At 47.0% G+C, this 48,921-nt stretch carries 36 protein-coding genes, 2 tRNA genes, 4 pseudogenes and 1 other annotated feature; of the genes and pseudogenes, 6 read left to right on the forward strand and 36 right to left on the reverse strand.

The window, feature by feature from the left end; all coding sequences use genetic code 11:
• The 4 genes from ACESON_RS14710 to ACESON_RS14725 form a co-directional block, all read right to left on the reverse strand.
• Positions 1-5,135, reverse strand: a 5,135-nt coding sequence (locus tag ACESON_RS14710; protein WP_373110670.1) for a polysaccharide lyase family 8 super-sandwich domain-containing protein, incomplete at its 3' end; no start/stop codon positions are given.
• A gap of 286 nt (positions 5,136-5,421) precedes the next feature.
• The gene (rlmD, locus tag ACESON_RS14715; RefSeq protein ID WP_373110671.1) at positions 5,422-6,897 is read right to left on the reverse strand and encodes a 23S rRNA (uracil(1939)-C(5))-methyltransferase RlmD; all 1,476 of its coding nucleotides are present in this window, start codon (positions 6,895-6,897) and stop codon (positions 5,422-5,424) included.
• Between the two features lie 501 nt (positions 6,898-7,398).
• The gene (locus ACESON_RS14720; RefSeq protein ID WP_373110673.1) at positions 7,399-8,361 is read right to left on the reverse strand and encodes a 3'-5' exoribonuclease YhaM family protein; all 963 of its coding nucleotides are present in this window, start codon (positions 8,359-8,361) and stop codon (positions 7,399-7,401) included.
• A gap of 82 nt (positions 8,362-8,443) precedes the next feature.
• Entirely contained in the window at positions 8,444-9,769 is a 1,326-nt protein-coding gene (locus ACESON_RS14725; RefSeq protein WP_373110675.1) for a trypsin-like peptidase domain-containing protein, read from the reverse strand.
• 206 nt (positions 9,770-9,975) lie between these two features.
• Between ACESON_RS14725 and ACESON_RS14730 the strand changes: the two genes are divergently transcribed.
• Together ACESON_RS14730 and ACESON_RS14735 are read left to right on the forward strand one after the other, a co-directional pair.
• Positions 9,976-12,366, forward strand: coding sequence for an endonuclease MutS2 (locus tag ACESON_RS14730; RefSeq protein ID WP_373110676.1), 2,391 nt, complete (start codon positions 9,976-9,978; stop codon positions 12,364-12,366).
• A gap of 41 nt (positions 12,367-12,407) precedes the next feature.
• Entirely contained in the window at positions 12,408-13,118 is a 711-nt protein-coding gene (locus ACESON_RS14735) for a response regulator (protein WP_177958669.1), read from the forward strand.
• Positions 13,119-13,220: 102 nt separating this feature from the next.
• Here the strand turns inward: ACESON_RS14735 and ACESON_RS14740 are convergent, their stop codons facing one another.
• The 6 genes from ACESON_RS14740 to ACESON_RS14765 form a co-directional block, all read right to left on the reverse strand.
• Positions 13,221-15,086 (reverse strand): flavocytochrome c, encoded by a 1,866-nt coding sequence (locus tag ACESON_RS14740; protein ID WP_373110678.1) that lies wholly within the window; start codon positions 15,084-15,086, stop codon positions 13,221-13,223.
• Positions 15,087-15,194: 108 nt separating this feature from the next.
• Positions 15,195-16,619, reverse strand: a complete 1,425-nt coding sequence (locus tag ACESON_RS14745) for an ATP-binding protein (protein ID WP_177958676.1) — start codon at positions 16,617-16,619, stop codon at positions 15,195-15,197.
• Between the two features lie 2 nt (positions 16,620-16,621).
• Positions 16,622-17,245 carry a DUF4230 domain-containing protein gene (locus tag ACESON_RS14750; protein ID WP_177958671.1) on the reverse strand — a complete coding sequence of 208 codons (624 nt, stop codon included), beginning with the start codon at positions 17,243-17,245 and terminating at the stop codon, positions 16,622-16,624.
• Positions 17,246-17,265: 20 nt separating this feature from the next.
• Positions 17,266-17,838 (reverse strand): DUF4230 domain-containing protein, encoded by a 573-nt coding sequence (locus ACESON_RS14755; protein ID WP_373110680.1) that lies wholly within the window; start codon positions 17,836-17,838, stop codon positions 17,266-17,268.
• A 190-nt stretch (positions 17,839-18,028) separates the two neighbouring features.
• The gene (locus tag ACESON_RS14760; RefSeq protein WP_177958673.1) at positions 18,029-20,365 is read right to left on the reverse strand and encodes a TRAP transporter large permease subunit; all 2,337 of its coding nucleotides are present in this window, start codon (positions 20,363-20,365) and stop codon (positions 18,029-18,031) included.
• Complete coding sequence (locus ACESON_RS14765) at positions 20,362-20,859, reverse strand: TRAP transporter small permease subunit (RefSeq protein WP_177958674.1); 498 nt, start codon at positions 20,857-20,859, stop codon at positions 20,362-20,364. Before ACESON_RS14765 ends, ACESON_RS14760 begins: the two co-directional genes overlap by 4 nt.
• A gap of 133 nt (positions 20,860-20,992) precedes the next feature.
• Positions 20,993-21,230: a binding site (T-box leader), on the reverse strand.
• Between the two features lie 257 nt (positions 21,231-21,487).
• Between ACESON_RS14765 and ACESON_RS14770 the strand changes: the two genes are divergently transcribed.
• Positions 21,488-22,525 (forward strand): aldo/keto reductase, encoded by a 1,038-nt coding sequence (locus tag ACESON_RS14770; protein WP_373110682.1) that lies wholly within the window; start codon positions 21,488-21,490, stop codon positions 22,523-22,525.
• Positions 22,526-22,652: 127 nt separating this feature from the next.
• Here the strand turns inward: ACESON_RS14770 and ACESON_RS14775 are convergent, their stop codons facing one another.
• The 18 genes from ACESON_RS14775 to ACESON_RS14860 all read right to left on the reverse strand — a co-directional run bounded on the left by ACESON_RS14775 (position 22,653) and on the right by ACESON_RS14860 (position 41,207).
• Positions 22,653-23,159: a tRNA (cytidine(34)-2'-O)-methyltransferase gene (locus ACESON_RS14775; protein WP_177958906.1), complete on the reverse strand. Its 507-nt coding sequence runs from the start codon at positions 23,157-23,159 to the stop codon at positions 22,653-22,655.
• 7 nt (positions 23,160-23,166) lie between these two features.
• On the reverse strand, positions 23,167-24,342 hold the full coding sequence (locus tag ACESON_RS14780; protein WP_373110684.1) for an aminotransferase class I/II-fold pyridoxal phosphate-dependent enzyme: 1,176 nt from the start codon (positions 24,340-24,342) through the stop codon (positions 23,167-23,169).
• Positions 24,339-24,821: an Lrp/AsnC ligand binding domain-containing protein gene (locus ACESON_RS14785; RefSeq protein ID WP_177958904.1), complete on the reverse strand. Its 483-nt coding sequence runs from the start codon at positions 24,819-24,821 to the stop codon at positions 24,339-24,341. The genes ACESON_RS14780 and ACESON_RS14785 overlap by 4 nt, the downstream gene beginning before the upstream one ends.
• Positions 24,822-24,854: 33 nt before the next feature.
• Positions 24,855-25,463 carry an AIR synthase-related protein gene (locus tag ACESON_RS14790; RefSeq protein WP_373110686.1) on the reverse strand — a complete coding sequence of 203 codons (609 nt, stop codon included), beginning with the start codon at positions 25,461-25,463 and terminating at the stop codon, positions 24,855-24,857.
• 60 nt (positions 25,464-25,523) lie between these two features.
• On the reverse strand, positions 25,524-27,116 hold the full coding sequence (locus ACESON_RS14795; RefSeq protein WP_373110688.1) for a VanW family protein: 1,593 nt from the start codon (positions 27,114-27,116) through the stop codon (positions 25,524-25,526).
• A gap of 19 nt (positions 27,117-27,135) precedes the next feature.
• Positions 27,136-27,297, reverse strand: a complete 162-nt coding sequence (locus tag ACESON_RS14800) for a hypothetical protein (protein WP_177958901.1) — start codon at positions 27,295-27,297, stop codon at positions 27,136-27,138.
• Complete coding sequence (locus ACESON_RS14805; RefSeq protein WP_373110690.1) at positions 27,278-28,024, reverse strand: PolC-type DNA polymerase III; 747 nt, start codon at positions 28,022-28,024, stop codon at positions 27,278-27,280. Before ACESON_RS14805 ends, ACESON_RS14800 begins: the two co-directional genes overlap by 20 nt.
• Positions 28,021-28,794, reverse strand: coding sequence for an endonuclease III (nth, locus tag ACESON_RS14810; RefSeq protein ID WP_373110691.1), 774 nt, complete (start codon positions 28,792-28,794; stop codon positions 28,021-28,023). The genes ACESON_RS14805 and nth overlap by 4 nt, the downstream gene beginning before the upstream one ends.
• A gap of 143 nt (positions 28,795-28,937) precedes the next feature.
• On the reverse strand, positions 28,938-30,728 hold the full coding sequence (locus ACESON_RS14815) for a B12-binding domain-containing radical SAM protein (protein WP_373110706.1): 1,791 nt from the start codon (positions 30,726-30,728) through the stop codon (positions 28,938-28,940).
• 2 nt (positions 30,729-30,730) lie between these two features.
• The gene (locus tag ACESON_RS14820) at positions 30,731-31,231 is read right to left on the reverse strand and encodes a cytidine/deoxycytidylate deaminase family protein (protein WP_373110692.1); all 501 of its coding nucleotides are present in this window, start codon (positions 31,229-31,231) and stop codon (positions 30,731-30,733) included.
• A 16-nt stretch (positions 31,232-31,247) separates the two neighbouring features.
• Positions 31,248-32,303: an L-threonylcarbamoyladenylate synthase gene (locus ACESON_RS14825; RefSeq protein ID WP_373110694.1), complete on the reverse strand. Its 1,056-nt coding sequence runs from the start codon at positions 32,301-32,303 to the stop codon at positions 31,248-31,250.
• Positions 32,304-32,535: 232 nt separating this feature from the next.
• Positions 32,536-32,940 (reverse strand): Rrf2 family transcriptional regulator, encoded by a 405-nt coding sequence (locus ACESON_RS14830; RefSeq protein WP_373110708.1) that lies wholly within the window; start codon positions 32,938-32,940, stop codon positions 32,536-32,538.
• Between the two features lie 56 nt (positions 32,941-32,996).
• Positions 32,997-33,932 carry a cysteine synthase A gene (gene cysK, locus ACESON_RS14835; protein ID WP_373110695.1) on the reverse strand — a complete coding sequence of 312 codons (936 nt, stop codon included), beginning with the start codon at positions 33,930-33,932 and terminating at the stop codon, positions 32,997-32,999.
• Between the two features lie 2 nt (positions 33,933-33,934).
• Entirely contained in the window at positions 33,935-35,230 is a 1,296-nt protein-coding gene (locus tag ACESON_RS14840) for an O-acetylhomoserine aminocarboxypropyltransferase/cysteine synthase family protein (RefSeq protein ID WP_373110696.1), read from the reverse strand.
• Positions 35,231-35,365: 135 nt separating this feature from the next.
• On the reverse strand, positions 35,366-38,341 hold the full coding sequence (locus tag ACESON_RS14845) for a suppressor of fused domain protein (RefSeq protein WP_373110697.1): 2,976 nt from the start codon (positions 38,339-38,341) through the stop codon (positions 35,366-35,368).
• A gap of 66 nt (positions 38,342-38,407) precedes the next feature.
• The gene (locus tag ACESON_RS14850; RefSeq protein WP_177958522.1) at positions 38,408-38,893 is read right to left on the reverse strand and encodes a hypothetical protein; all 486 of its coding nucleotides are present in this window, start codon (positions 38,891-38,893) and stop codon (positions 38,408-38,410) included.
• A gap of 200 nt (positions 38,894-39,093) precedes the next feature.
• Positions 39,094-39,729, reverse strand: a complete 636-nt coding sequence (locus tag ACESON_RS14855) for a TetR family transcriptional regulator (protein WP_177958521.1) — start codon at positions 39,727-39,729, stop codon at positions 39,094-39,096.
• Between the two features lie 830 nt (positions 39,730-40,559).
• Entirely contained in the window at positions 40,560-41,207 is a 648-nt protein-coding gene (locus ACESON_RS14860) for a Crp/Fnr family transcriptional regulator (protein WP_016439651.1), read from the reverse strand.
• A gap of 91 nt (positions 41,208-41,298) precedes the next feature.
• Here ACESON_RS14860 and ACESON_RS14865 point away from each other — a divergent pair, with 91 nt between their 5' ends.
• From ACESON_RS14865 to hcp, 3 genes and pseudogenes are all read left to right on the forward strand, one after another.
• Positions 41,299-42,009, forward strand: a complete 711-nt coding sequence (locus ACESON_RS14865; RefSeq protein WP_373110699.1) for an ATP-binding protein — start codon at positions 41,299-41,301, stop codon at positions 42,007-42,009.
• A gap of 13 nt (positions 42,010-42,022) precedes the next feature.
• A pseudogene (locus ACESON_RS14870) lies at positions 42,023-42,355 on the forward strand (cupin domain-containing protein).
• A gap of 163 nt (positions 42,356-42,518) precedes the next feature.
• Positions 42,519-44,159: a hydroxylamine reductase gene (gene hcp, locus ACESON_RS14875; RefSeq protein ID WP_373110701.1), complete on the forward strand. Its 1,641-nt coding sequence runs from the start codon at positions 42,519-42,521 to the stop codon at positions 44,157-44,159.
• 153 nt (positions 44,160-44,312) lie between these two features.
• Here the strand turns inward: hcp and ACESON_RS14880 are convergent, their stop codons facing one another.
• The 8 genes and pseudogenes from ACESON_RS14880 to ACESON_RS14915 all read right to left on the reverse strand — a co-directional run bounded on the left by ACESON_RS14880 (position 44,313) and on the right by ACESON_RS14915 (position 48,920).
• A complete protein-coding gene (locus ACESON_RS14880) occupies positions 44,313-44,690 on the reverse strand; it encodes a TnpV protein (RefSeq protein WP_018593310.1) in 378 nt (125 codons plus the stop codon).
• 27 nt (positions 44,691-44,717) lie between these two features.
• Positions 44,718-44,858, reverse strand: a complete 141-nt coding sequence (locus ACESON_RS14885) for a hypothetical protein (RefSeq protein WP_373110702.1) — start codon at positions 44,856-44,858, stop codon at positions 44,718-44,720.
• 79 nt (positions 44,859-44,937) lie between these two features.
• A pseudogene (locus ACESON_RS14890) lies at positions 44,938-45,483 on the reverse strand (AAA family ATPase); the annotation flags it as partial.
• Between the two features lie 61 nt (positions 45,484-45,544).
• A pseudogene (locus tag ACESON_RS14895) lies at positions 45,545-45,881 on the reverse strand (hypothetical protein).
• Positions 45,871-46,876: pseudogene (locus ACESON_RS14900) on the reverse strand (tyrosine-type recombinase/integrase). The pseudogenes ACESON_RS14895 and ACESON_RS14900 overlap by 11 nt, the downstream one beginning before the upstream one ends.
• Before the next feature lie 341 nt (positions 46,877-47,217).
• Positions 47,218-48,513, reverse strand: a complete 1,296-nt coding sequence (gene guaA / locus ACESON_RS14905; RefSeq protein ID WP_373110704.1) for a glutamine-hydrolyzing GMP synthase — start codon at positions 48,511-48,513, stop codon at positions 47,218-47,220.
• 241 nt (positions 48,514-48,754) lie between these two features.
• Positions 48,755-48,827, reverse strand: a tRNA-Thr gene (locus ACESON_RS14910).
• Between the two features lie 20 nt (positions 48,828-48,847).
• Positions 48,848-48,920: transfer RNA gene (locus tag ACESON_RS14915), tRNA-Gly, on the reverse strand.
• Between the last annotated feature and the right edge of the window lies 1 nt (position 48,921).

The following is a 48,921-nucleotide window of genomic DNA, read 5'->3' on the forward strand; positions in this document are numbered from 1 at the left end:
TTCCAGGTCAGAGGATATTCTTTTCCGTTTTCACCAAATACTGCTGCCACTATCTTTCTTTCCGGATCAATGCACTCTGGAAGAGCTACCTCCAGGCGAATCGGAGCCTTCATAGACAGTCTGTTTCTCTCTCCGTCTTCCTTTTCCAGGAACAACTGCGTTCCAAAGCTATAGCAGTGCTCTGCATCTACTTTTACGCCGCCAAGCTTCTCCGGAACTACCGGTTTTTTATCCGGCTCTTCTGCATTGGAATCCGTTGCCTTTGCTGCCGGAGCATCTTCTTCTGTATCTGCATTTGACGCAGTGGCCTTGCGATTCTCCACGAAGTCTGCATTAGACGGTGTTGCTTCCTCGTCCTCAGACAGAATCCACTCATCCTCGTCTACAATGTCTGCATCCTCCTCATCGAGAATCTCTGCATTAGACGGTGTTGCTGTCGGTCTGTCTTCTTCCTCAGCCTCGCCAATCACCAGAACTGCTCTGGAAGGACCTTCTGCCTCAGACGGCAGAATACTTAAAGCCATACCCTGAGCTTCTGCTGGACTCAGCTCTGCGGCATCCTCAGATATCTCTTCTGCCTCCTCCACTGCATACTCAGTTCCTGCGAATGCTTCCTGATACAGCTCAGAAACAGCCAGAACATCATCCATCATGTAGCGAATCAGCTTATCATTGTCTGTATCCGCAATTTCTTCTACTGCAAGCTTCACAGCCTCTCTGGCCTCTTCAGAATCTGTTCCATTTTCTTCTGCTGCCTTCAGAGCATTCCTTATGGTGATTTTCAGATCCTGAATCTCCTGCGGAAGCTCTGCAGACGCCGGGCTGCCTAAGGATACATATGCCTGAAGCTCTGCTCCTGCATCTGTATCTGCAGTTACAACCAGGGCATTATTTGCCTCTTCCTCGTCAATCTGAAGCAGTCCATTTTCATCTACTGTGGTACCCTCTGCCAGTTCCTGTTCTGTTCCAGATACAGACCAGGATGTTTCCTGGATTCCCATACCATAATCACGAACCTCAAACTGCTGGCTCTCACCATTTTCCAGACGAACAGCTGCCGGATAAACAGACGCCTGCAGCTGAAGCTCTGCCATGGAGGAGGCGCCGTTGGTTCCCTTCATCTGGAAGGTTAAAACTACACTTCCATCTTCCTTCTGTTCACAGGATACATTTTCATCCAGCTTTTCTTCAGAGGCAATCGGCTTGCGAATAGTAATCTGGATGGTTCCCTGGTTTTTCATAGTCGGATCAGAAACTGCTACGGTCAGCAGGCCTGTCTCTGACTCCTGAAGCATCACAGATGCTGCGCTGCTGCTGGTTACATCATTTACCGATCCGCCGTTTTTATTCCAGAAATTAATGCCTGTTATATTCAGACCCTTATGGTATACAGCCTGCGCATCTTTATTATTGGCTAAAACAGCAATCTCCGGCGCTGCCGCATAGGCTTCTGTTTCTCCCGCGTCAGTTTCCGGCAGAAGAACATAGCTGTAGGATGCTCCAGTGGGATTTTCCCCATGGTCAAACCACATTTCCAGATAATTTTCCGTGCTTTCTCCATCAAAGGTTCCAATATCGCGCCAGCTTCCGGTTGTCTTTGCCCGACGTACCTGAATCTCTGTATTTTCCTCCGGGAAATAATAACCGGTTCCTGCAGATTCCGTTCCCTCTACATGAGCCCAGCGAATGTCCTCACAGGCAACGCCTGATACATCCACGCTGCGGTCTGCCAGCTCCTTAACATTTGCCTCTTTTACAGGAAGATCCATTTCCTGTCCGTCAACCAGGAATCCATTGTTTCCATCCTGATCCAGCTTCCGGTTGTCAATGGTTGTTTCTACCGGAACGTTCATGTTCTTATTGTTAATATCCGCACCCAGACAGACAATCTCATCATCAAACATAAACCAGGACTTCTTGCCGTTTAACTCTGGAGCATAGGTTGTCGATGCATCTCCCTCTGCGCCTTTGATCTTTCCGCTGAATGCCATACCGCTGATACCGTAATTTCCGATGCTGCTTCCGCCTACCCAGCTTTCTGTAGACAGGAAGTCGCCCTTCTGAATAAATCCAGAGCTGTCCGGTGCGCCATTATCAATCTTCATAGCTGCAACCGTTGTTCCCGGAAGACGCAGCGGGTTCACGGTATTCCAGAAATTCTCTGTATACATGTCATCGCGATCATAGATATAGGTCATACCATCATTCTGATGCCATCCAAACCTGTTTTCATCATTCATAATCTCCGTATTCTGTGTACGCTCGGAGAACATGGAAACTGCAAATAAATAATCATCCATTCTGTGGAAAGCTCGATCCATCAGAGGATAGGACTTATGTACCGGTGCCACATAGCCTTCGATTGAAGAGTCTTCCAGAATTTCTCTTGCCTTCTTCTTAATTGCCATATTCTCTGCGCCCTGAAGAGAATCAATAAATCCCTCGTCCTCTTCCAGCCAGGATTTCAGCATAGGAAGAGTCGTTGCTCTTGCTTCTGCGCTAAGAGAATCTACCATCTGAAGAATGCAGATCATAGCCTCCCGGCCAGCTGCCCGGTTGCTTCCTCCAGGTCTGGCTACAGAACGGCCCTTCAGGCAGTCTAACATCATTCCCCGGTATATTCCGTTTCCAAAGCCTTCTACAATATAATATTCCAGATTCTTCTGAACCTCTTCCGGATACTGCCACGGAGTTCCGCCAATCAGAGACGGGATCTTTACTCCGCCCTTCATGAATTCAACGCCATAGGAACCCAGATAAGCAAGACGTCCATGATCCATATAGGAGCCGTCTGGATAGAAGCCGCTCTTAAAGCCTTCCTCTGCCAGCTTCGTACTGTCCTCTACCTGCTGAATTACAAAGGTCTGAGAAGAGGCCATCATTCCCAGATAAACAAGCTCATTATCTTCTCTTAAAGCGCCCAAACCAACTGCCGTTGTGGAACAGTCGATGATGTTGGCGCCCTGAGCTGCTCGATATCCCTTTACATGGGTGCTTGCTGTGTTGATTGCGCCCTCCCAGTAAGGATCCGGCTGGAAGAAATACAGCGCCTCTGTATATTTCATAATCTGTTCTTCCGACAGTTCGTCATAAATCAGAATCAGAGCCGGAATCAGATCCTTTGGCATTCCGATTTCCCAGGTCCACCAGTTATCGGTCTGGCTCTTGGGAACATAACAACGGGTACACATATAATCCAGAATATGAATAATATCTTTCAGCATGTCCTGATTATGGTACAGCTTTCCGCCTTCTGACGCATAAGCCTTACACATAGACAGAACCTTCTGGAATGCAGGACGGAATTCCACTGCGTCGTCCTCGTAAGGAACATCCGGATTCTCTTTTCCTCCTCCAATGTCCCCTTTCCACGGAACATCCTCACAGGTTTCCTGTCCCTTATAGGCATAGGCATTCCAATACCCCTCTGCCTCTGCATTGATGATATCCAGGATCTCCTGTCCGCCATCCTCTTCTGTCAGATTTGTTCCAATCAGAGACTCCTTCCAGGCTGTACGGATCTTTGCATAGTCCTCCGGCCCTGCTTCTGGAAGATTTGCCGGATCCTCATGCAGAACCTTCACCTTCCACTGCTTGCTCTTGCCGCTTTCATCCGCTGCAACAACAACCATCTCACCTTTATTCTTGGCATTCAGGATGGCTCCGTCCTGTACTCCGGTTACGGAAAGCAGATGATCCGCTGTCGCATCTCCAGCCTTACGAGTGCCATCCGTCTCTCCTTCCTTCAGCTCTCTTTTCTTCTTGGATGAGCCTACATTACGAAGATAGGTTCCATCATATTTCAGAAATTTTGTGCTCCAGGTAACATTTCCTGTTAATTCCTCAGGTGTTTCCAGTTTCACCTCATCCCCTCTTACCAGAGTGATGGTCTCTCCTGTTACCACATCAATCTTCTTTAACTGAACTTCTACAGAAACCGGACTGCTCATTTTTGCCGTATCCAGCTTCATTGTCACAGTTCCCCCATCTGTGGTAACCTCTGCTGCTCCTAAAGAGCCGAGTTCCTTTGCAGACTCTGCATCAAGAGCTGCTGACAGGGTAATCTGTGAAGATGCGCCTGACTCTGGCTTTGCCACAGTAATCAATGCCTTGCCAGCTGCGCCGTCCTTCTCAATTACTACAGATGCCGCTTCATTTAAAGCAACCTCTGCCACTTTTCCTTTCAGATTCACCTCGCCGTCTGTCCACTTATTAACAGCCAGAGTCCCCTCAGATTCATTTTCAGCAGCCTGAATAGCTCCCGTATTCTCCAGAACTCTGTTTTCTGTTTCTGCCGGCGCATTATTGGCAAAATCACCCTGTTTTTTTCCAGCTCCCAGAGTGTACTGATAACCGCCGTTTACCGGCAGCGTCCACAGCTCAAACTGTTTTACCTCGCCGGTTCCCTCTGTTGGGAAACGATAAAACACCTTAGAGTTGGTAATAGTATCGCCAAATACATAGCTCCATTCCAGTGACTTTTGTGAATCCTCAATGCCGGAAGCTGTAAGCCAGTTTCTCGCATGGCTTCCCTTAGTTGCAGTATCTACAATTTTTTTCCAGCTGTATTTCTCATTGGTATCAACCGATGCCTTCAAAATATTCCGATAGCCGTTCGCCGGGTTCGTCAGTCCGGCATAGGTTGTTTTTTCTACTGTCACGTTGTCTACAACATTAATAATCTTGTCTGTCGTATCTCCCGTATTGGCAATGTCTGCACCAAGGCAAAGAATCTCATTGTCAAAGAAAAACCATGACTTCACACCGGACAGTTCACCGCTCATCTGCATGCCTGCTGCTCCCCCGTCTGCATCCATGCTGTTTAGTACATTTGCGGCAGTCATATCTGCCTTTCGGGCGCTGTTATCTCCCTCAAGAAACATCGTCGCCCCCGGAATCATGGCCTTATCTGCCGTATTCCACTCCTTTTCTCCTCGAACCTTGTTTTTGAACACCATTTCTCCGTCAGAAAGATTCAGTTCCGCCTGATAACTTTCTGTTTCCACAGTGTTCTTCACGTTCGGCATGCCTTCTTCTGTCGGAGCCGCCGGTACTGTCAGGATATTTCCTGCCGTCATGGCTGCTACCAGCGCTGCGCTGATACCCCTGCGCATTTTTTGCTTCAAATACATCATGCACCTTCTCCTTTTTGGATTTCCACTTGCTTTTTCTGAACTACTCCCCAGGTATACTCCCCCCTTACCCCCAGTTTTTGTCCCAAAAGCACCTTATTGTGACAATTATAGTTTATCAGTAATGCCGAACTTACAAAATTGATTATTTTCTGATTTACCTCGCCTTTTTTCAGGCGAATTTTTCCATTTCTAATCGTAATATATATTTATCCGATATTTTTGTATTATTTTCATTATTCCTTGCTATTCAAGCATTATATAATAGAAAAAGAATATTTCTCGCTGTTTAATTTTTCCGCTCCAGTTTCACAACTGTCTCCACGTGCGTAGAATGCCCAAACATATCGCAGCACCGCACCTTCTCCACCTGGTATCCCCTCTCTCCCAGATATTTCACATCTCTGGCCAGGGTCGCGGAATCACAGCTTACATACACAACCCGCTTCGGCCCCATTTTTACAATGGTATCCAGACAGACGGTATCACAGCCCTTCCGCGGCGGATCCACCACAATCACATCGGCATATACCTGATGCTTCTCATATTGTTCCGGAAGTACCTCTTCTGCCTTTCCCACAAAGAAGCTTACATTATCCATACCGTTCAGTCGGGCATTGGCGCGGGCATCCTCGATGGCCTGAGGTACGATTTCCACGCCATAGACCTGTTTTGCCTTCTGGGCCAGGAACAGGGAAATCGTTCCGATTCCGCAGTACAGATCCCAAACAGTTTCCTTTCCCGTCAGCTCTGCATATTCCAAAGCTGTACTGTACAGTTTTTCTGTCTGCACCGGATTTACCTGGTAAAAAGACAGCGGAGAGATTCTGTATTTCACATTTCCAATATAGTCCGTAATGTATCCTGGCCCAAAAAGATTCACGATCCTGCTGCCCATAATTACATTTGTCTTCTCTCGGTTGATACTGACAGAAATGCTTGTTACAGCCGTTCCGTCTCCAAACAGCCCTCTCAGCCGCTCTACAAGCACGTCCGCTTCTGTCAGGGCTTTCACCTCTCCGTTCAGCACCAGGCACACCATCAGCTCTCCAGTCCGAAATCCCTTCCGAATTAAAACATGACGAACCAGTCCCCTGTGATTCGCTTCATCATAGGGCTCAATTTTATACTGCTCCATGTGTTCACGGATACACTGAAGAATTGTGCTGTTTTCCCTTACTCCCAAAAGGCAGTCCTCTGTCTCTATAATAGAATGGGTCCGACCGGCATAAAATCCGGCAATAATCCGGCCGTCCCGGCTTCTTCCAAAGGGAAACTGTGCCTTATTGCGGTAACGCCAGGGATTCTCCATTCCCATAATCGGATAAACAGAGATCGCACCGGATTCAATGCTTTCTTCCTTCCGCAATGCATTGGTAGTTCCATCCTCTTCATTCCGCAGGCTGCCTTCCTCATCTCTGAAAATCAGATGTTCCAGACCTCCGATTCGCCGCAGATTGCTGCAGACCTTATTTTCTTTAAAGCGCAGCTGTTCCTGATAATCCATAGCCTGAATCTGACATCCGCCGCACTGACGGGCCACTGGACAAAGAGGGGCTGTTCTCTTGTCGGAAGGCTCCAGCACCTGCAGCAGCCGGGCGAAGCCGTAAGATTTTTTTACTTTCATTGCCTTAGCCTCCACCCGATCACCAATGACAGCATCCTTAATAAACCAGGTAAACCCATCTGTTTTCCCGATTCCTTCCCCACTGTCGCTCATATCCTCAATTATTGTCTGAAATACATCATTTTTCTTCCAATCCATAGCTTCTCCCTGTCTTTATATGAATTTCTTAACATTTGCTCCCAAAAAAGTTATAATTTCTTCCCAAATTTTGGAAATACTTTAGAATCTTCTCAAACTTTAGACACATTTTTTCGGTATGATATAACCATGATGCAGGACGGAACAGAACGACAGCTTAGGATCTGCATCATAATAATGAACAAAGAAGGTTCGTTATTCGCTTATATAAAAGGCCTGGCGGCAAACAGCGCGCAACCGTTGCCGGGTCGCCCAACAACAAGTCGTTTCGCCGATGTGATTCCCCTTTCCGCGGCTGAAACGTTTACATATAAACCATACAACATACGTATACCTCCTGAAGAGGGCTGCCAGAAGTTCCGGATACCGGACTTTCTGGCAGCCCTTTTCGATGCAGCTTCGCTTGTTTTCTGTGCTTTCGTCTCTTCTCTGCAGCTTCGCCTCTTCCCTAGTGCTCCGTCTGCGCTCTGCTGCTTTGCCTCCTCCCTCCAGATTTCTGGCTCAGCGGCTCTTTCCGCCTTCCCCATCTGAGGTTTTTCTGATATTGGTTTCCAGCAGGCGATTATATCCCAGCCATCCCTGATTATCTCCCGCATTCTGCAGTACCTCAATCATAGTTTCCATTTTTGCATCTGCATTATCTGCAAAATTCAAGGCCAGCGCTTCCAGAATTGCCGGTTTTTTCGGAGAACCATATTCCAGCTCTCCATGATGGGCCAGGATACAATGCTTTAATTCTGAAGCCAGCTTAGGCGGAAAGCCGGGAATTTCGCGAATGTGATCACTGATCATCTCTGTACCGATAATAATATGGCCCAGCAGCTGTCCGTCATCTGTATAATCATTTTCCGGAAATGTAGACAATTCCTTCGTCTTTCCAATATCATGGAACAAAGCCGCTGTCAACAGCAAATCCCGGTTCAGCATAGGATAAGCTTCTGCAAAATAACTGCACATCTTTGCCACGCTCAGCGTATGCTCCAGAAGTCCTCCTACAAAGCCGTGATGAACGCTCTTTGCCGCACTGTGGAACCGGAATGCCTTTGCAAAATCCGGATCCCCAAAATAACTCTCCAGAAGCTTCCGCAGATATGGATTTTTCACCGATGCCACAATTCCCAGAAGTTCTGTGTACATTTTTCCAATGTCCTTGGAAGAAACCGGCAAATAATCTGACGGAATATATTCTCCCTCGTCGGCCTTGCGGATCCGCTTAACATTCAGCTGATTAGAACCCATAAACATCGTAACATCTGCATCTACACAGACATAATCCATAGCCTCAAAATTGCCGATTCCCGGAGAACCCAGATCCCAGATTTTGGCATCTACTGTTCCTGTCTTATCCTGAAGAATCAGATTTCCGTATTCCTTCCCTGCCTTTGTCAGCGCAATCTGCTTTGTTTTACAAAGATAAACCTCCGAAATGCGCATTCCTTCCCTTAAACTGTCAAGATATTTCATAATTGTCCTCTTTCTATATTCGTAACTGTTCTATGTTTCATAATGCTTCTGCCACTCTGTGCAGCGCCGGACTTTCTGACTCTTATCTGGCCCCAACCGTCACCTGAAATTCCAGCTGTGTAAATTCGTCTCTGCCATTGCGGGCCACAGTCACATGAATCACCTGTCCGCATTCCAGATTTTCTACAATTCCCTGAAATTCCTTCATATTTGTTGTGTCATGACCATCTATATGAGTAATCACATCCCCATTTTGAATGCCTGCACTGTAGGCGGGACTGTCCGCCACTGCATGAATGACATAAATTCCTCTCGGACGCCCGCTTTCTGCCAATGCCTCTGATACCGGCTGTCCTACAATTCCAAAATACGGTATTCCAAGACCATTGGTCAGCTTTTCCAGAATTCCCTTATAATCAGAGATCCCCATAACCGCAGCTGCTTTCCGCTCTCTTGTCCCATCCCCCTCTGTCTGAGGCTCCAGCGCCCATCCTACCAGCTCTCCTGCTGTATTAAACAGAAAGGTTCCGCTGCGGGTATCTGTCATAATGTCCGCATATAACAGACGGCAATGCTGATCCGTAACCTGGACATTTTTCTGGACATAAGAAACCGTACCATAATCTATGGAATGAATCATCCCAGCCGGTCCTCCTGCCGCAATCAGCAGCTCGCCCTCCCTGAGCATATAGGAATTGCCCAGAGGAAGAACCTGAATAGAGTCTAAAACCGACGGCTCCATTGCTTCCGTCGAAACGCTGACAATAGCCAGACCTGCCACACTGTCCTTTTGCTTCATCTTTCCGTCTACATCACTCACACCAGAAAAGGAAACCTTGATGGAATCGGCCTGCTCCACAGCCGCTTCCGGCGTTAAAATCAAAAGTTCCTGACCGGTTTTTGCAATAACAGCGCCTGCATAGAGACCAGAGGTCTCCACAGGATTATCAAACCAGTCCGTTTTCTGCTGTACAGAATGAACCACAGCGATACCCTTATCTATCTTCTGGGCCTGAACTCTCATGCTTCCTATAATAGAATTCAAGTCCTCTATCGTATAGTGATAATTTTCAATAACAGACTGAACCTGGTCCTCGATGGGCTCGCTTTCTGTCTCAGGCTCGGTCTGTACTGTCTCTGCGGCAGATGTGTCCGCAGGCTCATCCTTGGGAATGGAAATCGGAGGCTCCGTAGCCGGTTCCTCTCCAAAAACACGGTCTGCCATCGGCACAGTCACTGCAAAGCTCACCGCCGCCACGGCTCCAAATACGGCAGCTGCCAGAACAAGAACCACACCCCGTTCTGCCATCTGCCGTCTGGTTCTTGCAGGACGAACCACCTTTTCACTGATAAACCGCCGGTTTTCCTTCTTTTCCTGTTCCCTTCCCGGATCACGTATTTCAGGCATATTAAAACCTCCTTACTTCGCGTCCTCCCTTTTCGTCAGACTTCCCCCTTCTGACGTTTTCCCGTTTTACCTAATTAGTTCCATTATACGTTTGTTAAGGCAAATGTGCAAGAAAAAGTTCACTGTGCCGGGAAATCGTGTTATAATCGTAAAGGAACCAGGGCCTCCGGCCAGATCCAATCAAGAAATCAGGAATGAGGAAATATATGAATCAAAAAGCATTAAAAACTTTGGAATACCATAAGATCATCAGTCAGCTTACCGAGTATGCCGGTTCAGCTCCCGGAAAGCTGTTATGTAAAAATCTGATGCCTGCCACAGACTACGAAGCCATTGTGCAGGCCCAGACCGAAACTACCGATGCCGTTTCCCGAATCCGCTTAAAGGGCAGCCTGTCCTTTTCCGGCGTCCGTGATATCCGCGACTCGCTGAAACGTCTGGAAATCGGCAGCGCCCTCAGCATTCTCGAGCTTTTGTCTGTCAGCTCTCTTCTGACAGCCGCAGCCCGGGCCCGGGCCTATGGCCGTCACGAAGAATCCGAGGAATTTCCCGATGACTCCTTAGACGGTATGTTTCGGACGCTGGAGCCCTTAACCCCTGTCAACACAGAGATTAAGCGGTGCATTCTCTCAGAAGATGAGGTAAGCGATGACGCCAGCCCAGGACTTCGCCAGGTTCGCCGTTCCATGCGAGGCATCAATGACCGGATTCACACTCAGCTGAACAGCATTCTCAACTCCAGCCGCACCTATCTGCAGGATGCAGTGATTACCATGCGGGACGGAAGATACTGTCTTCCGGTTAAGTCCGAATACAAGAGTCAGGTCAACGGCATGGTACATGATCAGTCTGCCACAGGATCTACCCTTTTTATCGAGCCCATGGCAGTGATCCAGTTAAATAATGAGCTGCGTACCCTGGAAATCCAGGAACAAAAGGAAATTGAGGCTGTTCTGGCTTCCCTGAGCAACGAACTGGCGCCCTATACCGAAGTACTGGCTCTGGATCTGGAGCTTCTCACACAGCTCGACTTTATTTTTGCAAAAGCAGCTCTTTCCCGCCATTACAAATGCAGTCAGCCCCATTTTAACACCCAGGGGCGTATCCACATTAAGGACGGCCGCCATCCCCTTCTGGATCCGCAGAAGGTAGTGCCCATTACTCTGTGGCTGGGAAATGATTTCGATCAGCTGATTGTAACAGGTCCCAACACCGGCGGTAAGACGGTTTCCTTAAAAACAGTCGGCCTTTTTACCCTTATGGGACAGGCAGGTCTTCATATTCCAGCCTTTGACGGCTCTGAGCTGTCTGTTTTTGAAGAAGTATTTGCAGACATTGGCGATGAGCAGAGCATTGAACAGAGCCTCAGTACCTTCTCTGCCCATATGACAAATATTGTCCATATTCTGGGAAAGGCAGACAGCCGCTCTCTTTGTCTCTTTGACGAGCTCTGTGCCGGTACAGATCCAACCGAAGGCGCCGCCCTGGCCATTTCCATTCTGACCTTCCTGCACAATATGAAGTGCCGCACCATGGCTACTACCCATTACAGCGAGCTGAAGGTCTATGCGCTCAGCACCTCAGGAGTAGAAAATGCCTGCTGCGAATTTGATGTTGCTACTCTGCGCCCCACCTACCGGCTTCTCATTGGAATTCCGGGAAAGAGCAACGCTTTCGCTATTTCCAAAAAGCTGGGACTGCCGGACTATATTATCGACGATGCCAAAAATCATCTGGAGGCGGAGGACGAAACCTTCGAGGATATTATCAGCCATCTGGAAGAAAGCCGTGTTACCATCGAAAAGGAGCGGGAGGAAATTCAGAGCTACAAAGCTGAGATCGCCCGCCTGAAATCCAGCCTGGAGAAAAAGGAAGAACGCTTCGATGAACGCCGGGACAAAATCATCCGCTCTGCTAACGAAGAGGCCCAGCGCATTCTCCGCGAAGCCAAGGAGACAGCAGACCGCACCATTAAAAATATCAATAAGCTGGCCTCCTCCTCTGGTGTGGATACCAAGGCGCTGGAGCAGGAGCGCACCAAGCTTCGGGATAATTTAAAGAAGGTAGACAGCAAGCTTTCCCTCAGACAGGAAAGCAAGCCTCATAAGGCCATCAATCCCAAGAGCCTGCGGTTAGGCGACGGAGTCCGGGTTCTGTCCATGAACCTAAAGGGTACAGTCAGCTCCCTTCCAGATGCCCAGGGCAATCTGTTTGTACAGATGGGAATTCTCCGTTCACGGGTCAACTTAAACGATCTGGAGCTTCTTCCGGATAACTCTGTCAGCGGTCCTGGTCTGGAAAACCGTCGGAAAGGCACCTCAAGCAGCGGAATCAAAATTTCCAAATCTGCTTCTGTCTCTCCGGAAATCAACCTGCTGGGTCTGACTGTAGATGAGGCGATTCCGCAGCTGGATAAATATCTGGATGATGCCTATATTGCCCATCTTCCTCAGGTTCGGGTGGTTCACGGGAAAGGAACCGGAGCTCTTCGTGCCGGCATACACAAGCATTTACGAAAGGTCAAAATTGTAAAAGAATTCCACCTTGGAGAATTCGGAGAGGGCGATGCAGGCGTTACGATTGTTGTTTTTAAATAACTGTTGAAAAACTGTATATTGAACATGGAGGGTCACAACAAATGGCTGAAAAACAGCGGATTTTAATCGTAGATGACGATGAGAATATTGCGGAACTGATTTCTCTTTATCTTATGAAGGAATGCTACGAAACGAAGATTGTCAATGACGGAGAAGCAGCGTTGAAAATATTCCCGGATTTCCGTCCCAATCTGATTCTTCTGGATCTGATGCTGCCGGGAATTGACGGCTATCAGGTTTGCCGGGAACTGAGAACCATTTCTCAGGTGCCGATTATTATGCTTTCTGCAAAGGGCGAGATTTTTGATAAGGTTCTGGGACTGGAGCTGGGAGCAGATGATTATATGATCAAGCCCTTTGATTCCAAGGAGCTGGTTGCACGGGTAAAGGCTGTCCTGCGGCGATATCAGGCCGTTCCGGCTCCGTCTGTTCCAACAGAAAGCCACCAGGGCAAATACGTGGAATATCCGGATCTGGTTGTCAATCTGACGAACTACTCTGTTACTTACCGGGGACGTTCCGTGGAAATGCCCCCCAAGGAGCTGGAGCTTCTTTATTTTCTGGCGTCCTCTCCCAACCAGGTATTTACCAGAGAACAGCTTCTGGATCACATCTGGGGCTATGAATACATCGGAGACACCCGCACGGTAGATGTACACATTAAACGGCTGCGGGAAAAAATCAAGGATCACGCAGACTGGGCTTTAACTACGGTCTGGGGAATTGGCTACAAGTTCGAAGTAAAACGTTAAAAGGAGCTGCGCTCCGGCGGTAACATTTGAAATTACCACCGGAGCTGCAGCTCCTTTTTCCTGTTTCAGGATTTTATTTCCCTGATTCTTATTTTAAAGTTTTTATTTTGCCTCTGCCAGAGCATTGGTTACTGCTTCCATAATACCGTTACTGGTATTGGTTGCGCCAGATACTGCATCTACTTCTGCGCTCTGAGTCTTAATAATGTCAGCAACAACGCTCTTCTCTGCTGCTTCATAAATACCCTCAGTCTCGCCGTGCTCCTTCAGGGTAACAGATACGATATTTCCGCCCTCTACGGTTACTTCAACAGTAATATCTCCGTTGTTGCCCTTGCCGGTTCCCTCGTAAACGCCGTCTTTATAGCTGCCCTGAACCTCCGGAGCTGCAGCTGCCTCGCCGCCGTCTGCGGTAATCTCAGCCTCAGTATGACCGCCGTTAGCTTCTACATAAGCCTCTGCACCGGTACCTGCAATACGGCCAAATACAACGATATCAGTTACTGCATTTCCGCCCAGACGGTTTGCACCGTGTACGCCGCCAGTAACCTCACCAGCTGCGAACAGACCAGGAATTGCGCTTCCATCTGCCTTCAGAACCTCACATGCTGTGTTAATCTTAACACCGCCCATGGTGTGGTGAATAGCCGGTGCACACAGAGCTGCATAATACTTCGGCTGATCCAGCGGCAGTTCCATGCTCTCACGGCCAAACTCGTCATCCTTGCCTGCTGCCTGATATCCCGCATAAGCCTTCAGAGTCTCTGCCAGAGCTGCGCCATCTACGCCAATCTCCTCGCCCAGTGCTTCCGGAGTATCTGCCTCTGCTACAATGCCCTTCTTAATATAAGACTCAATCGCTGCCAGACTCTCTCTTACTGCCTGATCAAATACCAGGTAGCACTGACCGTCTGTCTGCTCCAGAATTGCTGCAGATACTACATCACGAGTCTCCAGCTCGTTTACAAAACGCTTTCCTTCTTTATTAACCAGAATCGCACCGTTTCCGCGCACACCCTCAGTATACATGGTCTGGGTCTCCGGATTTACAGTAGGATGGGTCTGAATCTGCTCCATATCTACGAACTCTGCGCCCAGCTCCTTTGCCATGGTAATGCCGTCGCCGGTTGCACCTGCATGGTTGGTGGTACCAAAGCCAGCCAGATCCGGCTTGTACTCTTCTACCATCTCTGCATTCGCGCCAAAACCGCCGGTTGCCAGAATTACTGCGGTACAGTCAATGGTCATTTCCTTGCCGTCTTTATCTGCAGCAACAACGCCGCATACAGCGCCTTCGTCATTTACCAGAATCTGCTTTGCGGTAGTTTCCAGAAGAACTGGAATGTTCAGTTCTGCCATCTTATTGTTCAGAGCCTTTACTAACATAGGTCCTACTGCAGAGGTATCGGTAGGACGATGAATACGCTTTACGCTCGCTCCGCCGAACATGCCTACAACGCTTAAATCGCCGCCAATCTCATTTACCCAGTCTACTGCTGCTGCAGAATTCTCTGCCATAACAGTAACCAGCTCCTTATTGTTTAACTCCTTGCCGCCCTTCATGGTATCTTCTACAAACAGATCAACAGAATCCTCGATTCCCTCTGCTTCCTGATACTTGGTTGCACAGGCATTCAGTCCGCCGGTAGAACGGGTTGTATTGCCTCCGGTAATCGGCATTTTCTCCAGAACAACTACATCCGTTGCTCCATCCTGCACTGCCTGAATCGCTGCAGTCATACCAGCTCCGCCGGCTCCGATTACTACGATATCTGCCTGCTGGCTCTCGCCTGCCGGTTCCGTTTCTTCTGCTGCAGTTGTCTCTGCCTCGGTAGTTGCTGCTTCTGTAGTGGCTGCTTCTGTTGCTGCAGTTGTTGTGTCGGCAGTTTTGCCGCCGCATGCTGCCAGGGACAGAACCATAGCTGCTGCCATCACTGCGGAAACCAGTTTCTTACCTGATTTTCTCATAATCTTTCTTTCCTCCCAAATGAAATACGTCTTTAACGCATGGATACGGCTCCAGCTTATCATATCGTTAATTTCATGTCAATTAAATTTTCATTTTTTCTCCCTTTTCTACAAGCTTGTGGAGCGGGGAAGGGAGAAAATAAATTCCGAACCAACGCCTTCTGTACTGATTACATCAATATTTTCCCCATGTGCCTGGATAATCTCTTTTACGATTGCCAGCCCCAGTCCAGTTCCCTTTTTGTCCTTTCCGCGGGACTGATCGGATTTATAAAACCGTTCCCAGATCTTCTTGATACTCTCTTTAGGAATTCCCTCCCCTGTATCCTTTACAGAAATAAAAACCTTCTCATTTTTTGCATAAGCCTGAATATAAATAACAGAGTCTGCATGGCTGAACTTAATGGCATTGTCAATCAGATTATAAAGCACCTGCTGAATTTTCCCCAAATCTCCATAAACCATCTGGATAGTATCGGAAAAAGTCAGCTCAAACACAATGTTTTTTGTGGCGCAGGTTCCTTCAAAGGAAGCTGCTGTATCTTTAATCACCCGGTTAATATCAAAATTAGTCCGGGAAAGATATCCTTTGCTGTCTAAGGAATTGAGTGTCAGCATTCCCTGGGTCAGCTTGGTCAGCCGATCTGTCTCTGAAATTACTCTGGTCAGATATTTTTCGTACATCTCCGGAGGGATGGTTCCGTCAATAATCGCCTCCAGATATCCCTTGATTGACGTCAGAGGAGAGCGGAAATCGTGAGAAACATTGGCAATAAAATTCCGCTGGTACTCCTCCATCTTATCCAGCTCACTGGACATATAATTCAGTGTTGCCGCCAGGTATCCCATCTCATCTCTGGAATTCAGCTCAATGTGGTATTCCAGATTTCCCGCCGCATATTCGTTTGCCCCTTCCGTAATCTTCTTCAGGGGAATGGATACGGTTTTGCGGAATACCAGCAGAATAATCAGGGACAGTACAAAAATAAAAGCCGCAGAAATATAAACTACATCAAGACTTTTATTGCTGGCCTCCCGGATTCTGGAAACAGGCATGTGAACCAGCACATATCCATAGGTATTATAATTTCCTGTAATAGGCGCGGAAACTGTCATCACATCATAGGGAAACAGTCCATAATAATCACTGACAGAATACTGGCGGTTTCCTGTTGCCGTTGGATCAAATCCGGGAATCTCTGTTCCTGCCCTGGCTGAGCGGCTGCTGTCTGTTACCACGATTCCCTGTCTGTTGACAATCCAGATCTCTGCTCCTGCAAAATCTGCCACAGCCTGGAGCTGGAGATATGCCGTATCCATATTCTGCTTTTTGGTCTGTCCATTATTTTTCCCCTGATATACGCTACTGTATGACGAAGCAATCAGATTTGCCTCATCATAAATCGTCTCTGAATAGGATTCCAGCTGATGTCCATACATAATACTTGAGGAAAAGGTAGAAATCGTGGCAAATCCCAGCAGACCGAAGGCCAGATATCCCAAAATAAATTTGAAATAGAGAGGAAGCTTTATTTTCATAATCCCTTATCCTCTGCACCTGCGCTTTCTGAGGCTCCGGCTGGAGCCTCTGTCCATTCTACGGTATATTTTTCGCCCAGCTGTTCACCCACATTTTTCACATAGCCTTCAATTACATTTTTTGCCCGTTCCTTTGCCTGAGCCAGCAAAGCGCTGTTGCTTCTGGCTGTCTCCTCCATATTTTTCTGAGCCTCAGCCAAGGCAGCCGTCTCTTCTTCTTTGGTGATTTTTGTAAAAAATCCTGTATCTGTCAGCGGCTCTCCCATAGATGCCTCATCCAGATCTACATTCAGAATCTCTGCGTCAGGAATGGCAATTTTTACCACTCCCCGGCTGTCCGGTTTGGAAACGGACACACGGTTTACGTCAATTCCCAACTCTACAATCCCGCTGTACTCTGTCCATATTTTCTTATATCCTGTGCCAAGCCATTTAAACAGTCCGCTGGCCTCCGTCTCTGCCTTTGCTACATTATGATAATAACATTTCAGGGTTGCCAGCTCACATACCGAAGCAATTCCGGAAAAATCCGCCTCTTTTTTCTTCTCTCCGCATCCGGTCAAACTGCATATGCTTACGGACAACGCCAGAAGTATTCCTGCTGTCCTATATCCTCTCATAGTTCTCCTCCATTCTTCTGTCATTTTGAAGCCTGCCATACAAGGGAGTAGCCTGCGTTCTCAAGAACCGGTGAAAGAAGGGCTTCCATCACCATTTTCAGATTTTCCTCTGCTGTTTCATACAGCTTTTCCGACTCTCCTGCCTCCCGAATGGCATCCTCCTTACAGAGGATCAGCATATCCTTCAGAGGAACATCCGGATTTTTCGGAATATAGCTGAGCGAGTTCTCATCCAGAGTTGCAATCTGAACCGTAATATCCGGAAGCACCGGAGTCACCGTCTTTTCTTCCTCCTGAATTTCAAAGGTCACATCCTCCATCTGAATTCCAACCTTCACGCTTGCATTGTAGGCAATGTAGCAGTCCACCCGTTCCGGGTACTCTTCATTATACTTTTCCGCGATTCCATTATACACAAATTCCGCTGTTGACAGCTGACTGATATCAATCGCTTTCTCCAGCTGCGCGGAAGTAATGACATCCTCTTTCTCTATTCTGCTTATCACTGCCGGAAGTACCAGACAGGCCGCCAGCACTGCAGCGCCTGCCGCCATAATCGGAAATCGTTTTTTCTCAGGTTCGTTTTTCTTCATTATTTTCTCCTGCTGTTCTTTATCGCTTTTATGTTTTTTCGCCCTTTTGTTGTGGAAACTTCTTTTTCATTATATACAATTCCCCCTCTCGAAGCAATAGCAGAAAAACAGCGTTCCTTCAGGCAGAAGCCGACATGATTCCCGGCTTTGCCTGAAAAAACGCTGTTTTTATTTTTCTTTCTTTTTCATTTTAGCTCCGAAAAGCCTCTACCAGTTCCCTTGCATTCTGGTAATTCTGCTTTTCCAGCTCTTCAATATACCATTCGTCAATTCCTTCTACTGCCTTCTTAAAGGAATCAATATCCATCTCCTCATAAGGAGTGATTTCTACTCCGTTTCTGCTTTCCCACCGGCTCATAATATCATTGTCGCCGGAGCGGTTGATTTCACGCTGATACTGAGTCGCCAGCTGGCCAATCTCGTCCACAGCCTCCTGCTGCTCTGGAGTCAGGCTGTCATACAGCTTCTGATTGATACAGAAAAACAGGCAGTCATAATTTGCATTCCACAGAGAACAGTAGGGCTGAACCTCCTGAACACTGGCTGCATCAATGGACGGAAGCGGATTTTCCTGTCCTTCTACGGTTTTCTGCTGAAGAGCCGTATACGTTTCTGACCAGTTTAAATTGGTGGCATCTGCGCCCCATCTCCGGTAGCATTCCATCAGAAGATTGGATCCGGCCACGCGGATTTTCAGGTTTTTCATGTCGTCCACCGTTTTTACTTCCCGCACATTGTTGGTCAGCTGACGGAACCCGTTTTCTGCAATTCCCATGCAGTGAAGACCGTACTCTTTCAAAATCCCCTTCATCATTTCTCCTGCCTCGCCGTCTAACTTCGCATCAGCATCTACTGAAGACTCAAACAGATAAGGCAGAGAAACCACATTAAACCGTGGGTCAAATGCAGAATAAATCAGATTGGAATGCATAGATACCTGAACCGGATCTCCGTCCATCAACGCCTGAATTCCCTCGGACTGGTTTCCGTTGGTCAGCTGATCCGCAGCATATACATTCACATGAATCTTTCCGCCTGTAGCCTCTTCCATCATCTCCCCGAACTTTCTTCCGCCTTCTGCCCAGGTACTGGTTTCTGTTGGAGAACATGCAAAGTTCCAGGTCTGCTCTTCCCATCCCAGATCGCTGTAATCCGGAACCTGATAATCTCCAGTCACCTGGTTTTTCTGGCCATTGTCTGTCTGAGCAGCCGCTAAGCCTGTGTAGGAGCTTCCTGACAGAAGCTTCGGCAAAGCCACAGACAGAGAAGGAATAAAGGTCACTGCAAGAAGCACAGCCACACTGGCTGCAATCTGGGGAACCACTGCTCGGGAAATCTGAGGAAGCGTAACCTCCATACCCTTTTTCAGCCTCACTGAAATTGCGACAAATAAATTTACGCCCACCGGCGGAGTTACCTGCCCAATTGCCAGATTCAGTGTCGCAACAACGCCAAAGGCAACAACATCATATCCCAGCGCTCTGCACACGGGAAGCATAATAGGAATAAAAATGTACATAGCAGAGTTTGCATCGATAAAGCAGCCTGCAATCAGGAAAATCACATTAACAATCAGCAGGAAGGTAACCTGATTTTTTGCAATGGTTCCCAGAAGCTCTGATGCCGCCTGAGCAATTCCAAACTGGGTGCATACAAAAGAAAACAGAGATGCACAGGCTACAATCAGCATAATTCCGCCTGTGGTTTTTGCTGAATCAATGGTCAGCTCCCAAAGGTCGGAAAGCTTCACCTCCCGGTAAATCACCATTCCTACAAACAGACCGTAAACAACTGACACTGCGGCAGCTTCTGTAGGAGTAAAGATTCCTCCGTAAATTCCTCCCAGAATAATCACAGGCATCAGAAATCCCCAGAACGCGTCTTTAAATGCTTCCCAGCGCTCTTTCATACTGGTTTTCTCCTGAACTGGCTGAATGTTGTGTACCCTTGTCTCCCACATAACAACCAGAACCAGAGCAGCGCCCATGAGAATACCGGGAACGATTCCTGCGGAAAACATGTCTGCAATGGAAACTCCTGTAATGGAGGCGTACACTACGAAAGCAATACTGGGTGGAATCACAATGGCGATGGAACTGGAGGTTGCCATCAGCGCTGTAGCGAAGGGAGCAGAAAAACCGCCCTCTTCAATCATCGCAGGAATCAGAACTGCTCCCAGAGCAGCAACTGTAGCCGGACCGGAACCGGAAATTGCTCCGAAAAAGCAGGCTACAATGACACATACAATGGCAATTCCGCCTCTGCGGTGCCCTACACAGGTATTGACAAATTTTACAAGGCGTCTGGAGATTCCCGCCTTTGCCATAATATTGCCGGAAAGTACAAAAAACGGAATCGCCAACAGCAGAAATTTACTGATACCGGAATACATATTAGTCGCAACAATGGTCAGAGAGGTTCCTGAATACAAAATTGCGCAGATTGCGGAAAGTCCCAGGCAGATTCCGATGGGAATACCTACCAGCAGGAAAATAAAAAATGAGAGAAATAAGATTACACTGATCATGACTGGCTGTCCTCCTTCTCTCTGGCGCAGGTGTCCAGATAAAATTCAATAAAGTGAAGAATCATACAGGCGGCTCCAATGGGAACAAAGGACCAGAAAATCCATTCCGGCCAGTTCAGCACATAGGTGCGTTTTCCGTTTTCCAGCTGAGCCAGCACCTTTTCCAGGCCGTAGTAAAACAGCACGCTGGTAAAGCATACACTAAGAACTGTATTTACCAAAAGAAATCCTCTCTTCATACGGGCCGGCAAACGATCCGTTACCAGAGACAGATTCACCAGCCCTCCCTCTCTGCAGGCCAATGCAGCAGCCAGCAGCGTAATCAGAACAAAAACAGCTACCACCAGCTCCTCTGTAAATGACCAGGACTGATGGATTACCTTTCTGGAAAATACATTTCCTACTGTCAGTACCAGAATCAGCAGCGTGGACACAGCGAGAATCAGCTTTTCCACAAATGCCAGTCCGTTCATGACTTTTTTGAACATTTTCATACCTACATCCTCCTTTTCTTTCTGCTGCAGAACATCTTTGAATCCGTCCTCTCTTCCGCCAAAGTATTTTATACATTACCGCGGCATCGCATTACCTAAACAGTGTATTATGGTAAAAAAAAACCGTCCCTGAAATAGGGACGGAATCCATATCCGCAACCACCCTGTCTCCTGAATGAAACAAGTACGAATCAAAGCGTACCAGCATACGCGGTTTCTGTAACGGGAAACACCCGTGGAAACCTAATTGCCATGCGTTCGGCTTCCCTTCTCAGAGATGATTTTCCGGCCAGCGCTGTGACCGTCTCTCACCACCGACGATTCTCTGTAACACGCATTCTGTCCCTACTTGTTCTCTTCTTAGAATTTTTATTATTCTGAGTTTTTTGTAAACTCTATGATAAAAATATTAACTCGATTTTATCGGATCGTCAACTGGCATTTTGTCATTTTTCTTTTAGTTGTATTCGATATTTTTCGTCATTTTTCATTAATTTCTTTTATTTTTGTTCAGTTTTATCCTTTATGGCAGCGACATCTGTCTTTATGGAACGGGCATTTTATCTTGATGAAACAGCAGATCCATGTTAGACTTTCTATAAAAATTGAGTACATGAGGAGGAAAAAAATGTCAGAGGTTATCCTTGGAAGAACCGGAATTACCGTCAATAAAAACGGCTTCGGTGCTCTTCCTATTCAGAGAATTACAAAAGAACAGGCCGCCGCTCTTTTACAGCAGGCTTATGACGGAGGAATTACCTTTTTTGATACTGCCCGCGCCTACACAGACAGCGAAGAAAAGCTGGGATACGCTCTGAGCCATGTGCGCAGCCACATCTATCTGGCTACTAAAACAGCCGCCCAGACTGCAGATGATTTCTGGAAGGATTTGGAAACCAGTTTAAAGCTTTTAAAAACAGACTGCATTGATATTTACCAGTTCCACAATCCTGCCTTCTGTCCGAAACCCGGAGATGAATCCGGTCTTTACGATGCTGCCTTAAAGGCAAAAGAGCAGGGAAAAATCCGCTTTATCGGAATTACCAACCATCGTCTGTCGGTTGCTCAGGAGGCCATAGACTCCGGACTCTACGATACCCTTCAGTTCCCTTTCTGCTATCTGGCAACGGAAAAGGATCTGGCTCTGGTTCAGGGCTGTAAGGAACAGAACATGGGCTTTATTGCCATGAAATCATTATCCGGCGGTCTGATCACCAATGCAGCAGCCGCTTATGCCTATGCGGATCAGTACGATAATGTCCTTCCCATATGGGGGATCCAGAAAAAAGAAGAGCTGGAGCAGTTCCTCTCTTTTATCAAGGAACCTCCAGCTATGACGGAGCCTATTCGAGCTATGATTGAACAGGATCGAAAACTGCTGTCAGGCAGCTTCTGCCGCGGCTGCGGCTACTGTATGCCCTGTCCCGCAGGCATTAAGATTAATGACTGCGCCCGCATGTCTCTGCTGCTGCGCCGTTCTCCCTCAGCCTCTCACCTGTCTCCTGAGGGTCAGGCACAGATGATGAAAATCAAGGAATGCCTCCACTGCGGCAAATGTGCTTCCAAATGTCCCTACGGACTAAATACACCTGAGCTCCTTTTGCGCAACCTGAAAGACTACGAAGAAGTTCTGGCAGGAAAAGTCATGACAGCAGACAATTTTTAAAAAAGAAGCTCGCTCGCGAGCTTCTCCGCCTGCGGCGGGTCGCTTCTGCGACAAAATTCTCTTCCGACGCATGGCGATCCTCGCGGAGCGTTTTTATGTCATAGGACGCACTTTCCTATGACATAAATTACAAGGACGCTTCGTCCTTCCAGTGAAGGCGGTGAAGATGGCCCTCCAGGGTCATCTTCTCAAAGCCATTCTGACGAAGCGCTTCATAAAGCACCACAGCAACAGAATTAGACAGGTTCAGGGAACGAATATCCCCCCACATGGGAATCCGGACACAGTTCTCCTGATTTTCCACCAGGATTTCCTCCGGAATTCCTGCGCTTTCCTTTCCGAACATAAGATAACAGTCCGGCTCATAGCTAACCTCTGTATACACCTTGGGCGCCTTTGTTGTAGCCATATAAATCTTTGCTCCCGGATTTTTTTCCAGAAAATCCTGAAAATCACAATACACTGTCACATCCAGCTTATCCCAATAATCCAGTCCGGCTCTTTTAATCGCCTTTTCATTCAGCTTAAATCCCAGGGGTTCAATCAAATGAAGTCTGGTATTGGTTGCCACACAGGTGCGGCCGATATTGCCGGTATTTAAGGGCATTTCCGGTTCAAAAAGTACAATATTCATTCCTCTCTCACCTTTCCCGGCTGTCTAAGGTATTCACAAACCGCTCAATCCGGCCCAAAGCCTCCTTCAGGCTCTTTAAGGAATAGGCATAGGACACACGCAGATGTCCCTCCCCTGCCTGACCAAAGGCAGTGCCCGGAACAACAGCTACCCGCTCTGCCTTCAGCAGCTCCATGGCAAAATCATCTGAAGACATACCAAACCGCCGGATACTGGGGAATATGTAAAATGCTCCAAGAGGCTCAAAACAGTCCATTCCCATTTCCCGGAAGGCATGAAGAAGATAACGCCGTCTCTGATCATAGGATTCCCGCATCCGCTTTACATCCTCATCGCTGTTTTTCAAAGCGTCTACTGCCGCATACTGGCTGGTTGTGGGCGCACACATAATGGCAAACTGATGAATCTTCAGCATCTGCTTTAAAATCACAGCAGGAGCACAGGCATATCCAAGACGCCATCCTGTCATGGCAAAAGCCTTGGAAAATCCATTAATCAACACTGTCCTTTCCTGCATTCCAGGAAGGGAAGCAATAGTTACATGCTCTTCTTCTCCATAGGTTAATTCCGAATAAATCTCATCAGAAAGAACAAACAGATCGTGTTCAATTACAATTTTTGCAATCTCCTCCAGCTGGCGGCGGTTCATCACTGCTCCGGTAGGATTGTTGGGGAAAGGAAGTACCAGAAGCTTTGTCTTCGGCGTAATTTTTTCCAGAAGCTTTTCCGGTGTCAGACAGAACTGATCCTTTTCCTCCAGCTCAATCACAACAGGAACACCTCCGGCCAAAACGGCGCAGGGCACATAGGAAACGTAGCAGGGCTGAGGAATCAGCACCTCATCACCCGGATCCAGCATAGCCCGCATAGCAATATCAATTCCCTCGCTGCCGCCTACTGTCACTACAATCTCCTTGTCCGGATCATAGCTTACATGACAGCGTCTTTCCAGATAATTGTGAATCTCCACCCGAAGATCCCGCAGACCTGCATTGGCTGTATAAAAGGTTCTTCCTTTTTCTAGAGAATAGATGCCTTCCTCCCGGATATGCCAGGGCGTATCAAAATCCGGCTCTCCCACACCAAGAGAAATCACATCCTGCATTTCATTGGCAATATCAAAAAATTTCCGGATTCCTGAAGGCGGAATCGAAGTAATAATTTTATTTAACGGATCTCTCACGGTGTAATCAGCATCCTTTCGTCCTGGATCTCCTCGCTTAAAACAGTTCCGTGATCCTTGTATTTTTTCAAAACAAAATGGGTGGCCGTACTTAATACTGAATCCAGCGGAGCCAGCTTGTCAGAAACAAACTGCGCTACCTGGCGCATGGTCTTTCCCTCAATAATTACCATAAAATCAAATCCACCGGCCATCAGATACAGGGCATTCACCTCACTGTACTGATAAATCCGCTCTGCCAGCTTGTCAAAGCCCATGCCCCTCTGAGGCGTTACCTTAACCTCAATCAGAGCGCTGACCTTTTCCTCACTGGTATTGTCCCAGTTAATCAGCGTGTGATATCCGCAGATAATCCGCTCTTTTTCCATTTCGGCAATCTCATTGGCCACCGCGACTTCATTCTCTCCTAACAAAATTGCCAGATCATGAATATCGATTCTGCTGTTTTTTTCGATAACCGCCAAAATTTTCTCTCTCATAATAGACTGCCTCCCATTTTTATATTTTGATAACTATTCCGGACTATTTTCCGTTTTTACCGGATAATCCGGAACTGCTTTTAGTAATTCATCCGGCTGGGGACGTTCCAGAAATCCCTGTCCGTCCTGAACAATCATTTCTCTTGCAATCCCTTTCTGAACTGCGCCGATGACTGCGGCCTCAATTCCCCGTTCTTTCAGCTTCTGCACCAGGCGGCCTCCGTTTTCTGAGGTCAAAAGTACACAGCTGCTGCTGTAAAGCCGGTAAGGGTTCAATTCAAACCGCTCACAAATCTCTATGGTTGCCTGAGTCAGTGGAATCTGCCGCAGGGCAAACCGAACGCCGGTTTCATAGGCTCCGGTCAGGTTCCAGATCGCCTTTAAAACGCCGCCTTCCCCTATGGGCTCTGATTCTGTAATCTCAGAGGCCAGCTCTGCCAGAGCCGGCTCCAGCGCTCCTTCTGCATTCTGGCTGTCCGCTTTCAGTTCCTCCAGATACTCCTCGGAAAACCAGGTCTTCAAATGGCTGTGAAAGCGTTCTGCAATCACTGCCGCTCCCGACAGTCCGGGATTTCCCACCACAATCAGATCCTGGCCGGCACACAGCTTTCCAGTATTCTGCCGCTCAATTCTTCGCATCATGCTGTTTGTCCTCTTTTTTCATTCTATCCAGTCCCTTTGCAGAAAAGACCGTATCGCCTTTTACTGAGCAGGCGCCTCAGTTTCTCCCGAGCCCGCTGCCGGAACCGGAGCTTTGGTTTCTCCCGGACCTGCTGCCGGAGCCGGTGTACTCGCTTCTCCTGGGCCTCCCTCTCCTGCGGAGCTGGCCTTTTCTTCTGAAGAAACACCGGGACCTCCGTGAATTCCTTCAACAACAGAAAACTCCGTGGACGGTACTTCCTCTGCGGACTCCTCCGGACTGTCTGTCACAGGCGCTGTCTCCACTGGGGCTGACGCCGGAACTTCCGGTCCTACCATAACAATGGCCTTGGAGGCATTGTAGGTATCTGTATGAAGCAGAGTGCGTTCTGTCTCTGTTCCATCTACCTTTACAACCTTCCACAATCTGGACTTGATTCCGGTATGAGCGGACTGTACCTGTTTTCTTGTACCAGGAGCCATGGAATTGTCCACTTTTATCTCCGGTTCTCCCGGATCAATGGTACTGAGCGTTTCTGAAACAAACTCCACAGTCCGGTTAGCCGGACGTGTCTCTTTTCCATAAATCGTAAAAGTCAGCGTCCGTCCCTTGGTATATCCCTCAACATAAATCGGTGTGCTGTAATTGTTCGTCACCTTCAGATCCTTTACCGTTCCTGCTGTAGCCGCATCCATAGATGGCTTTACATAGCCTACAATCATGGAATGGTTCTGTCTCTGAACAATCTCCAGCTCTGCGCGGAGAGCTGCCTGATACAGGGTTGTGGAAATCTGGCAGACGCCGCCTCCAATACTGTCTACCACACGTCCGTTCTCATAAGCTGCTGCGGAAAAATATCCGTTTTCTTTGGTAAACGGATGCATACACTCATAACCGGACAGGGTTTCCCCTGGCATCAGAACATGTCCGTTGATTTTGGCTGCTCCATTCTGCAGGTTGCCTGATCTGGAATCTCCGCTGCTGCTAAAGTCCGTAGAAAAGCTTCCCAGCTCGTCCTGTATGGTAGCAAGCTGCTCTTCTCTGACTGCTGCCTCCTTCACAGTTATGGCTGCTTCTACTGTTACTGCTTCTGCATCTGCCTCTGCAAGCGCCGTCTCCAGCGCTGCCCTTGTGGCCTCGGTATCTACCGTTTTTCCATCCACTTCAGGTGTAATTTCAAATTTGCCGTCCACTCTGGTAATCACCGCATTCTGCGGCTCTGCCGTCATCCCCTGGCAGTTGGCGTTCACAAACTCAGCAAATTCCGCCTCATCCACCCCTGTTTCCAGAGAAATGTGAACCGGCTCCTTTTCCAGATCCTTTCGTTCCATATACTGCTGGATCAGATTTCCGCCAGCCCCGTGAGACGCCGCTTCCTCCACCGCCTCCGGATTGCTCCAGGTAAATCCCAGTTCTCCCGCAGTAGCTTCCACAGGCGTTCCTTCAATGTCCAGCGTAACCTTCCGATCCGCAAGAGTATTCACATGATCCTGAATCGTCTGTCCGGCCTCTTCTTTTGTCATTCCGCCTAACTCAATGTCTCCTACGAAAACTCCGTCTGGAATTGTCATTTCCTTTGCAGACACCGGAGCTGCCATAAAAAGGCTCATAACTGCTGCCAGGGCTGCTCCGCTCCAAATGCTTCTCTTTTTCATAATCGCTCCCTCAGATTTTTTAGATCATCAGTGCTGCGGCCACAACCGGCACAATCATAGAAAGTACCAGAATCACCGCAATTACTGCTACAAAAATCTTTCTGTTTTTATTATTATTCATGTTCATCATCGTTCCATTCACCTCTTTTTCCGATATTGTGCTAATGCCTGATTCTTCCATACTGTGAAATCACCTGATCCGTAATCCGGGATGCCTCATTCCGGCTAAGGTAGTCAATTTGCACAGGTAAATCTATTTTATGATATTTCAGTAAATACCGCAAGTCCTCTTTTTGCTTTTTCGAGGCCGGCTGCTCCCGTTTTACCTTATAAATCAGGGGTTTTTCCGCAAATGCTCCCGGTTCTGTCTCTCCATAAAGGGCAATCAGACGCTGGTACAGACTGTGGGCATCCTCTGCATCCCCCAGCGCTCTGTGAGCTCCCTGACGCTGTATCTCAAAAAAACGACATGCCGCCTCCAGATTTTTCTTTTCCTCCTGTGGCATAAATCTGCGGCAAAGCTGCAGCGTATCCAGCCCCGTCCGTTCAAATTCCAGCCCTTGATTAACTGCTGCCCGCTTTAAAAAGCTGTAATCAAAAATAACATGATGCCCAAGAAGAGGAAGCTGTCCACAAAAATCAAGAAACTCTCCTATTTCATCCCCAATGTCCGGCGCATTCTCCACCATTTCATCGGAAATACCCGTCAGCTGAACAATCCGTTCCTCCAGCGTCCTTCTTGGATTGACCATTGTGTGAAACGATGCCGTTTTCTGCCCGTTTTCCACCCGAATGGCTCCAATCTCAATAATCCTGTCCCGCTTTGGATCCAGCCCTGTTGTTTCCAGGTCAACTGCAATATACTGGTTCGGAATCCTCACAGGGTTCTCTCTTCTGTCCCCGCTCATAACCGCTCTCCCTTTCTGCTTCCAGAATTCCCTGTTTTCTCTTTTTTTGTCTTCTCTTTTTCCATATCCTCTGCAGATGGACACAGACAGCGAAGAAAACATTCGCCACACCGGGGACTTCGGGCTGTACAGATTGTACGTCCCAGCGTAATTACATGAATATTCCAGAGAATCCAGTGATCCTCCGGCAAAACCTTCATCAGGTCATACTCAATTTTTTCCGGATCCTCCTGCCGGGTAAGCCCCAGCTTTCTGGATATCCGTTTTACATGAGTATCCACAACAATGCTTGGCTCGTGGTAAATATTCCCTCTGATTACATTGGCCGTTTTTCGCCCGACACCTGCCAGAGCCGTCAGCTCCTCCAGCGTTCGTGGAACCTCCCCCTGATGCTCCTCTATCAGCCGTTTACAGCAGGAAATAATATTTTTTGCCTTACTGTGATAAAAGCCGATAGAATGAATATCCTGCTCCAGCTCCTTCACCTCTGCACCGGCAAATTTCTCCAGAGTATCGTATTTTTGAAATAGATCCGCCGTCACCAGATTCACCCTGGCATCTGTGCACTGGGCGCTGAGAATTACGGCAATCAACAGCTGCCAGGGTGTTTCATAATTCAGATAACAGCGGTACTCTGTCCCGTATTCTCTGTCCATAGCTTCCAGAATCTGACTGATCCGTATTTCCCGCTCTGCCCTGGTTTCTTTCTTCATCTTCCACTCCTTTGCCGCCCAAAGGGCAAATATGGTTACAGAACTCTGTCTCCACATTTGCCCCCTGAACGGACGCTCCTTCCTTAAATTCTCCTATTTTAAAAAAGAAGCTCGCAAGCGAGCTTCTCCGCCTGCGGCGGGTCGCTTCTGCGTCTGTTTCCCTCCCGCGCACAGGAAAGATCCTGACAGAACTCCCTTCTTTAGCAGGTGGTTTCTTCTAAACAGGCCTTCTCCGGCTCCAGGCAGATCATCTCTGCATTATGTGTAAGGGGATCCCGCTTTCTGTAATCAAACAGCATAATTTTTCCGCTGCGAAGCACCTCTGCATGAACCCTGGTTCCCAGCCCCCGCAGCTCTGGAGTCAGACTGCGGATTTTCTCCTTATAGGGACTCTGATCCAGTGCAAAGGACGGTCTGCTTTTTGCATTTTCCCTCAGATAAAGGTCACACATAAGCGCATCCTCTGCCCCCATCAGAAATTCACCTTCTGTCCGTTCCTCTACAAAATCGTGGAGAATTTCGTACCGGGCCAGGCGGCTGTGATTCAGCCCTGTCAGTCCCCTCTGCTCATAATAGTCTGCCAGCTGCTCATACAAAACAAAGGCGTCCTTCCACCAGTCCTCCAGATACTTCAGCGTCCTGGTAAACTGTCCGCTGTTGTAATACACCTCCACCATATTCTCAATCCCTTTCAGCTTCAGCACATCATCATAGGACAGCCATTTGGTAGACAGCACCTCATAGGGCGGCTTATCTCTGTAAACCAGTCCATAGTTCTCTGCCTGCTCATACATAAAAGAGCCCTTTAATACCTTTAAAAATCCCAGCTGAAGCTGCTCCGGCTCCATGGCATATACCTCATTAAAGGATCGGTGGAAGGAGGAATAATCCTCCCAGGGCAGGCCTGCAATTAAATCCAGATGCTGATGCACATTATGGCCGGCATTGATGCGGACCACCACCTTTTTCAGCCGTTCCAGATCCATAACCCGGTGAATTTCCCGGATCGTTCTTGGGTTGGTGCTCTGCACACCGATTTCCAGCTGAATCAGTCCGGGCCGCATGATTCCAATCAGCTCCAATTCCTCCTCATCCAGAAGATCCGCCGCAATTTCAAAATGAAAATTTGTCACCCCATTATCATGCTCCTTAATATGTCTCCATATTTCCAGTGCATGGCTCTTACGGCAGTTAAAGGTCCTGTCCACAAATTTCACCTGCGGAACCCGGTTTTCCAGAAAATAATCCAGTTCCCTCTTTACCAGTTCCAAATCCCGGAAACGGACGGATTTATCCACAGAAGAAAGACAATAGCTGCAGGAAAAAGGACAGCCCCGGCTGCTTTCATAATAAATGATTCTGTTTTCAAAGCCCTCCAGCCGGGAATAAAGAAAGGGAATCCGGCTCATATCCATGACCGGGCGAACAGGATGATCCTGAATAGTTCCATCCTTCCCCCGATAGGCTGCCGCAGGAAGAGAAGAAAGACTTTCCCAAAATTCTTCCTCCTTTTTCTCCTGGTCTCTGCAGCCAGACATTCCCACTGACTTTCTCACAGACATTCCCAGCTTTTCATAACAGTTTAAAAGAGCGGCAAAGGTTTCCTCCCCCTCGCCTTTCATAATACCCAGAACTTCCGGCTCCCGCAAAAGCAATTCCGGAGCATCAAAGGACACCTCTGGACCGCCCAGCCAGATATCTGTGTCCGGAAGCACCTTATGAAGATCCCGAACCAGCTCCAGACAGGGTACAATATTCCAGATATAGCAGGAAAATCCCACCATATCCGGCTTTCTCCGGTAAATATCCTCCAGAATCTGTTCCATTTGATTATTAATCGTATATTCACCTATCTCCACATGAACAGAGGGGAGCCCTGCCCCTTCCGGGAACAGGTCTCCCCGTGTCCGCTCTGCATACGCCTTCAGGCTGTAAATCCCGGGATTAGAATGAATATACTTTGCATTCACCGCTGCCAGTAAAAATTTCATCATTATACATCAATCTCAATCTTTCTTCCCGTAATTTCATACTGATAATACCGTACTCCCGCCGCATTCAGCATCCGCTTCGATGCACGAACAGAAGGAGAGTCCGAATATTTGTCTTCTTTATAAATAATTGTCTTAATCCCTGCCTGGATAATCGCCTTTGCACATTCATTGCAGGGAAACAGAGTTACATACAGCTTGCTTCCCTCCAGACTGCCGCCCCGGTAGTTTAAGATAGCATTCAGCTCACTGTGAGTCACATACAGATACTTAGCGCTGTACGGGTCAGTAGTCTCCTCATCCTTTCCCCAGGGAAATTCATCGTCTGAGCATCCCCTCGGAAAGCCGTTGTATCCCATTGATAAAATTTTGTTGTCTTCACTGACAATACACGCTCCCACCTGGGTATTCGGATCCTTAGAGCGCCTGCCGGACAAATCTGCCACGCCCATAAAATATTCATCCCAGGAAATATAATCTGCTCTTTTTTTCGTACTGCTCAACAGCCTTCCCTCCTTATTATACATGAATCACATGATATCCTGCTGCCTTCGTAAGGCGGTTCATAATCGCCTGACCCAGATGATCTCTGGAAAAGCTTTCTGAATAAATATAGTCCACTCCCAGATCATCAAATTCCCGCAGAACGGCAAACAGATTGTGGGCAATGGTTTCTTCTTTGGCTCTCTGGCCCACACTGCGAATTTCTCCATAGTGATACCGTTCTCTGGTTTCCTCTGTGCAGATTACTCCAACCCGGCATCCCTCTTCTTCGCGTTCCCGGGAAAGAGAATTGATCCGCTCCACAACAGCCTCCAGATCGCCTTCTACCAAAATCAGATCTCCGTGAGGAGCATAATGGCGGTATTTCATTCCCGGCGCTTTGGGACGCAAATCCTCTCTTGGCGGTCCCTGAATAGCCGGATCGATCTCCACCTGGCCGGCAACTGCTTCCAGCATTTCCATAGTAACTGCGCCGGGACGCAGAAGCACCGGAACAGGGCCAGACACATCTACAATCGTAGACTCCACTCCAATCCCCACCGGACCTCCATCCAGGATCATCTCAATCTTTCCGTTCATATCCTGCCATACATGCTGAGCTGTCGTCGGGCTTGGCCGCCCGGAAGTATTGGCGCTGGGCGCTGCAATCGGCACACCGGACAGTGCAATCAACCTGCCCGCAATGGGATCGCTGGGCATACGCACTGCAACCGTATCAAGGCCGCCGGTTGTTCCATAAGGGACAATCTCGCTTTTTGGAAAAACCATTGTCAGCGGGCCCGGCCAGTATGCCTCCGCCAGCTTTCTTCCTGCTTCCGGAATCTCCTTCACCAGCGGCTCCAGCTCCTCCATACAGGAAATATGGGCAATCAGAGGATTGTCTGATGGGCGTCCCTTTGCTGCGTAAATCTTCCGGGCCGCATCCTCATTCAGAGCATTTGCTCCCAGTCCATATACCGTCTCTGTAGGAAATGCCACAAGGCCGCCCTCCCGGATAATCCGGGCTGCTTCTGCCAGTTCCTCATCTTTTATCCATTCTGAATCTTGAATCTTTATCAGTTTTGTCTCCATTGTTCTTCTTCCCCTTTACTGGGGATTATTATATCACAAGATTGTTTGCGGGGAAAGCAGGTGTTTCTGCCAGAAGAAAAGAACTCCTGCTTTTTACAGCTTTTCTGCATAAAAAGAAGCTCGCTCGCGGAGCGTTTTTATGTCACAGGACACACTTTCCTATGACATAAAATTCCCCGATCCTCCATTTTCGGAAGACCGGGAAACTATGATTTTCAAACCACCCTCTGATTCAGCTGGCTTTTATAATATCTGCAAGGGTCTTGTGATCAAAATAGTCTGTCACCAACTGATAAAATTCTCTCCACATCGGATAGGTACGGCATTCTCCCATTCTGTTGCAGGGCTTAGCGTCACATTCCAAGCAGGCAACTGGTGCCAAATCACCCTCTGTCAAACGAAGAATCTCTCCAATCCTGCAATCCTCAGGCGAACGGTTCAAACGATATCCTCCGCCTCTTCCCTGTATCCCTTCAATCAATCCATTCTTCGACAATACCGGAAGAATCCGTTCCAGATACTTCAGTGAAATTTCCTGCCTTTCTGCAATCTCTTTCATAGGTACATAACCTCGTTCAGCATGCTCCGCAAGATCAATCAAGACACGGAGCGCATATCTTCCCCTCGTTGAAATCATCATAACAAACACCTCTCTCAGGGCAATCATACCATGAATGCACAGAACAAGGCAACTTATTCTTCTGTAAACAGCGAAGTGGATAAATATCTATCCCCGGTATCTGGAAGAAGTACAACAATCGTTTTTCCTTCATGTTCCGGACGACCGGCCAGATCAATGGCAGCAGCTACTGCAGCGCCTGAAGAAATTCCAACAAGAACTCCTTCCTTTTTTCCAATCAAACGGCTGGCTGCAAATGCCGCTTCATTGGAAATCGAAATCACCTCATCATAAATACGTGTGTTTAAAATATCAGGCACAAATCCTGCTCCAATTCCCTGAATCTTGTGAGCTCCAGCTCTTCCTGAGGAGAGTACCGGAGAATCCTCTGGTTCAACTGCCACTACCTTTACTTCCGGTTTTCGTGCTTTCAAATATTCTCCCACACCAGTAATAGTTCCCCCAGTTCCCACACCTGCCACAAAAATATCTACCATTCCATCTGTATCCTCGTAAATCTCCGGACCTGTGCCGCTCCGATGCGCTTTCGGATTGGACGGATTCACAAACTGACCTGGAATAAAACTGTTGGGGATCTCCTGCGCTAGCTCCTGCGCTTTTTCAATTGCCCCCTTCATTCCCTTTGCTCCTTCTGTTAACACCAGCTCTGCCCCATAGGCTTTCATCAGCTGTCTCCGCTCTACTGACATCGTTTCCGGCATTACAATGATCAGCCGATACCCTCTGGCTGCTGCCACTGCCGCAAGTCCAATCCCGGTATTGCCGCTGGTTGGTTCAATAATCACCGTTTCCGGCGTAATTTTTCCCTCTGCCTCTGCATCCTCTATCATAGTCTTTGCAATCCGATCCTTTACAGAACCAGACGGATTGAAATATTCCAGCTTTGCAATAAGCTTTGCCTTCAGCCCGTACTGCTTTTCTATATTCGATAACTCCAGCAATGGTGTGTGTCCGATCAGTTGTGCTGAAGATGTATAAATTTTTCCCATAGTTATACCTCCTGTTTTCCTGCTGCAAATCCCTTTTTCAGATCTGCGATGATATCGTCAATATGTTCTGTACCAATAGATAAGCGAATCGTATTCTCTTTTATTCCCTGCTCCTCCAGTTCCTCATTAGAAAGCTGACTGTGTGTTGTCGTAGCCGGATGAATCACAAGGCTTTTTACATCCGCCACATTGGCAAGCAAGGAAAAAATCTGAAGATGGTCAATAAAATCATGAGCCTCTTTCTGACCTCCTTTTATTTCAAAAGTAAAGATAGAACCTCCTCCTCTTGGGAAATACTTCTGATAAAGCTTGTAATCCGGATGTTCTGGTAATGAGGGATGATTCACTTTTTCTACCTGTGAATGTCCTGCCAGAAAATCAATCACTTTTTTCGTATTTTCTATGTGGCGTTCCAGTCTCAGCGACAAAGTTTCGATTCCCTGAAGCAGAAGAAATGCTGCAAAAGGAGAAATCGCTGCACCTGTATCACGCAGTAGAATCGCACGAATATAGGTTACAAAAGCGGCTGGGCCTGCAGCCTGTGTAAATGACACACCATGGTAACTGGGATTCGGCTCTGAAATTGCCGGATATCTGCCGCTGGCCGCCCAGTCAAATTTTCCGGAATCTACAATGATACCGCCCAGCGTTGTTCCATGACCGCCAAGAAACTTTGTAGCAGAATGAACCACAATATCTGCCCCATGCTCAATCGGTCGAATCAAATACGGAGTTCCAAAAGTATTATCTACCACCAGCGGCAATCCATGTCTATGAGCAATGGAAGCCAGCGCATCAATGTCCGGAATATCACTGTTCGGATTTCCCAGTGTTTCTATGTAAAGTGCTCTGGTATTTTCCTGAATCGCCGCTTCTACTTCTTCCAGATTGTGAATATTCACAAAGCTGGCTGTAATCCCCAGACCTGGCAGCGTATGCGCCAGAAGATTATAACTGCCTCCGTAAATCGTTTTCTGAGCAACAATATGTCCTTGATTCTGTCCCAGTGCCTCCAGGGTATATGCAATAGCTGCCGCACCAGAAGCAAGTGCCAGTGCAGCTGTTCCACCCTCCAGAGCAGCTACTCGTTCCTCTAAAACCGCCTGCGTCGAATTGGTTAGCCTTCCATAAATATTCCCTGACTCTGCCAGACTGAATCTCGCTGCCGCCTGCGCTGAGTTTTTAAATACATAGGATGTGGTTGCGTAAATAGGAACTGCCCTCGCATCTGTTGCCGGATCCGGCACCTCCTGACCTGCATGAAGCTGTAATGTCTCAAATTTGTAATCTGCCTTCATTATTTTCTCCTCCTATTCCCTACCTTTTAAGTAGGTTTTATTATAACGGATAATACCCACCTTGTAAATAGGTATATCGTAAATATTGCGTAAAAAAACAAGCTAAATCCAAAAACGGACTTAGCTTGTCTGAAATTAGAATATAGAAAGATTATGTAAACAATTTGGTCGTTCTGGCTGTACCACAAAGCTTACCTCTGCCATTTTTTCAATTAACGCATCTGCATTGTGCTCCAGTTTATACTCCATCTCATCCCGATACAGGGGGATTACCTGATAGAAGTTTACTGTCTCACCGTTCGGCAAGATACAGACCTCACAGCCATCCTCCACACCTTGAGGACCAGTCAGGAGACTGGCGCAGAGCTTCGTATCCTTTGCAAAAGGAGATTGCTTGTCCATCGTATGTCCGAATCCCAGCCAGGTGTCACTAGCAGCCGGCAACCGGGCTAAAACCTTCAGCAGACCAATGGGCCAATACCACTTCTCCTCCTTCATGGATTCTTCATCCAGTTTCCAATCCGGCGGAAGGGCAATCGCCAACTCTGCCCGTTCCAGCCTGTATTCTGCCAGCTCCTCCGGCACATTCATCCGATGAGCCCCCATTCCCATTGTCACCAGCGAATAGTAATCCCTTTCTTCCGAGGGCGTAATAACGCAGATATCTACATGGATATCAGGGGAAACCAGTTCGTGGAACACATGGTCAAATTCTCCAAAAAACCTTTTTATATGCTTCTCCACAGCAGACATCTCTTCTTCTGTATAAAGCTCTGGCTTGCTCTTCTCCTCGGAGGACCAGAAGGTTCCCTCTTGTTCTGTCCCATCCGGGTTCAGAAAGATTTGAAAATATACATCCTCATCCGTCAGCTTGTAAAGCAGGCCGATGTGATAATCCAGCCCCACCAGCACCGTATCCAGGCGGGCCGCCCTGCCGTCCGGATGTTCCCGTTCCAACCACTGTCCGTCCTGAATCCACCCCTTCAGTTGTTCCAGCCAGTCTGTATTCAGCTTGGACATTCCTCCCTCATTCATCTGAAATACCAGATCTACAGGATGATCGTTGATCCTGTAAGGGAACTGGGTAAAGGGAGCATTGGGCGTATATTGTTCCGGTTTTGGGCCAAAAATCATCCAAAAGCGTTCCAGCCCCTCCTTATTGACCGTTATACAGGAAATAGAACGTTGTTTATCATCTGCATTCTCATCCAGTCCCTGCTGAAGAGTTTGATCGGCATCCGGGTTGATCCAGTGATATTCCATCTGTTCCAGTGGTGCGCCATTTTCAATTTCTTTTTTCAAAGTAAGGAACTCATAATCGTCAGGTTCCAATGCAAGACCATGGGCAACCGCCTCCAGCGCGCCCGCTTTATCTCCAAAGTGGCTACGCAGCTTACCTGCCTGTAACCAGATCCATGGATAACCCGGCTCCTCCTGAATCCCTTTTTCTGCATAGTTCAGCGCTTCTTCCAGCCGTCCGCAGTACATTAAGGCCACGGAATAGCGATAGTACCACATGGCGCAGCCCACAGCATTTTTCTCTGAATCCTTCATCCAGTCTGCCGCCTTGCAGTAATAGCGGTACTCATCCAGATTGTTGCAGGCAAAGGAATACCACAGAGCGATCTGAAGATCCTGATGGACCTGACGCTGAGTAAATTTCCCCTCCTGCACACCCTGCTCGATAAAATCCTCCAACCAGCAAAGCATCTGTCCAAAATATCCCGATATCTCATCCTGAAAGGATCCCAGTGTCTCAATATTTTGCGCTGAGAGAAGGGAACCTGTCTCCGGGTCAACCTCCGGCTCTTTTTCCTGCTCCCAAAGACGGACAGCCCCCACATCCCGGCGAAACACATGAAAGCCGCTCCAGGTCAAATCGGTATCAGCAAAGAAAGCTCTTGCTGCATCCAGCACGGCGAGAAGATCCCAGGCAATAAAGTCCAGATACCCATAGTATAGCCCAGTGGCACCGCCCAGGAAGGTGACTGCGCCCTCCCCTGCATGTTTTTGAATAGCATCCTGCAAAGTGTCCCGGAATTGCAGAATCTGTTCCGCTCGATTTCCACCCTCAAATCCGTTCAGCGGATAACACAGGAAACCGGCCACAATGCCATCCTTGTGATACTCATTCATCATATCACTCTGGGCGCTCATGTACTCGTTGATCAGCACCGGCAGACGGTTAGAACCGGTGTAAACATCCAGCCGCCAGTCAGCGTCTGGGTCTTTCACTGGGTCCAGTTCATAGGTGATATAGCTGTTCTCCAGAAAATCCGCCCCATCCCGATAGTCGGTCAGTCCCAAACTTTTCAGCATCTGGGGCAGCTTTTCAAGAGAAACGGCAGGGAAGGCGACAGGGCCTTTTTTTGGGGCATCGATTAAGTCAACCCCGCCGATATGGGCAATGAAATTGACTTCCCCCAGCACCTGATCCGTGAGAGTAGAGAGCAGCCACCAGGCCCGTTCCACATTCTCCTGCTGCAGAGGCAGTATTTTTTCACAGCAGAGGGTGAGGGACAGCCGCCCATCCTCCTGCTGCTCCACCCACACCTGCACATCTTCTGGTCGAATCTCGTCCGGCCCAGAGCGCAAAGAGAACTCGGCAGAGGGCTGACGGCCCACCAGAATGTTCCAGTGTTCTCGCACAGATGCCGGTGCATGACACTGGAAATAGACCAGGGGGAACAGTCCGGCCCGGCTGCCCTCGGCGCTGAGGATTAATTCATATTTTTCACCATTGAAGCCCAGCTCAAAGGCAGGAGAAGAGAGGGCCAGCTCCAGGGCCCCACTGCATTTTTCTATAATTTCCTCACTCCGTTCTCTCAGCTTATCCGCCTCCATAATGGCCCGCAGTTCCCCCTCTATCCCGGCAAAAGCGGCCCAGGCTTCCTGCGTCCTCTCCCGGAAGTTCTTCTCAAACCGGGGCAGCGCAGAACCTTCTTCATAAGGCTCCCGTTCTCCTATATCTGCAATGGCTATGTATGCCTTGGCCAGCTCACTGTCCATCTCAGGGGTACGCTCATCGGCAGAAATATTCTCTAAAGCGTCAATTAGCTTCTGGTATTCCTTGTTCTCATTCCATTTCCGGCACTGTTCCAATAATTCCATAGCAACGCCTCCTTTCATTTTGCTGTCAAGCACGGATTCCACACTAGGCCTCGCCTCGTGCCCTGCTTATTTGGTTGCAAATGTATTTTGGAAGAATGCTGTAAATGCCTCCAGTTCTTCTTTCTGATAGAGATAGATATACAGCTTCTCATCCTCCAGCCATTCATAAGCATTGATGCCAATATACCCCTTCCGGTCGGGATAAATGATAAAGGCATCGGTGGGATACTTGTTCCGGTACGCCTTGTGAATCTCATTTCGGCGGTAATAAGTAGGATCTCCATAGCCGGAGAGATCGGGAACAGTCGGCACCACCACAATCGTGTTAGTAGCTTCATTCCATCCCACAATCAAATTACCGATTTTTGTTTTACTCCCGTGGACAAAACCATAATTGAATCGCTTGACGTCCTCAGTATAGCCCACGATCAGGCGGTACTCCTCGCCGTGCTCCACTGCCTGATCAAACAGTGCACGTACCTTTTTTGCGTTGGCTGCGCTCTTTTCCATATCCGGCTCCGGTCCCTTAAACAATTTGCTGAATAATCCCATAATTTTATCCTCCTGATTGTATTTAAAAAAGTTATTTAAGCTCCTGACACAAAAAAACCCCGCGCCGCACTGTCAAAAGGACAGGCTGACGCAGGGCAAAAAAACGCACAGAACCAGCGGCCGGTTTCAGGAAATCGGCCTTTTTCAGTGATTGTACAATTGAGTCGCATTGCATACTCATAGGGATTCGTTGGTTATTTCTATGCATCTTCTCTCACTCTGTTTATTTTTTCTTTTGCCCGCTGCATTTCATCCAGCAGGGCGTTGATTTGAAATGCCACCATATCCTCTGCTACCTCCGGAAACAGAAAGGGCATGGTATCTGGAATTGCCTTATATACCATCATCATGGACAGAGCCAGGTTACCAAACAGCCGCGGTTCTATGCTGTCCATGGGAAGGCCAAAAATCACGAGTATCTCGCGAAATAATTTGATCTGTTCTTCACGGAAGGTCTGAAAATTTTCCTGGGAGAGACAGCGGTAAATCTCCTGTTCTTCTTCAATAGACAGCACAGCGATGCCTTTTTTCTCACCATAGGTGCAGGTCTCCAAAAAAGTTCGGACACCCTCTCGCCAGCTAAGTGCAGGATCTCCCATCAGATTTCTGGCATATTGCAGCAATTTAGGCTGCTGATACCGAAGTGCCTCCAACACTAAATCTTCCTTGGAAGAAAAAAAGGTGTAGAAAAAGGTCTTGGAGATGCCTACTTTTTTGCACAGGACATCAATACTGCTATGGATCAGGCCCCGATCCACAATACACTGGGTTACTGTGGTCAGCAGAGCATTCCGCACTTGCTCCCGCTCCTGTTCCGAATAGGCCTTTCGCGCCATATCTTTCTATCCTCCCCTCAGCAATATAAAGAACAAAATTTTAAATTAGTATTTATATAATAACTGAACAAAAGAAAATATACAACTACCTTTTTGAAAATTTTTTATGAACTCGATGCATGAATGTATAACTTCAGCATATCGTAAGATGCTGTTTTTCTTCCTTACAGACTGCCGTTATGATTTCTCCCTTGCTAGTATCATTTTGGTGTAGTAATGCTTCTCCAAAAAAATCTCGATTGACACTATCAGAAATAGTCAGATAGCTTTTTTCCTGCAATTCTTCGTTAAGCCCGTGGAGCACCTTACAGCGCAGGACTTGGAGATGCCCAACTCCAAAGCAACTTCGTCTACTTTCATAAAGCTCTGCTTCTGCACAAGGGAAATACCTTTCTTTGCAAAATTCCGAGAAATAATGGAAAAGGAATTGCAGGGCTAAAGGTCTAATATGGCGTGAAAAAGAGAGCTAACTGACGAATCAAAGTCAGTTAGCTCTCTTTTAATGAATCATGAAAAATGTTGCCACAGAGGGCGTCAAGCCTTAGAAAACCCAGTCATACTGGGCTTTTTCGGGACTCTGAGATTATTCCCACACGACAATTACTAATCAATTTTGTTTAGATATTATTCTCTGTCGTGTTTACAGTTCTTTTGATTATTTGATTTATCCATATTATCCTGCCTATACAGGCTAATGTTATCATTTTGTTATCGGTGTTGATAACACTTGCTCTGTAACTGTGGATAATAGCACTATATTCTATTTCAGATCATAAGCGATTTTGCTTAAAAAATCAATCCCTATTCAAATTCATACCATTCCTTAAATCTCAGTCTTTGAGCAAAATACGATTTTTTTTGTATTCAATCATGCCATCTTTCTGCATTTTAGAAAGCTCGTTGCACATAGTACTGCGGTCAACATTCAAGTAATCTGCTAATTGCTGGCGGTTATATGGAATCAGAAAAGAATTGCTTCCGGCATGTTTTGCGCATTCTGAAAAATAAGACATCAATCGGCCTCGTATGGATTTGGAACTGGTGTGCAAAATCCTTTGTGAAAGTTGCAGACTTTTATGAGCACAGACAGTCAGTAGATTTCGTGCAAGGTTTGTATGAAAAGGGCAGGCGTTTGTGCAGGTAGTCAGAACACGTCCCACATTCATAAACAACACAGAGGTATCTTCCACGGCAGACACTGTAACCAGCATCGGCTGTCCCGGAATACAGGCATATACCTCAGCAAATACAGAACCAGGTGCAACACTTCCTAAAATGCTGGTATTCCCCCAAATATCGTTACAAGATATCATTGCCATGCCTGACAGTACAATGCCGATATTCTCTATAATACTCCCTTCTGAAAGAATTACTTCTCCTTTTTTATAATTGCGTTTTACACTATTCAAACAGCTTAAAAGCGAGGAGATGTCATCTTCTTCTAACCCACGGAATAGCTGCATATCGGATAATTTCATATATTTTACCCTTTCGTTGTTATAACAACAGATTTTTATTTTTAATTGTAATATACTATGCCCAGAAAGACAAGAGAAAGGATGGTATAAAATGATTCGAAGAATTATCCAAATAGATGAAGAAAAATGTAATGGATGTGGTGCGTGTGCCGAAGCTTGTCACGAGGGTGCAATCGGCATGGTAAACGGCAAAGCAACACTTCTGCGAGATGATTATTGTGATGGTTTGGGAGATTGTCTGCCAACCTGCCCGACAGGTGCAATTTCCTTTGTGGAGAGAGAAGCTGCCGCCTATGATGAAACAGCTGTGCAGGAAAATATGAGGAAAAAAGCGAAAAGCAATCATGCCGCTGTTCCCCATACAGGCTGCCCCGGCAGTCGAATGCAGCGTATTCAACATTCACAAGAAATAACTCCTTCTGCCCGGGTACAGATAGAATCACAGTTGGGACAATGGCCATGCCAAATCAAACTGGTACCGACTAATGCACCATATTTTGACGGCGCAAAATTGTTAATTGCAGCGGATTGCAGTGCATACGCCTATGCCAGAATGCACGAGGATTTCATGCGTGGGAAAATTACGATTATCGGCTGTCCAAAGCTTGACAGCATAGACTACAGCGAAAAGCTAACACAGATCATTCAAAACAACAACATTCAAAGTGTGACGGTTGTACGCATGGAAGTTCCCTGCTGCGGCGGACTGGAATTAGCTGCCAAAAAAGCGTTGCAGGCAAGCGGAAAATTCATTCCTTGGCAGATTGTTACGATTTCGTTGGGTGGTAAAATTTTGGAATAAAAGGAGAGATACTATGAGTAAAAAAATGAAAAACATTGCTCAATCAGAAGTACTGACGCTGAGAGAACAAATTTCTTATCAGGAGGGGCAAGTTGTCAGCAAAACTTTGACATAAAACCAGGCAGTAAGTATTACCCTGTTCTCATTCGCAAAGGGCGAAGAGATCAGCACCCATGAATCGGGTGAGGACGCCTTCGTCACCTGCTTAGATGGTATCGGAAAAATCACGATTGATGGCGTTGAATATATGCTGCACGAAGGAGAATCTATTGTCATGCCAGCAGGCCATCCCCATGCGGTATATGGGCAGGAAGCGTTCAAGATGCTTTTAGTAGTTGTATTTTAATCAAACGCAAAATTGACAAAGGAAGGTGCTGTACAGGAGGCCATCGACTCGTGTCCTGTGTCTGCAATCGCCTGGGAAGATTAATTCAAACGCGTCTATATGCTTTTTTGATTGAGAAGAAACCACATTATTTCAAATTTTAATAGTTTTTAGGAGGCATATTATGGAACAAAAAATGTTTTGCTATCAGTGTCAGGAAACCGCCGGGTGCAAGGGCTGCACCATGTCCGGCGTATGCGGAAAGAAACCTGATGTAGCGGCCATGCAGGATCTGTTGATCTATGTCACAAAAGGAATTTCGGCTATTACGACTGCATTGCGTCAGGAAGGTAAGCAGGTATCTGCCAAAATCAATCACTTGATTACTCTGAATCTGTTCACTACCATTACCAACGCAAATTTTGATAAAGAGAGCATTGAATCAAGAATCCGTGCTACACTGACCGAAAAGGAAGTTCTGCTAAAGCAAGTTACCAATCTGACTGTTCTGCCTGAAGCCGCAAAATGGAACGGATCTGAAAACTGGGAAGAAAAAGCCAGAACTGTCGGTGTTCTTTCTACCGAAAACGAGGATATTCGCTCTCTGCGCGAGTTAATCACCTACGGTTTGAAGGGACTTTCCGCTTACTCGAAGCACGCAAATGTGCTGTTGAAGGATAACGATGAAGTTGACACATTTCTTCAGAAAGCACTGGCTGCCACGCTGAATGACAACCTTAGTGTAGAAGATCTGATTGCTCTAACAATGGAAACAGGAAAATACGGAGTATCCGGTATGGCAATGCTGGATAAGGCTAACACAGACAGCTATGGAAACCCCGAAATTACAAAGGTAAATATCGGGGCCAGAAAGAACCCCGGCATTCTGGTATCCGGCCACGACCTGCGCGATTTGGAAATGCTGTTAGAACAGACACAGGGAACTGGAGTGGATGTGTATACGCATTCCGAGATGTTGCCAGCTCATTATTATCCCGCTTTCAAAAAATATCCTAACTTTGTTGGTAATTATGGGAATGCTTGGTGGAAACAAAAAGAAGAATTTGAATCCTTTAACGGTCCTATTCTAATGACAACCAACTGCATTGTTCCTCCTAAGGATAGTTACAAAAACAGGCTTTACACTACCGGCGCTGCGGGATATCCGGGATGTACACATATTCCGGGAGAGATTGGCGAACAAAAAAATTTTTCTGCGATTATTGAGCATGCAAAAAAATGTGTCGCTCCGAGTGAAATCGAAACCGGTGAAATCATCGGCGGATTTGCCCATGCACAGGTTCTGGCTTTGGCAGATAAAGTTGTAGAAGCTGTAAAAAGCGGTGCTATCAAAAAGTTTGTGGTTATGGCGGGCTGTGATGGTCGAGCAAAGAGCCGCGACTACTATACAGAATTTGCTAAGGCTCTGCCGAAGGACACTGTCATCCTTACTGCCGGTTGTGCAAAATATAAATATAACAAGTTGCCTTTAGGCGATATCAATGGCATCCCACGTGTTCTGGATGCAGGTCAATGCAATGATTCCTATTCCCTTGCTGTAATCGCCTTGAAACTCAAAGAGGTCTTTGGGCTTGACGATGTTAACGATCTGCCAATTATCTATAATATCGCATGGTACGAGCAAAAAGCAGTTATCGTTCTTCTGGCTCTTTTATATCTTGGTGTGAAGAATATCCACCTTGGCCCTACACTTCCGGCATTTCTCAGCCCGAATGTTGCAAAGGTCTTGATCGAGAACTTCGGCATTGCAGGAATTGGCACTGTGGAAGAGGATATGGAGAAGTTTTTCGGTATTAACGCATAAAAAATACTCCGTCAAAAGAAATAGATCCAACAGGCATAAAGAAACCTCGGAAACCCTTATAAAATGGGCATCCGAGGTTTTCTGTCTGTTATTCGAATCTGACAACGCCTAATCATTTTGTTTTCAGACTTGCTTTCCACCATACACCTTTTCTTATTGATAAATCATCCCTTTATCCACAATCTCCCTCGCACACGCTTGTATATTATTCATTCTCGCTACCCATTCCATCTGATTTTCTGCCTTTAACTGTTCTGTAATCCCCTGTGCCTGTTTCATCTGCTCTACAATCCTTTCAAAGCGTTCTTGCGCCTGTTCTTCTATATCTGCAAGATAACTATTCAGCCTGTCACTTGTAAGCAGAGTAATATAAACCGCTCTCTTATGTTCTTTCAAATAGTATTTATGTCTTTGTCCCCATACGCCAATAAATCTTTGTTCTTCTTCCTCCGGCAAGGTAAGACAGGGGATAAGATAATCCCCGTGTCTGATATAAGTGCCGCCCATTTCTTCAAATATTGTTTTCTTCATAATCGTTTCCACCTTTCTTATCGTTCTCTATCCATTGATTTCTTCTTGACTGACCGTTTCGGCTGCTGTCTTCCTTCCTGCTGATAGCGGTGTAGCTTTTCCAGTACGCTTGCTTTTTTCGGTTGTTCTAACGGATTTTCTTTCTTCTGCTCCGTCTAATTTTTCCATGCTCTCAGTTCTTCATTGTATTCTATAATCAGTTCTTCTGCCTTGTTATAAATCTTCTGAAAGGCTTGCTCATTGGGATAGCCATAATCTGATAATCGTTTGCATAGCTGTAATTATCTCCGCCAACTTCCCACACCTTTTGGAGCGTATCAATGATAATCAGTTTCGTGTCCGTATGCTCCGCTACAAACCTTGCAAGCTGTTCATCCAGTCCTTTCCCAAGCTGGCTGGCAGAAACAGAGAAGAAAAGGTTGTCCGCACTCTCCGTTCCAAACATCCGGTACAGACGTTCCTGTAAGCGGCGGTAATCATCCTCAAGGGCAAGATACAGTACCGTTCCCTTTCGGGTGGTATAATTCCAAAGCGGTGTGCCTGTGCTGACGTGATAGGCAAGCTGTGCCATCAGGAAACTCTTTCCCAGTTTGGGAGAACCTGCAAAAATATATGTGCCGGGGTAGAGCAGACCGTCAATTAGCGGCGGCTTGCTCTGGTACTGGGTATCAAACAGTTCATTCATAGAAACTGCTTTGAGATAGGAGGGGTCTAAACTCAACTGCATTTCTCTCTGTATTTCCTCAAAGCTCTTGATATTTTCCTCATACTCGGATATACTATTTTCAGCGATTTTTTAAATTGGCTGCTCCGTATCTGCGCCAACAGATACATTCGGAGTAGCCTTTTCTTTTTTATTCTCCATTCTCATCCTCTCCTTTCAGACCGCCAAGAATAATGGCAATCAGTTCAATTACGTTCATCAATTCCTCATCCACGCTGCTCCCTGCTTCCAATCCTTTTTAACGCTGTAAGGACAGCAGCAAGTTCCAGTTTGAGTGCCTTATACACTCTCGGATTGCCCTGTACCACCACATCCTGATTCAGACAGCGGCGGTAACAGTATTCCTGTTTGGGCAGTCCCGATAAGGCAACCGCCTTGTTGATGCGTTCATTTTCTTCGGGAGATACCCGAAATCCTACTGTGATGTTTCTCCATCGGTTTTTGTTATCCCTGTTCTTAGCTGACATTTGCAATCTCTCCTTTCCCTAAATCATCTAATCTGTCTGCCATTTCCGTCTGTTTTGACGGGAACAGATGGGCGTACTGGTAAGTGATGTCAATGCTTTCATGCCCCACACGGTCTGCAATCGCCACCGCCGAAAATCCCATATCAATGAGCAAACTGATGTGGCTGTGCCTGAGATCATGAATGCGGATACGCTTTACGCCTGCGGCTTCTGCCCCTCTGTCCATCTCGTGATGGAGATAACTTTTTGTGACTGTAAAAATACGGTCTTTCTTCTTCAATTCGTAGAGCAGATTCAAATACTCCTGTATTTCTTCACAAAGGAACTTCGGCATTTTGATCATGCGGTTGCTTTTCTTTGTTTTCGGTGTGGTAATCACATCTTCTCCGTATAGCCGCTGATAAGATTTGTTAATTCTGACCGTTTCTTTCTCAAAATCAAAATCCGCTGCGGTCAGTGCAAGCAGCTCCCCTTCTCGGATACCGCACCAGTAAATCCTTGTGTTCCTCACTTCCCATATTTCCCACCTTTGCGGCAGGATTAGAACGCAACTCATAATAACGTACCGCATGATTAAATATGGCTGACAGTTGATTGTGCAGCGTTTTAAGATACGTCTGTGAGTATGGCTTTTTCTTCTCATCCTGATAGGCAAGCAGTTCATTCTGCCATGTGATAATCTCCTTTGTGGAAATCTCACTGATTCTTAACTTTCCAAAATACGGAAGTATCTTTGTGCGGATGATATGCTCCTTTGTCAGCCATGTGTTCTCCTTCAGACGGGTTTTCACATCCCGGATATACAGTTCGGTAAAGGCTTCAAAGCTCATATCAAGGTCAAACGCATTCTGTAACTGAAGCATTCTCTCCCATTCCTGAGCTTCTTTCTTGGTGGCAAAACCACGTTTGCATTTCTGTTTACGCTCGCCTTTCCAGTTCACATACCTTGCCATCACATACCATGTTCCATTGTCCTCATTCTTAAATACCGGCATTACTTTTCCTCCTTTCCTGCTCCGTAGAGCCTTTCATAAAAATACTGGCGGTTCACAGGCACTTAGCGACGCTCTGGTCGAAATGTTCCAAGACAAACTCAAACCAGATAAATAAGCACGACAAAAAGCCCTTAGCTATGAGTTTTATACCCACAGCTAAGGGCTTTTTAGATAAATATGGATTTATTTGTTGCACAACCACCTGTCAATCATTCTCTAACCAAAAAACCACTGGATTACAAGAATAATGGCTCTTATGCAACCTTTATCAAATTGTTATCAAAAGACTTTTAAAAGTGCTGCAAACCCGCATAAACGCTTGGTTTGCTAAGCATTTTTGTTTATTCCCATTCAATCGTAGCCGTAGGCTTCGGGCTCAGATCGTAACAAACACGATTTACATTCTTAACCTCTTTCAAGATACGATCTGTAATCTTCAGCAGAACTGGCCAATCAATCTGCTCAATGCTTGCGCTCATGGCGTCAATCGTATTCACTGCACGGATAATAACAGGATATTCAAAGCATCTTGCATTGTCGCGAACACCAACAGACTTAAAGTCCGGGACAACCGTGAAATACTGCCATACCTTTTTATCCAGTCCCGCAATCTTAAACTCCTCTCGCAGAATCGCGTCAGCCTCGCGCACTGCTTCCAGACGTTCTCTTGTAATTGCTCCCAGACAGCGAACTCCAAGGCCCGGACCCGGGAACGGCTGACGAAATACCATCTCATCCGGCAGTCCCAGCTCTAGTCCGCACTGACGCACCTCATCCTTAAAGAGCTGACGCAGAGGCTCAACCAGCTTAAACTGCAGATCCTCCGGCAGTCCGCCTACGTTATGATGAGATTTTACCATTTTTGCAGTTTTAGTTCCACTCTCTACAATATCCGGATAAATCGTTCCCTGACCTAAAAATTCAATACCTTCGAGCTTTCTTGCCTCTTCTTCAAAAATACGAATAAATTCAGCGCCAATAATCTTTCTCTTCTGCTCCGGATCTGCTACGCCGTCTAATTTAGTCAGATAACGCTCTGTGGCATCTACATAAATCAGATTTGCATCCATCTGATTCTTAAATACTTCAATAACACTCTCAGACTCACCTTTTCTCATCAGGCCATGATTTACATGAACGCAAACAAGCTGTTTGCCGATTGCCTTAATTAAAAGAGCAGCCACAACGGAACTGTCTACACCACCGGATAAAGCCAAAAGTACTTTCTTATCACCAACCTGGCGACGAATCAGTTCAATCTGATCTGCCACAAAATTCTTCATATTCCAGTTTGCTTCTGCGTGGCAGGTATCAAATACAAAGGTTTTCAGATGAGGCAGCGCTTCCTCCCAGGTATTATACGCTTCTTCGCATTTTGCCAATTCATGAGCAATGGACATTACAGGGAATCCCGCTTCGTAAATTCCCGGATTTACATCGATGCGCTCACCATCAACAATATGATTCGGACCGCCGTAAATAACCACACCTTTTACGTTAGGCAGAGCTTTTAACTCATCTACAGTGATATCATGGGGATAAATCTCACTGTACACGCCAAGTGCACGAATCTCTCTGGCCAGTACAGTATTCTCTGTACTTCCCAGATCTAAAATAACAATCATATCCTGTTTCATGACCTTTCCTCCTGTGTAGCCATAATAATAAAATATATTAACTCATTATAAGCATACAAGATTCTGCACTGTCCTGCAAGTGTATTTTTAGAATTCGAGAACTACTTCGACTTCTATAAGTCGAAGCTTCCTGCTTCAGCCACTACTGCATTGACTAGTCTGCCCCTACTCGACCCCAGATAAATGAACATAAAAAATGCTGGAATCTTAATTTTAAAAGATTCCAGCATTCTCTTTATCAAGCTGCTGACGGGAATCGGACCCGTGACCTCCGCACTACCAATGCGACGCTCTACCGACTGAGCCACAGCAGCTTATGCAAAATAATTGCAAGAGCGCGAGACGGGACTCGAACCCGCGACCCCGACCTTGGCAAGGTCGTACTCCACCAACTGAGCCACTCGCGCA

The sequence above is a fragment of the Lachnoclostridium sp. Marseille-P6806 genome, assembly GCF_964238185.1.
Taxonomy (GTDB): Bacteria; Bacillota; Clostridia; order Lachnospirales; family Lachnospiraceae; genus Brotaphodocola.

Excerpts from the sequence above, each read along its gene's own strand:
- rlmD (WP_373110671.1), bottom strand. The coding sequence starts at position 6,897 with ATGGATTGGAAGAAAAATGATGTATTTCAGACAATAATTGAGGATATG.
- ACESON_RS14720 (WP_373110673.1), bottom strand. The coding sequence starts at position 8,361 with ATGAAATATCTTGACAGTTTAAGGGAAGGAATGCGCATTTCGGAGGTT.
- ACESON_RS14725 (WP_373110675.1), bottom strand. The coding sequence starts at position 9,769 with ATGCCTGAAATACGTGATCCGGGAAGGGAACAGGAAAAGAAGGAAAAC.
- ACESON_RS14730 (WP_373110676.1), top strand. The coding sequence starts at position 9,976 with ATGAATCAAAAAGCATTAAAAACTTTGGAATACCATAAGATCATCAGT.
- ACESON_RS14735 (WP_177958669.1), top strand. The coding sequence starts at position 12,408 with ATGGCTGAAAAACAGCGGATTTTAATCGTAGATGACGATGAGAATATT.
- ACESON_RS14740 (WP_373110678.1), bottom strand. The coding sequence starts at position 15,086 with ATGAGAAAATCAGGTAAGAAACTGGTTTCCGCAGTGATGGCAGCAGCT.
- ACESON_RS14750 (WP_177958671.1), bottom strand. The coding sequence starts at position 17,245 with ATGAGAGGATATAGGACAGCAGGAATACTTCTGGCGTTGTCCGTAAGC.
- ACESON_RS14755 (WP_373110680.1), bottom strand. The coding sequence starts at position 17,838 with ATGAAGAAAAACGAACCTGAGAAAAAACGATTTCCGATTATGGCGGCA.
- ACESON_RS14760 (WP_177958673.1), bottom strand. The coding sequence starts at position 20,365 with ATGATCAGTGTAATCTTATTTCTCTCATTTTTTATTTTCCTGCTGGTA.
- ACESON_RS14765 (WP_177958674.1), bottom strand. The coding sequence starts at position 20,859 with ATGAAAATGTTCAAAAAAGTCATGAACGGACTGGCATTTGTGGAAAAG.
- ACESON_RS14770 (WP_373110682.1), top strand. The coding sequence starts at position 21,488 with ATGTCAGAGGTTATCCTTGGAAGAACCGGAATTACCGTCAATAAAAAC.
- ACESON_RS14775 (WP_177958906.1), bottom strand. The coding sequence starts at position 23,159 with ATGAATATTGTACTTTTTGAACCGGAAATGCCCTTAAATACCGGCAAT.
- ACESON_RS14785 (WP_177958904.1), bottom strand. The coding sequence starts at position 24,821 with ATGAGAGAGAAAATTTTGGCGGTTATCGAAAAAAACAGCAGAATCGAT.
- ACESON_RS14790 (WP_373110686.1), bottom strand. The coding sequence starts at position 25,463 with ATGATGCGAAGAATTGAGCGGCAGAATACTGGAAAGCTGTGTGCCGGC.
- ACESON_RS14795 (WP_373110688.1), bottom strand. The coding sequence starts at position 27,116 with ATGAAAAAGAGAAGCATTTGGAGCGGAGCAGCCCTGGCAGCAGTTATG.
- ACESON_RS14800 (WP_177958901.1), bottom strand. The coding sequence starts at position 27,297 with ATGGAAGAATCAGGCATTAGCACAATATCGGAAAAAGAGGTGAATGGA.
- ACESON_RS14805 (WP_373110690.1), bottom strand. The coding sequence starts at position 28,024 with ATGAGCGGGGACAGAAGAGAGAACCCTGTGAGGATTCCGAACCAGTAT.
- nth (WP_373110691.1), bottom strand. The coding sequence starts at position 28,794 with ATGTGGAGACAGAGTTCTGTAACCATATTTGCCCTTTGGGCGGCAAAG.
- ACESON_RS14815 (WP_373110706.1), bottom strand. The coding sequence starts at position 30,728 with ATGAAATTTTTACTGGCAGCGGTGAATGCAAAGTATATTCATTCTAAT.
- ACESON_RS14825 (WP_373110694.1), bottom strand. The coding sequence starts at position 32,303 with ATGGAGACAAAACTGATAAAGATTCAAGATTCAGAATGGATAAAAGAT.
- ACESON_RS14830 (WP_373110708.1), bottom strand. The coding sequence starts at position 32,940 with ATGATTTCAACGAGGGGAAGATATGCGCTCCGTGTCTTGATTGATCTT.
- cysK (WP_373110695.1), bottom strand. The coding sequence starts at position 33,932 with ATGGGAAAAATTTATACATCTTCAGCACAACTGATCGGACACACACCA.
- ACESON_RS14840 (WP_373110696.1), bottom strand. The coding sequence starts at position 35,230 with ATGAAGGCAGATTACAAATTTGAGACATTACAGCTTCATGCAGGTCAG.
- ACESON_RS14845 (WP_373110697.1), bottom strand. The coding sequence starts at position 38,341 with ATGGAATTATTGGAACAGTGCCGGAAATGGAATGAGAACAAGGAATAC.
- ACESON_RS14850 (WP_177958522.1), bottom strand. The coding sequence starts at position 38,893 with ATGGGATTATTCAGCAAATTGTTTAAGGGACCGGAGCCGGATATGGAA.
- ACESON_RS14855 (WP_177958521.1), bottom strand. The coding sequence starts at position 39,729 with ATGGCGCGAAAGGCCTATTCGGAACAGGAGCGGGAGCAAGTGCGGAAT.
- ACESON_RS14860 (WP_016439651.1), bottom strand. The coding sequence starts at position 41,207 with ATGAAATTATCCGATATGCAGCTATTCCGTGGGTTAGAAGAAGATGAC.
- ACESON_RS14865 (WP_373110699.1), top strand. The coding sequence starts at position 41,299 with ATGATTCGAAGAATTATCCAAATAGATGAAGAAAAATGTAATGGATGT.
- hcp (WP_373110701.1), top strand. The coding sequence starts at position 42,519 with ATGGAACAAAAAATGTTTTGCTATCAGTGTCAGGAAACCGCCGGGTGC.
- ACESON_RS14880 (WP_018593310.1), bottom strand. The coding sequence starts at position 44,690 with ATGAAGAAAACAATATTTGAAGAAATGGGCGGCACTTATATCAGACAC.
- ACESON_RS14885 (WP_373110702.1), bottom strand. The coding sequence starts at position 44,858 with ATGGAAAAATTAGACGGAGCAGAAGAAAGAAAATCCGTTAGAACAACC.
- guaA (WP_373110704.1), bottom strand. The coding sequence starts at position 48,513 with ATGAAACAGGATATGATTGTTATTTTAGATCTGGGAAGTACAGAGAAT.